The organism is Lachnoclostridium sp. An169 (genome assembly GCF_002160525.1).
GTDB lineage: Bacteria > Bacillota > Clostridia > Lachnospirales > Lachnospiraceae > Mediterraneibacter > Mediterraneibacter cottocaccae.
Map to the genome: position 1 here is coordinate 57279 of NZ_NFKT01000001.1, position 57671 is coordinate 114949.

Below are 57671 nucleotides of genomic sequence, written 5' to 3' on the forward strand. Positions count from 1 at the left end.
GGGAGGCCATGGCGGAGTATACGCTGAAATGCACGAAAAAGACCCTCTCGGCTTCCCGGCTGGCGGTTATGTTGAGCCAGGCATGTGAAGAGCTTTACGAGGAAAAGCCGGGGGATGATACAACGGTGGCGGTAGCCCGGGTGATTGACCGCAAGGTGCTCAATATTTTTACCGGCCCGCCGGCGTCCAAAGAGGATGATGAGCGCCTGATGCATGAGTTCATGCACATGGAAGGAAAGAAAGTGGTGGCAGGAGGCACGACGGCGAATATCGCCGCCCGGGTGCTGGGCAGGGAGATCCGCACGGAAATCGACACCTGCAATCCGGACGTACCGCCCATGGCAGTGATCGACGGCATCGACCTGGTGACCGAGGGTGTGCTGACGCTGGGAAAATGTCTGAAGCTGCTGAAAAAATATGAGAGGGACGAATTTGACGCAGAATTTTTCGATGAGCTGGACCAGAATAACGGTGCGTCCCGACTGGCAAAGATGATACTGGAAGAATGTACCGAACTGAATCTCTTTGTGGGAAAAGCAGTAAACGAGGCCCATGCCGACTCAGAACTGGATTTTGATCTGAGTATGCGGATGAACCTCGTTGACCAGCTGATTCACACGGCAGAAAAGATCGGAAAGACCGTGAAAGTAAAATATTATTGATTATCTGAGGAATCAGGCGGCTGTCACTGCAGATGATAATTGCAGGTACGGCCGCTTTTGTATGTGAGTTCCACGCTGTCCGAGTTCTCCCAGCGCTGTCCTGCGATACCGGGAGTGTCCCAGGAAATGCGTCCGGCCAGGAGTCTGATCTGTTCCCGGTCCGAGAGAAGCAGTCCGTTGGAAACCGCCTCTTCTGCCTCTGTCTGCGAAAGTGAAAGTTCCTGAAGCAGACTGTCGAAGATTCCCGCATTGTAAGACTCCTGCGTGAGGAAAAGGCGGGCTTCGGAAATGGTATCTTCCGGTATGGAGCTGCTCAGGACACAGCCGTATTCTTCCAGGAGCGCAAGCGTGTTTTCATATTCCGGATAAATATAGAAATACCGGATGATTTCCGTGTTCGGATAGTAGGTCGGATAAAGCGTTTCTGTCGGGAAAATCATTTCCGGGTCCGGCTTGTCTCCGGACATGATCCAGTATGGAAGCGTAAACAGCAGCTCGCCGACGGGCGCGCGGTTCTGAAGCGTATCCACGCTGACAGCAAGAACATCCTCCCTGTAGGCATTTATCAGTGCATCCCGCTGCTTTGCGGTAAGGTTGAGAGCGTTCTCTTCCCCTGAGATATCGCACGTACTGACGGCGAGAATATCTTTCGGATTAATATGAAAAATGGGAAACAGATCTCTGCGGTAATCTTCATTTTGACAGAGGGTTTCCAGTGTGGCCAGAATGTCCTCCTGACGGAGTACATACCGGCGCGCCACCGTTCGCCCGCTTTTCAGGCGGTACTGGAAAATGGCGCTGACATAGCCGGAAGCTTCCTCATAAGATTCCCCGTTAATATATTTCGGCGTGATGCCGGCCTCCAGATTATCGATCCCTTTCTGTGCAAGTTCAAGAAGCATCCCGGTGTCTTCCGGGGGCGCAAAGATCCGCAGTTCCGGCGCCTCGGCGGAATACTGGCCCGGATAGGTGAAATAGCTGTAAAAAGAATCCGGGGTAAATCCTACGCTCGCGGTCCGGGACTCATCCGGCAGATATGTGTCGTAGCCGGTCAGGTCAAATCGCATCACGACGAGAACCAGGAGCACTCCGCCTATGGCGATGAGGGAGGAGCGCCAGTTCTTCAGGAGCAGACGGAGATCCTGCTGATAGAGATACTCGATCAGTCCGCAGAGCAGCACGGCGAACAGGATGCTTAAGAGAAATACCCAGTCCGGTTCCACCACTCCGGCCAGTGTGCAGGCGAGGAACCCGGCACACATGGCAGTGGGGATACAGATAAATATCTTGAAAAACGGAGCAGTCACCGGAAAGGCCAGTGCATTTCCCGCTGCCTCCGAGGGGTAGAACAGGCAGAGGATATAAGCTGCCGCTGCGAGAATAGCAAGGACAATCAGACAGGCGGGAAGGGAGGCTGTCAGATCTGCTGTTGCCGAGTCGTGAAGGAGCCGGTCAAAAAGTTCGATGGGGCTGACCAGATCGGTAAGGCGCTCCGGGAGGCTTACAATCACTGAGCAGCTGGTCTCATAAAATGTCTCCTTCAGAGTTGTAAAGAGGGAGAGTACAATCTCCGGATATACGCAGAGGACTAAGAACGCCGCGGTCTGCGCGATGATGGTGCCGGTCAGGACCGCTGCCAGAATCCCCGCCTGGTAGACCAGAAGGAATGCAGCGATTCCGCCCAGGATGGAGGTGGCGCAGGAGAGGGCGTTTTCCTCTGTTATGATTCCGCCTGCAGATCCCGCCGCCAGGGAGAGAAAAGCGCAGATCAGGTAGGGAATGAGGAAGGAAAGAAACCCTCCCATATAGGAGATAAGGAACGACTGACCTCTCCGGAGGGGAAGGCTGTGGTAGAAATCCAGTTTCTCCCGTGAGTGAAGATAAGAGAATCCGGAAGCGGCAGCCAGCAGTGCCAGGATAAAAATGGCAACAGCAAGAGGAAAGAAGCTGTTCCCGTTGAGAAGACCGGAAAAGACAGAAAAGATCCAGTCGTCCTCAGCCAGAATTCCCGAATCCGGATAAGTGCTGTCAATATACATCAGAGAATAGACCGGCATAAGCAGAAAGAGACTGATAGAGCTTAAAACCGGAAGCCATGCTCTGTGCCGGATGTCGGAAAGGATGAATTTAATATATGAAATCTTTGATGTCATAGCCTGCCACCTCCGTTTCGCTGATAAAGATTTCTTCCAGGGTAAGGGGGAGAACCTCTGCAAAGAGCGGTTCGCTCGCCTCTGCTGTCCTTAAAACTTCCCCGCGGTCCCCGCGTACAGTCAGGGTGAGAAGGGAACCGGAACGCTCCAGCTTCAGAATATGGAGGGAGCGGATTAACTGCTGTTCACGGGAACGGTCCGGAATCACACACTGCAGTTTGCATATCGTACATTTGATCTGGTCCAGATCACGGGTCAGGAGAAATTTCCCTTTGTGCAGCAGCCCCACGCTGTCGCAGATATCCTCCAGTTCCCGGAGATTGTGGGATGAGATGACGGGAGTGAAATCCCGCTTCATCATCTCCGAGGCAAAGAGGCTTTTGACTGCCTGCCGGACAACCGGATCCAGTCCGTCGAAAGTCTCGTCGCAGAGCAGATACCGGGTCTGGCTGCACAGACCGAGAAGGAGGGAGAGCTGCTTCTTCATGCCCTTGGAAAATGTGCTGATCTTCCGGTTCGGTTCCAGCCGGAACTTCTTGATCAGGCTGTCAAAGAGCCTGCGGTCAAAATTGGGATAGCACATGGCATAGTATTCCCGCATGCGGATGGTGTCCGCTGTGGAAAAGAAATAAGGGGAGTCCGAGAGAAAACAGATCTCCGACTTGACCGGCCCGTTCTCGTAGACCGGCTGCTCATCCACAAGGACCTCCCCGCTGTCCGGTCTTAAGATTCCGCTGATCAGCCGCATCAGCGTGCTTTTCCCGGCGCCGTTCGATCCCACAAGACCGAACACCATCCCGCTCTGGATCTGGGCGGTGACGTGGTCGACTGCGTGGATGTGCCGGAATGTTTTGTCCAGATTCTTTAGTTCAATCATGAGAATCCCCCTTTTCGTAAATGCAGCGGATGACTTCCTCATACTCCTGCTCAATGATGCCGAGTTCCCTGCCGTAAGACACCAGGCGGCGGAACTGCTCCATCAGCGTCCGTTTTTTCTGTTCCGCCAGGCCGGTGCTCTCGGCGACAAAATTCCCTTTTCCTTTTACCGAATAAATATAACCCTCCTGCTCCAGGGTGGAGAAAGCCTTCTGGATCGTGTTGGGATTGATCGACAGCTCCATGGCGAGGGAGCGCACCGAGGGCATCTGGCTTCCCGGCGGCAGGGCGCCGCTTAAGATCAGTGTCTGAAAGCGTTGGACGATCTGTTCGTAAAGCGGCAGTTTGCTCTGATAGTCGATCGAGATCATGGCGGACTCCTTTCTGAAAGCAGTTGGGATAAAATGTCAGTTGCTCAAGAACAGTATGAAGTGTACTAGTTCAACTGGTACACTAAACGTAACATACGGGGGCGGGAATGTCAAGCATGGTAATCTTCCACAAAATGATTTCCCTTCAATAATAAAGAAAAATATGCTATAATTCTTGGTTAATATAGGAAAATATTTGGATAATTATATTATACAATATATCAGATTCGGTGGAGTTGGGCGTGAGATTATATAAAAATAATCGATTAAAGGCAGGAGCTGTCAGGCATTGTTTTATGCGGATCTAAATAAATTATGAGAAACCAGTACTCATAAAGGGAAGAAGTGGTTCCGGCTGTTTTGCCCAGAGGCTCGAGGAGGAAATACGATGAAGAAGAAAAAGAACTTGTTTCGACAGATAAAGCATAGCTTTCAAGTGAAAGTACTGATTTCTATTTTATTTCCAGTTATTATCATATGTATTGTGTCAAATCTGGTGATCAGCGGTGTTTTAGGATTTCAGCTTTTAAAGAAAAAGGAAGCTATAGAAAAAGAATATATTTCTGTGATTGAGGCCTACATGGAAGATGCACAAAAAAATTTAAATATTCTCGCTCTTTTAGCTGATAATAATTCAAGTGTACAGTGGGTGATGAAGCGAGCATATATGGATAGTGTGGAAACTAAAAAATATGCTCTGGATGCACAGGAAAGTCTTCAGGATTCACTGAATGCAAATCCGATGAGTGGATATGTAAAAAATCTATTTCTGGTCAATAGTTCGGGAATGCTGATTTCTGTGGTGTCTCAACAATCTGCGGTGCGGTCAGAACAAATTTTTCTCAGTCCGCTTTTCGAAGAACGAGAAGACAGTAGAACTGCAGTGTCCAGAGTGACGGATTCTGTGATCGGAGCAGACAGGATCCTCGCGTATGTGTACCCGTTAGATGCAGGTCAGGATGCTTTCATGTACATAGAGGTGGATACAAAGTATTTTAAGGAATTGCTGGAGCCGTACCAGGATTCGGCAAATGTGTTAATTCGGAGTCTTGGAAGCAATGGGGATATCTGGTATTCCTCACAGAAGTTTGAGGCAGAGTATCTACGTTATGGAGAAAAACGGTATATTGCGGATTCGGTTCCATTTGTTCCATTTGATATTGAAATCAGCACTATGCTTGAGCGTAATATTTATACGGCGGATAATCTGCTCGTACTTTATGTATTTTTAGCAGCAGCTGCTACGGTAATCTGTGTCGGTTTCACAGTTTCGAGAATGATTTCACGAAGAATAACAGGTCCGCTCAGACAGGTCAGTAACCATATCGGCGCAATGATAGATCAGGATCATCTTTTTACAGATGAAACGATTGAAATGGGGGAAGATGAAATTGCGGAAATCGGGAGAGCATTCAATCGTCTGGTGCGCCATATTAATGATCTGATTTTCAGGCAGAAAGTAATGTATGAGCAAAAACAGCGATTGGAGATGAACGCGCTTCAGGCGCAGATTAATCCGCATTTCCTTTACAATACACTGGATTCCATCCGTTGGATGGCCATCATTCAAAATGCACATAATATCGAAGGAACGGTAATGTCCCTGGAAAATCTGCTTCGAAATATGGCAAAAGGAACTGGTGATAAAATAACTCTGCGGGAGGAACTTTCTCTGGCACAGGACTATGTGAATCTTCAACAGGTACGATATATGGAAATTTTTGACTATATCTGCAAAATTCCGGATGAGTATATGGATTACACTATTGTAAAAATGACGATGCAGCCGGTGATTGAAAATGCGATCTTTCATGGAATTGAACCTACGGGGACTTACGGGGAGATTCGCGTTGCAGTTTGCTCTGAAGGGGAAGATCTTTTCATTTCGATTGAGGATAATGGAATAGGAATGGATGAAGCTGAGTTGAGGGATATTCTGAAGAAAAAACCAGGGAAGAATTCGATGAGTGGAATTGGTATTAGTAATGTGAATGAACGTCTTAAGATGACTTATGGTTCAAAATATGGTCTGATATATGAAGCAAAAAAAGGGTGTTTTACAAGGGTGATTATTCATATACCAAAAGAAAGAAAAGGAGAAGAGGGCGCTAATGTATAAAGTGATGATAGTGGATGATGAGACGATTATATTGTCGGGAATAAAATTCCTGACAAACTGGGAAAAGCACGACTGTGTGATAGCAGCGACTGCGAGAAACGGGGCTGATGCGTTGGAACAGATTCGAGATATTCAACCAGATTTGGTGCTTGCTGACCTGAACATGCCAGTTATGGATGGCATAACTTTGATGGAGAAAACAAAGGAGGAATTCCCATATATTGTGTTTATTGTGCTTACAAATTTGGAAGAGTTTGATTTAGTCAGAGAAGCATTGAGGCTGCAGGCTGTAGATTATCTTGTGAAAAGCAGACTGGAACCAGCTGTATTAGATGACGTTTTGGAACGCGCAAAAAAGAAACGGGACGAAAGGGGGCGTCTGATGACCGTAGGAGCGGCGGATTATTTTGAGAGACATAAGCAGATGGAAGTGTTAAATAAGGCACTTCAGGAGGTTGTGTTTGCAAATCGGAGTACGCTCGATGAGAAAATGGGACAATTTCTGGCAGAATCGGGAGTAATGAAGTGGTATGGCTTTTTTTATCTGCCGTTTGATTTTGCTGCTATTTCAACTGGAGAACTGCCAAGGAAAGAAGAGCGGGTAAAGCTTATGAACTGGATGAGAGAACTGGTGTTAAAAACAGCAGATAACGTTTTCCGGGAGAATTATATGTTGGTGGATATGGGGGAAACCAGTGCATTGACACTTTTTGTACATCACTTGTCTCAGGGATGGGGAGATCTTGCTGAAATGTTTTCAAGAAAGATAAAAAGCACAGTCAAGATGATTACGCAGGCGGAGTGTCAGGTATTTCATACACATATATATAACGGATATGAAGATGCGGGAAAGTGTGCAGAAGAGTATTGGAATCTTCAGGAACAGTACTATCTGGGGCAGCCGGAGGTAATGCTTGAGAGAGGGGAAAATACTGTGGCTGAATATGAACCTTTGGGACTCAGAGGAATAGGTAGTCTGCTATACTCAGAAATCACACGTAGAAATTTAAAGGGGATTCAATCTGTTATGGATAGTGCCCGGATGAGAATTTGTCAGACCGTTCATCAGAAGAGTCAGGCAATCTGGCTCTTGAATGAACTGAATCGGGAGTCATCTGCCGCATTGTCAGAAATAGGAATTATGGATAATGTATCAAAAGAAAAATTGAGCAGTGTGGAGACAATTGAAAATATTCATACGAGAAGTCAGGTTCTGGAGCAACTCGAACTTCTCAGAAATACACTTGCGGATGCGGTAGATAACTATGGCACATCCCAGAATGCAATTGCAGTGAAGGCTAGAAGATTTGTGCTAGACCATATGGAGTCCCATGTAAGTTTAGGCGAAGCCGCTGCGTTTGCTGGTGTTACAGCTGGATATTTGTCTATGGTATTTAAAAGGGAATACCATCAGAGTTTTACAGACTTTGCAAACAGCAGCCGAATTGAGTATGCCTGCCATCTTCTTAAAACTGAAAATCTGCTGATCTCTGAGATTGCATGCCGCTTGGGGTATGAGAACACGTACTATTTTTCGAAAGTATTTCGTAAATACATGGGGATGTCTCCTACGGATTATCAAAAGCACATAAAAAAAGAGGAGAGAGATGAAAAAAGTGCAGATAGTGTAAAAAAGTAACAATTCAGATGAGGATATAATAAAAAAATACAAACAGTCTGAGAAATTCTCGATTCCTTTTACTGCACAAAACTTTTATAATCTAATCATAGATCAGATACAGTACTGTAAATAGATAAAACTGAAACGTAAAAGGAGGAAAAAATGAGAAAGAAGACTGTGAAATCTATTGCGCTTGGGCTTACGGCAGTGACACTTGCCGCAACTGTACTTTCAGGATGTGGCTCATCAAAAGATAGTGCGGAAAGCGGAAAAAATGGTGGAGAGGAAGAAGTAACACTGACTTTCCCGGTATGGGATCTGGCTACAAATGGATATTTGAAAAATATTGTGGATGGATTCCAGAAAGAGCATCCGAACATTAAAATTAATATGGTTGATACTGCGGGATCCGAATATATGAATAAGCTTACAATTATGTTAAATGGCGGAACGGACTGTGACATTGTATATGTGAAAGATCCAGACACAACGGCATCCTATATGAAAAAAGGGCAGCTTGAAGATCTGACTTCCTATATTGAAAAGGATGGAATAGATACCTCCAAGTACATTTCGTATGATAGCTTTAATTTGGAGGGAAAGCAGGCGGCTTTACCATTTAAGACCGATTACTATGTACTGTTCTATAACAAAGATATTTTTGATGACGCAGGTGTTCAATATCCGTCAAACGACATGACATGGACAGAGTGGGAAGAGATGTGCAGCAAGCTTACAAGTGGCGAGGGCGCCAATAAGATTTATGGAGGATTCCTGCACACCTGGCAGGCTTGTGTGCAGAACTGGGCAATTCAAGACGGTAAAAATACAATTCTCGGTCCAGATTACACATTTATGAAGCCGTATTACGAGATGGCGCTCAGAATGCAGGATGCGGGAACAATTATGGATTATTCCACACTTAAAACCGGAAATATTGCCTATGCTTCTGTATTCCAACAGGGAACTGTTGCCACGGTTCCAATGGGAACATGGCTTGTTCAGCAGATGATTGCAAAAAAAGCCGCCGGCGAAACAGATGTGAACTGGGGAATTGCAACGATTCCGCATCCCGATGGAGTGGAAGCCGGAAGTACGGTTGGATCTACAACTCCGATGGCAATCAATGCGAACTCCAAGTATAAAGAAGAGGCCTGGGAGTTTATCAAATATGCATGCGGTGAAAAAGGTTCCTCTTACTTGATTTCTGCGGGAGGATTTCCATCTTATCAGGATGACACGACAATTGGAGAAATCTGCAAAGCAGACGGTATGCCGGAAGGTGCAGCAGAAGCGCTTCAGACGACATCGATTGTACTTGATAGACCAATCAACATCAATTCCGCTGAAGTAAACCAGATGCTTGGTGAAGAACACTCGTTAATTATGATTAAAGAGAAGTCTATAGATGATGGACTCAAGGAAATGGGCGAGAGAGCAAAAGAAATTGAAAATAGTTAGGATATATAGCGATGCAGTTTCGCAAATTATATTTGTCTGAAAAAATGGGCGGCAGTAAACTGCCGCCCGTTTTTAAGTGGACTGCTGAATAGAGAATGTATTCTAATGGCTTTGTCAAAGCAAGTAAGGAGGCACTATGAAAAGAAAGTCAAATAAAACAAGTAGAGGAATGACTCTGACGTTTAGGCAGAACCTGATAGGATATTCGTTTATTCTTCCGAATCTGATAGGGTTTCTGATTTTCATTTTTATTCCCGTAATCTTCTCGTTAATTTTAAGCTTTTCCCGATGGGATGGGTTTAACCCGATGGAATTTGCAGGGTTACAGAATTTTATCGATATTTTTCACGATGAGGTCTTTGTCGGAGCAATCTGGAAGACAGCGTATTTTTCGTTCTTTACAGTAATTTTATCCATGGCGGCTTCTTTAGGTCTTGCGTTGCTTCTCAACCAGAAGATTAAAGCCAGAGGATTTTTTCGCTGCGCGTTGTTCTTCCCGTATGTAGCCTCAATTGTAGCTGTGTCTGTTGTATTTAACGCTATGCTTCAGCCGGATTATGGTCCTGTAAATGAATTTCTGAAATTTATTGGTGTCTCTAATCCACCGGGATGGCTGGCTTCAACTACATGGGTTATTCCGGGACTGATTATTGTAAATGTATGGAGGAATATGGGATATTTTATGATTATTTATCTGGCTGGACTTCAAAACATTGACCAGAGCCTCTATGAGGCAGCAGAGATCGATGGAGCAAAGGGGTGGGCTTTGTTTAGCAGGATTACCTGGCCGCTTCTAAGCCCAAGTACTTTCTTTGTAGTTATGATGTTGGTGATCAACTCCTTTAAAGTGTTTGACCTGGTGTACCTGATGACTCAGGGAGGACCGGGAAATGCATCTACTATGCTTTCACAATACATTTATAACAAAGCGTTTATCTCGTGGGACTATGGAAAAGCTTCCGCAGCAGCTATGATTCTGTTTATTATCGTGGGGCTTTTGACCGCATTCCAGTTCCAGGCTGAAAAGAAGTTGGTTAATTACTAGAAAGGAGACAAAATGGTTAAAAAGAAAAATCCTTTAAAAAGAGTTTTAATTTATCTTTTACTATTAGGTCTGACTATACTTACATTGACCCCTCTTCTGTGGATGGTATCATCTTCCTTAAAGTTGGACAGCGAAGTGTTTTCTATACCGATTAAATGGATTCCGGAAAATCCGCAGTGGAGCAACTATGTGAAAATTTGGGAGAAGATACCGCTTCTTACATTTACTTTTAACACGATTAAACTGACTGTAATCATTACGATTATACAAGTGGTTACATCCAGTTTTGCGGCGTATGGGTTTGCTAAATGCAGATTCAAGGGGAGAAATGTCCTTTTCCTTCTTTATGTGGCTACAATGGCTATTCCGTGGCAGGTGTATATGCTGCCCCAGTATTCGATTATGAATATGTTTCACTTGGTTGACAGCCATATTGGCTATATTTTGATGCAGAGCTTTACGGCCTTTGGGGTGTTTCTGATGAGACAGGCATTTATCTCGATTCCGGACGAACTTCTTGAAGCGGCAAGGATCGACGGACTTTCCGAGTATGGAATCTATGCAAAAATCGCGCTGCCTCTGAGCAAAGCATCTATTACTACGTTGGTTATTTTTACCTTTGTAACGATTTGGAATGATTATATGGGACCGATGATATATCTCAATACGGAATCTAAGAAAACACTACAGCTTGGAGTTAAGATGTTTGTGGGGCAGTATGCAACAGAATATGGTCTCGTGATGGCAGTATCTGTATTGGCATTAATTCCGGTATTGATCATTTTTCTGGCTGGACAGAAACAGTTTGTACAAGGCGTTGCAAGTAGCGGGATCAAAGGTTAGAAAGAAGAAGGGAGGAATATTATGTTATACCCTGAGACAACACGAAGCAGAATGGTATTTGATCTAAGCGGCATATGGGATTTCCGTCTTCTTAATGAAGGGGAAAGAGAGAAAACAGATGCGGGAAAACGCCTTTTGAAAGGATACCCTATGCCGGTACCTTCGGCATATAATGAAATATATCCAGGCCGGGAGTTCGCAGATCATGTGGGGGACATGGTTTACCAGAGAAGCTTTATGGTAACAAAGGAAATGATGACACATAATAGACTGACTCTTCGGTTCGGAAGCGCAGCGCACCGTGCAGACGTATGGCTAAATGGCGTATTCCTTGGAAACCATAAAGGCGGTTTTCTGCCGTTTGAATTTGATATAAGTGAAGTTGTAAAGACGGGAGAAAACCTTCTGACAGTATTTGTGAACAATATTGTTGATTATTCCACTCTTCCGTGCGGAAGGATGGAGGTGCAGCATTTTCCCGGAAGTCCTGATAAAAGGGTAAATCTGCCGAATTTTGATTTCTATAATTATACCGGGCTTCTGCGTCCGGTATGGCTATGTATTATACCCTTGGTGTATATTGATGATATTGAGATAAGTGGGCATATGAATGGAGAGTTTATATGGAATGTAAAGATTGCAGGAAATGTCGAAGAAGTGGAAAGCATAGAAGTAGATGTAAGTCTGCTGGATGAGAATGGAAAATGTGTGTACAGCGGAAACGGGATATCTGGACGGGGAAAACTCTCTGAAGTGCATCTGTGGTCTCCGGAGGATCCCTGTCTGTATCAATTATACGTTAGAATGAGAATAATTGATGAGAATATGCTGGAAGATGAGTATAGAGAAACGTTCGGTTTCCGTGATGTAGAAATAAAAGATTGCCATATCCTGTTAAATGGAAAAGCTGTATACCTGAAAGGATTTGGAAAACATGAGGAAGGGAGTATTCGCGGACGTGGGACAGACCTTGCACTTATGACAAAGGATATCGGATTACTGAAATGGATTAATGCAAATTCTTTCCGTACGAGCCATTACCCAAATAGTGAAGAAATGATGCGGATTTGTGACCGGATGGGGATACTGGTAATTGATGAGGCACCTGCGGTTGGTCTTAACACTGGATTTACGGCAACAGGACTTTTGGGCGGAGATGCAAAGGGAACCTGGAAAACATTGACCACCTTGGAACATCACAAAAAAGTGATGGAAGAATTGGTGGCAAGGGACAAAAATCATCCCTGTGTGATTGCGTGGTCTGTCGCCAATGAACCAGCCAGTCAGGAAGAAGGAGCAAAGGAATATTTCGAACCCCTTATTGAGATTACAAAACGGCACGACCCTCAGAAACGTCCGGTTACAATAGTAACATACGAAGGTGCAGGAGCAGATACATGTCGTGTATCCGGTATGTGTGATTTTCTAATGCTGAATCGATATCGTGGCTGGTATGATACAGAGGGAAATTTGCAAGGGGCCGCTGCAAAATTAAGAGCTGAGCTGGAAGATTTTCACAGGCGATACCCGGAGAAACCGATTATGCTTGGAGAGTATGGGGCGGATACGATTGCAGGGCTACATGATCTAAACGCCAGACTCTTCACGGAAGAGTATCAGACTGAATTTATGAAAACTTATGGAAAAGTTTTTGATTCTTTGAATTTTATTACAGGAGAGCATGTCTGGGTGTTTGCAGATTTTGCGACTGCTGAAAATATTAAGAGAGTAGATGGAAATAAAAAAGGGATTTTCACAAGGGACAGACGTCCTAAACAGGCGGCATTTTTTCTGAAAGAGAGATGGAAGGAGAAGTAAAATGGGGGAAAAAAGAAAAAATGTATTGTTGATCTGTACGGATCACTGGCCAGGGTATCTGCTTGGATGTGCCGGTCATCCAGTGGTTATGACTCCGACATTGGATCAGTTGGCGGTAGACGGGATTCGTTTTGACAGATGCTACAGTACATGCCCGGTGTGTATACCAGCAAGGAGAAGTCTAATGACTGGAACATTTCCGGCTACTCATGGAGATCGGGTGTATTCTGAGAAAATGACAATGCCGGAGGTAAAAACTCTTGCCCAGGCATTTCGTGATGCGGGATATCAGGCGTACGCTGTAGGAAAACTGCATGTTTATCCTCAGCGAAACAGAATAGGCTTTGATGATGTGATTCTTGAGGAAGAAGGACGAACAGAATTCGGAGTAACAGATGATTATGAGATATGGCTTGGGGAAAACGGATGTGTAGGACAAGAGTTTGCTCATTCTATGGGGAATAACTGCTATTATACACGCCCATGGCATTTACCAGAAAGAATGCATCCTACAGCGTGGGCAACAAGGGAAATGATTCGGCAGATACGGAGAAAAGATCCTACTCGTCCGGCGTTTTATTATCTGTCATATTCGTTTCCTCATCCTCCGTTGGTACCCATTAAGGATTATTTGGAACTATATGATCTGGAGGAGATTGATGCTCCACAAATGGCAGATGACTGGGACGATAACCGTGTGATCTGGAAATTCCTGAAAGAAAAGTCAAAGTCATATTCAAAGAAAGAAATATACCTTGCACGTCGGGCTTTTTACGCACAATGTACGTATATTGATCATCAGATTCGCAGTGTAATTGGAACACTCAAGGAAGAAGGACTGTTAAAGAATACAGTAATTGTTTTTTTCAGCGATCATGGAGATACATTATTCGACCATGGATTGGCGGGAAAACGAACCTTTTATGAAGGGGCTGCGAATGTTCCAATGATCTTTTCTGGAGAAGCTGTTGGAAAATACAGAGGAACTGTAGATAGTAGAGTGACGTGTCTTGAAGATGTAATGCCCACATTGCTAACCCTGTGTGGAATTTCGGTACCGGATACGGTAGAAGGAATGTCGATGTTTTCAGAAAAGAAAAGAAAACTTCTCTATGGTGAAATTGGTGAGGATATCAGGGCTACACGTATGGTGACGGACGGTAAGAGGAAGCTGATATATTATCCGTGTGGAAATGTATTTCAGTTCTTCGACTTAGAAAAGGATCCAAAAGAACAGCATGATCTTCACGAAGTTTTTGAATGGAAGGATACGGAAAAAATGATGATAGAATATCTGATTGCGCATCTCCATGGAAAGGATTGCGAGTGGATGAAGGATGGGAAGCTTGTAGGATTCCCGGAGCCGGAATATTATGCTTCTCCGGATTACACACTTTTTAATCAGAGGGGGATCCATTGGCCACCGCCGGGACAAGGACAGTGAGAGGATGAAAAAAGTACTGTTTTTATTTAGGGTAGTAGGATTTAGTCTTATATTTTGCTTTATTATTACAGGCTGTGAAGTTGAGAAAGAAGATCCGGATATGAAACAGTCAGAAAATATACAAGCAGAGCTGTCCCAGAAGGATGAATATTACGAAAGGAAGTACTGAATATGTGACGTTTGTTAATAATATTGTTAATGTAAAAGACGGAGTAAGCAATTTGAAATTCTCTAAATCAAACAAGGGAATTGCAGCTTCCTCTATAATACAGAATAATCTGTTTACCAGTCAGGAGAATTTTGGACTTTATGAAAACGGGTGGAAGGATAACTATTACGGGAATGCGGATCTGGTAAATCCCGAATCTTATACAGAACACGGGGAGGGCTTCGCAAACGGGGAAAGAACCCTGGCATCTGTGGAAAAATTGAAACAAGATCCGCTGTCTGTGCTTAGAGAGCATGTTTCAAATTATATACCTCAAAATTCAGAATTGATAGTGGAAAAGGGGATTGATGTGAATCAGTTGGGGTTCACTATGGAATTGACAGAGGATATGATGGGAACTCCACTGAAAAACGCAGATGCGCCTACCTTAGGAGCTCTTGAAGTGATGGTGAAGGAAGAGGCGGAGAAGCCAGAAGAGCCTGAAAAATCGAGATGACACTAACAACAATCAAAATTCACTAAAGCTAAACATACAATCTGTTCCTGAAAAAGGTGACAGGAAAAGGCAATATCTTTGATTGGAGTATTGATTTTATCAGCCGTTGTGATGGGCTTCTGGATTCGCTAATAATTGAGTGAATAAAAACGTTTGAAAGTAATGAGCTAATAGATCAGCAAGCTGTCGTATCAAAAGATTAGAAAATCATCTGGATGCGACAGCATCTTTTTGATATTTACAATATAAAATCAAGTGCTTTGTTTGAATGAAAATTAACAACTGCCTTCTTTTTTGTCAGAAATTAGTAATGGAGTTTACTTATCTTATAGTTGGTTAACCGTAAGTGAGTACAGGAGAAAATTACGCAAGGATATCCTATAGAAACTTTCTCTTGTGAGATTCCACATTTGGTGCTATTATAATAGACGTTCTGTCCGCAGGAGAGAAGCCGCGCCGTGAATCGGCGGCTGGACGCCTCGTTGACGCGGGGCAGTACGGACAGGGAAAGGAAACAAAAGAAACGTGACCTATAAAGAAGCAAGGGTATATTTGGACGAAATGTCGAAATACGGAAGTGTACTTGGCTTGGATACGATTCGGGGTCTGTTGCGGGAACTTGGAGATCCACAGAAGGATCTGAAGTTCATTCATATCGCAGGAACAAACGGAAAGGGATCTGTGCTCGCATACATTTCCACAATATTAAGCAGGGCAGGATACCGGACCGGGCGGTATGTCTCCCCCACAGTCGTTTCCTATCTGGAGCGGATCCAGATTGACGGTGCCTGGATACCGGAAGAGAGATTCGCGGAACTGACAGAGAAAGTAAGAGATGCTATTGCCCGGATGGAAGCTGCGGGGGAGATGCTCCCCACGGTTTTCGAGACAGAGACGGCAATAGCTTTTTTATATTTTAAGGAGAGCGGCTGCGACTTTGTTGTACTGGAAGCAGGGCTCGGCGGGGCGATGGACGCCACGAATATCGTGGAGCAGACGGTCTGCGCCGTATTTGCCAGTATCAGCATGGACCATGTGGGCGTAATCGGAAATACGTTGGAAGAGATTGCAGAGAACAAGGCGGGGATCATCAAGCCGGGATGTGCAGTGGTGTCGGCCGGTCAGAAGCCGGAAGTAAGAGACATACTGAAAAGGCGTGCGGCAGAGCTTGGCTGTTCTTTTGCAGAGGCAGACCCGGAACAGATCCGTCTGTTGGAAGAAGATTATCACGGCAGCAGGTTCTCCTACCGGGATTTCGCAGACCTGTATACTCCCCTGGCCGGGCGGAATCAGACCGGCAACGCAGCGGCGGCGCTGGAGGCGGTGGCCGCGTTGAGAGAGAGGGGATACCGGATCGGTGACGGCGCGGTAAGGCAGGGATTTGCCGGCACATACTGGCCCGGGCGTTTTGAGTGCATTTCGGAACATCCGGTTTTCCTCCTTGACGGGGCGCACAACGAGGACGCGGCGCTGCGGCTGAGGGAAAATGTGGAGCAGTTTTTCCCGGAGCGGAAGCTCATTTTCATCATGGGCGTGTTCCAGGACAAGGATTACAGAAAAATCGCAGAGATCATGTGCCCCCTGGCCTCATCCGTCCATACGGTGGATCTGCCGGACAAAAAGCGGACGCTTCCGGCGGAAGTGCTTGCCCGGACTGCAGCAGATTTCTGTGAAAATGTGACGGCGGAGCCGGGGATTGACAAAGCGGTGGAATCGGCTCTCCGGGAAGCGGGAGAGGACGGAGTGATTCTGGCTTTCGGCTCGCTGTCTTATCTGGAACGGGTACGCCGTTTCGCATACAACCATATTAACCCGCCTGCCAGGCGCGAGGGAGGAGAAAAAGATGATCGATCATGAGAAGATAGAACAGGCGGTGCGTCTGCTTCTGGAAGGAATCGGGGAAGATGTTTCCCGGGAGGGGCTAAAAGACACTCCGGAGCGAATCGCCCGGATGTATGAGGAGATATACGGCGGGATGGAAGAGGATGCGGGAACTCATCTGGCAAAGACATTTTCTGTGGACAGCAGCGAGATGGTGATTGAGCGGGATATCACGTTCTATTCCACCTGTGAACACCACCTCCTTCCCTTCTACGGGAAAGCCCACATCGCCTATATTCCGGATGGAAAAGTCGTGGGACTGAGCAAACTGGCGCGGACCGTGGAGGTATTTGCCAGACGGCTGCAGCTTCAGGAGCAGCTTACCGGGCAGATTGCCGACGCGCTGATGGAGCATATGCAGCCAAAAGGCGCCCTGGTCATGATCGAGGCAGAGCATATGTGCATGACTATGCGGGGAATCAAAAAGCCCGGGAGCCAGACCGTGACGTTGGCGAGAAGAGGCGTGTTTGAGGAGGATCCGGCTTTGGAGGAGCGCTTTTTCCGGATGCTGGGACGATGACGGAGCGGATAGCGGAGGAGATGAAAGGACAGATGACAGAGCGGATAACGGGGCAGAAGCCAGGGCAGATGAAGCGGGTAAACGCGCTCCGGGCCCACCCTCTTTATCAGAAATATTACCGGGAACTGGAAGAACTGGAGAAAGACCGGATTTTCTGCAGACACCAGATGCCCCATCTGCTCGATGTGGCGCGGATCGCCTGGATACTGAATCTGGAGAGGGGGCTCGGCTTTGACCGGGAAGTAGTCTACGCCGCGGCGGTGCTCCACGATATCGGGAAAGCGCTCCAGTACACGGAGAAGATCCCCCATGAGAAAGCAGGAGAGGAGATCGCTGCACAGATTCTCGGAGACCTCCCGGAAGAACTGGCATTTTCAGAGGAGGAAAAGCAGATGATCCTCCGGGCGATCGCGGGACACCGCAGATGGCGGGAGGACATGGAGCTCCTGGAAAGCCTGCTCTATGAGAGTGACAAGCGCTCAAGGCAGTGCTTTGCCTGTCCGGCAGAGAGCGAATGTGACTGGAGCCCGGAGAAGAAGAATCTGGAGATAGATATTTAGAATCAGAACAGAATGTGAATCAGAACAGAATGTGAATCAGACAGGAGAATGGCATGATTATCGGAGGCAGAAATTTTGACACAGAACATAACACATACATTATGGGAATTCTCAATGTAACTCCCGACTCTTTTTCCGACGGGGGACATTACAACCGTCTGGACCGGGCGCTGGCCCATGCAGAGCAGATGGCCAGAGAGGGCGCGGACCTGATCGACGTGGGCGGCGAGTCTACAAGACCCGGACATGTCCGGATTTCCGATGAGGAGGAGATTGATCGCATCGTGCCGGTGGTGGAGGCGCTGAAACGGGAGTTTGACCTGCCGGTTTCCATCGACACGTACAAAAGCCGGGTGGCGGAGGCTGCCATCCGTGCAGGCGCGGATCTGGTCAACGACATCTGGGGGTTGAAGTACGACAAAGAGATGGGGGCGCTCATCGCACGGAGCGGCACGGCGTGCTGTCTGATGCACAACCGGAAGGATGACCGGTACGTGGATTTTCTTGCAGATTTCCTGGAAGATATGCGTGAGACGGTGAGGATTGCCCGGAAAGCAGGAATCCCGGATGACAGGATTATCCTGGATCCGGGAGTTGGATTTGCCAAGAGTTACGAGCAGAACCTGGAGATTATCAGCCGTCTGGAGATAATGGGAGAACTGGGATATCCGGTTCTTCTGGGAACGTCGCGGAAATCCGTAATCGGACTGACCCTGGACCTGCCGGCGGACCAGAGAGAAGAGGGGACGGTTGTCACCACCGTGTACGGCGTGCAGAAGGGCTGCGCCTTTGTGCGGGTTCACGACGTGGAGAAGAACAGGAGAGCCATACAGATGACCCGTGCCCTGATGAGAAGACATGCGGTATAAGGAAAGGCGGAAGAAGATGACATTTGAATCAATGAAACCGGATGAGATCCGGATTGAAGATCTGGAAGTATTTGCGAACCACGGGGTGTTCCCGGAGGAGAATACCCTGGGACAGAAGTTCCTTGTCTCTGCGGTGCTCTATACAGACACGAGAAATGCGGGAAAGACGGACGACCTGACCGCCTCCATCCACTACGGGGAGGCAAGCGTGTTTATGGAAAATTTCCTGCGCACCCATACATTCCGGCTGCTGGAACGGGCGGCGGAAGCGCTTGCAGAGGAGATGCTTCTGGGAATTCCCCTGCTTGAGAAGGTTTCTCTGGAGATCAAAAAGCCGTGGGCGCCCATCGGCCTGCCCCTGAAGACGGTGAGCGTGAAGATTGAGAGAGAATGGCACACCGCATATATTGCCCTGGGTTCCAACATGGGGGACCGGGAGAGGTATCTCTCGGACGCCGTGGACGCCCTGGGAGAGATCAGAGGGTGCAGGGTGGAGAAGGTTTCATCTTTTATTGAGACGCCTCCTTACGGGGTGACGGACCAGGCGGATTTTCTGAACGGCTGCCTGGAGCTTCGGACTCTTCTGTATCCCCGGGAGCTTCTCGATGAGCTCCACCGGATTGAAGCGCAGGCGGGAAGAGAGCGGATTGTCCACTGGGGTCCCCGGACTCTGGATCTGGATATTATCTTTTATGATGACCTGGTAATCCAGGAGGAAGACTTCTGCGTACCCCATGTGGAGATGCAGAAGCGGGAGTTCGTGCTCGCGCCTCTCTCTGAGATTGCGCCTTATAAGCGCCATCCGGTATACGGGAAGACAGTAAAAGAACTGCTGGCGGATCTTACGCGCAGCAGTTCCTGAGAAGCAGGGCGGTTAAAGCAGTTCTTCAAATGTGTCGTAGAAAGTGGGGTAAGACACATCCACACAGTGGCTGTCCAGAATCTTTGTGTTGCCCTCCGCAACCAGGGCGGCGATGCTGAATGCCATGGCGATCCGGTGGTCCAGCAGGGTGTGGATGGACGCCCCTTTTAATTTTCCTCCGGTGATGATCATGCCGTCGGAAGTGGGCTCTGCCTTGCAGCCCATGGCTTTCAGGTTATCGGTCACAGTCTCGATCCGGTCCGTCTCCTTGACCTTGAGCTCGGCAGCGTCGCGGATGACCGTCTGTCCCTCCGCCACTGCCGCCATGACGGCGATGACCGGAATCTCGTCGATGAGGGTGGGAATGATGTCGCCCTCGATGGTGGTGCCGTGGAGCCGGCTTGTCCGCACGAGAATGTCGGCGATCTTTTCCCCGCCTTCCGTTCTTTGATTCAGAAGGGTGATGTCTCCGCCCATATCTTCACAGACTCTTAAGATTCCCGCACGGGTCGGATTAATCCCCACATTTTCAATGAGAATCTCCGAATCCGGGACGATCAGCCCGGCTGCGATAAAGTAAGCCGCAGAGGAGATGTCACCGGGAACGGTGATCTTCTGGCCGTACAGCTCCTTTCCGGGACGGATGGAGGCTGTTGCCTTTGTACTGTTCAGATCGTGGGTGGTGCGGATGTCCGCCCCGAATTCCCGGAGCATCAGTTCGGTGTGGTTCCGGGAGAGGCTTGGTTCCGTCACGGAAGTCTCCCCTTCTGCATAGAGTCCCGCCAGCAGGATGCAGGATTTGACCTGGGCGCTGGCCACCGGGGAATCGTAGTGGATGCCGTGCAGTTTCCCCGGGGTAATGTACAGCGGGGCGCAGCCGTTTCTCAGAATGCTGGAAATGTTGGCGCCCATCTGGGTCAGGGGTGTCATGATCCGCTTCATGGGCCGGGAGTTGAGAGATTCATCCCCGGACAGTTTGGAGTCAAAAGGCTGCCCGGCAAGGATACCGGAGAGCAGGCGGGTAGTTGTGCCGCTGTTCCCCACGTCCAGAATGTCTGTGGGGGCATTCAGACCGTGAAGTCCTTTCCCGTGGATGGTGACGGTGTTCCCTTCCTCCTCGATGTCGATGCCCAGCGTCCGGAAGCACCGGATGGTGGCGAGGCAGTCAGCCCCGTTCAGAAAATTGTCCGCTACCGTGGTGCCGCTGGCGATGGAGCCGAACATGACACAGCGGTGGGAGATGGATTTATCTCCGGGGATGCGGACCTTTCCTTTTAATCCTGTTATACTGCATAATTCCATGGCAAGTGATCCTTTCTCGTGTAAAATATGATGACTACTCTTTTATTTCTGTTTCTTCCGGAGACGCCTGCGTCAGATTTCGTAGACGATATACCGGTATTTCCTCAGGAGAGCGGCAGCTTTCACAGAGGAAGATTCATCGTAGAATTCAATGCGCAGTACGCCTTCCTCGAATTCCCGGTTGTGGATGATTCCGATATTTTTAATGCTGATGCCGCTGCTCGCCAGGATAGTGGCGATAGTAGCGATCCCGCCCGCTTCGTCAATGATATCGCAGTAGAGGGCGAACTGTTTCTTGATCGGGCCGGCGGAGCTGTTGGGCATGGAATCCCGGTAGTCTTTGGATTCCTCAAACATGGTGTAGAGCCCTTCCTCGCTTCCGGAATCGATCAGCGATTTCGCCCGCCCGAGAGCATCGATGTAGTTCCCGAGAATCCGGGAAATATTGTCCCGGTTTTTCAGACAGATCTGCTGCCACATGACCGGAGAGGAGGAAGCGATTCTCGTGATGTCCTTGAATCCCCCGGCAGCCAGCGCCTTCATGAGTTCGTCTTCCGTGTCCGTATCGTGGACGAAGTTGACAAGCACGGAGGCGATGATATGGGGGAGATGGCTGATGGTACCGGTGATCCGGTCATGCTCCCGGTAGTCCAGGATGACGGGGAGCGCCTTTAAAGCCTCCACAAAATTTCTGTATTTTTCCACCTTTTCATCTGACACCTTTGCGGAAGGTGTGAGGATATAGTAGGCGTTTTCGATCAGATGGGCTTTGGAATTGACAAAGCCGCTTTTCTCCGAACCCGCCATGGGGTGGCCGCCGATAAAGTTCTCCTCCATGCCGAGAGCGATAACCTCCTCGTGGATGGAGGTCTTCACGCTGCCCACGTCGGTCAGAATACAGTCCTGGTCAATCATGTTTTTCAACTGTGAGAGATAGGCTGTATTATAGGAAACCGGGGCGCACAGGAAAATGTAGTCACATCCCCGGAAATTGTCGTCGATGGAAGAGCATGCGGTGTGGATCGTTCCCTCCTGAACGGCCAGTGCCAGCGTCTCCCTGTTTTTGTCGAATGCAAGTATCTCATAGTCGGGAAAATACCGGCGGACCGCCTTGGCGATGGAACCGCCGATGAGCCCCAGACCGATAAATCCGATTTTTCTGTTACCCATAATCTGTCTTTTGTTCCTTTCCTGCCCTGCCCTGTGGCAGGACTTTGTACCCAGAAGTATTTTAGCATTGCAGATTATAAAAGTAAACACCAACAAAATATATAAAATGGTTGTAATTCTGACGGAATTTTAGTACAATATACCCATGGTGCGCATGTTCTTTTTTATAGAATGTGTACAGATTAACTACATATCAAGGAGGCAGCAGCATGAAGGTTTACAGAACAGACGAAATCAGAAACGTGGTATTGCTCGGACATGGCGGAAGCGGAAAGACCAGCCTGGTCGAGGCAATGCTGTATGTATCAGGAGCAACCAGCCGCATGGGGAAGGTCTCAGAGTCCAACACAGTGAGCGATTTTGATAAAGAGGAGCAGAAACGCGGATTCTCAATCAGCACAAGCCTGGTGCCGATCGAGTGGGAGAAGGCAAAGATTAATGTTCTGGATACGCCGGGATATTTCGACTTTGTCGGAGAGGTGGAAGAGGCGGTCAGCGCCGCTGACGCTGCCGTTATCGTCGTTTCCGGAAAGGCGGGCGTCCAGGTGGGAACGGAGAAGGCATGGGAACTCTGCGACAAATATCATCTTCCGAGAATGGTCTATGTGACGGAGATGGATGTGGACGATGCCAGCTTCCGCCAGGTGGTGGAGGATCTGACAGCCAGATACGGCAAGAAGATCGCGCCTCATTTCCAGCCTATCCGTGAGAACGAGAAACTGGTAGGATATATCAACGTTATCAAGAATGCAGGCCGCAGGTATACGGGCATCGGTCAGAGAGAAGAGTGCGAGATCCCGGATTACTGTCTGCCGAACCTGCAGATCTTAAGGGACTCCCTGATGGAAGCCGTAGCTGAGACAAGCGAGGAGTTCATGGAGCGCTACTTCAACGGAGAAGAGTTCTCGGTGGAGGAGATCCGTGCAGCGATGCGTACCGAAGTGATGGACGGCGACATCGTTCCGGTGGCGATGGGCTCCAATATTCAGGCGCAGGGCGTTGCCAATCTTCTTTCAGATATCGTAAGATTTTTCCCAAGCCCGGACAAGAGACCGTGCGCAGGGCTGAACCGGACGACAAACGAGATCTTTGAGGCGAACTACGATTTCTCAAAGGCAAAGAGCGCATATGTATTTAAGACCATGGTGGACCCGTTTATCGGAAAATATTCCTTTATTAAGGTGTGCTCCGGTGTTCTCAAAGGGGATGATGTCCTCTACAATGCAGATACGGACGCAGAGGAGAAGCCGGGCAAGCTCTACACCATGTGCGGAAACAAGCCGTCCGAAGTATCCGAGCTCTTTGCGGGAGATATCGGGGCTGTGGCGAAGCTTGCCAACACCCGTACAGGAGATACGCTCTCCACAAAGGCAACGCAGATCTCCTATGCGAGAACGGATTATTCGGTTCCGTATACCTATATGAGATACCGTGTGAAGAACAAGGGGGACGAGGATAAGGTTTCCCAGGCACTGGCAAGGATGACGGCGGAGGATATGACGCTTAAGGCGGTCAATGACAGTGAGAACCGCCAGACGCTGCTCTACGGCATGGGCGACCAGCATCTGGAGATTACAGCCAGCAAGATTGCGGCAAGATATAAGGTGGAAATTACCCTGGAGACGCCGAAGGTGGCGTTCCGTGAGACGATCCGCAAGAATTCGGATGTGGACAGCAAGTATAAGAAACAGTCCGGCGGACACGGACAGTACGGCCATGTGAAGATGCGCTTCGAGCCATCCGGAGATCTTGAGACTCCGTTTGTATTCGAAGAGTGCGTTGTGGGCGGCGCGGTTCCGAAGAACTACTTCCCGGCAGTGGAGAAGGGGCTTCAGGAATCTGTGGTGAAAGGACCTCTGGCAGGATATCCGGTTGTGGGCGTGAAGGCAACACTGTACGACGGCTCCTACCATCCGGTAGATTCCTCGGAGATGGCGTTCAAGACCGCTACGATCCAGGCGTTCAAGAAGGGATTCATGGAGGCGTCACCGGTTCTCCTCGAGCCAATCGCTTCCCTGAAAGTCACTGTGCCGGACGATTATACCGGTGATGTCATGGGAGATCTGAACAAGAGACGGGGGCGTGTGCTCGGCATGACTCCGGTGGCAGGCGGCAGACAGGTGATCGAGGCGGATATCCCGATGACCGGACTGTTCGGATACTGTACGGTTCTCCGCTCCATGACCGGCGGCCGGGGCACCTACGAGTACAAGTTCGCAAGATACGAGCAGGCTCCGTCTGACGTACAGGAAAAAGAGATCGCGGCAAGGGCGGCAGAAGAGTAAATTAACATCAGAAGAGCAGGGGCGGCACAGCCGGATAAGCCCCTGCTTTCTTTGTGCTAAGATAGTGTAAAGACTGTTGAGGTTTGCATATAAAGGTGCTATAATTGCTCTGCCGTTCCATGGCGGCGAATATACTATCAAGACGACACAGAGGGAAAAAAGATGAAAATTGTTATTATTGGAGACGGAAAGGTGGGCTATAAACTTGCCCGGCAGCTTTCCGTCGAAAATTATGAGGTGGTAATGATCGATAACAATGAGAAGAAACTGAGATTTGCCGTAGACAGGCTGGATATCGCCTGCGTGCCCGGCGACGGCGTGGACGCCGAGGTACAGAAACAGGCGGATGTTCCCCACGCAGACCTGGTCATTGCCTGTACATCAGCGGATGAGTGCAATATGCTGAGCTGCCTGATTGCCAGAAGGCTTGGGGCGAGACATACCATAGCGCGTGTCCGCAATCCGATCTACTTTAGACAGATCGGTCTTCTTAAGGAAGATCTGCATCTGAGCATGGCGGTGAATCCGGAGCTGATTGTGGCAGATGAGATCAGCAGGATTCTCCTTTTCCCGGATGCAAGCAAGATCGAGACGTTTGTCAAAGGACGGGTGGAACTGCTTGAGTTCCCTATTCCGAAAGGAAGCCGCCTGGTGGGAACTTCCCTGGCGGAACTGTACCGCCGTTACCAGATACAGGTGCTTGTCTGCGCGGTAGAACATGGCGATGACGTCCTGATTCCGGACGGATATTATGTGCTCCGGGAGGGGGACCGTCTTCATATTGCAGCGTCCCACCGGGATGTGAAACCGTTCTTCAAGATGTTCGGAAACCACAGGGAGAAGATCCGCAACGTTATCATATGCGGCGGAGGAAGAGTGGGGTATTACCTGGCGGCACAGCTCTGCTCTCTGGGTATGGTTGTGAAAGTTGTGGAAAAAAACGAGGCCAGATGTGAAGAACTTTCCGAGCTCCTTCCGAAGGCGGACATTATCAACGGGGATGCCACGGACCATGACCTGCTGATCGAGGAAGGAATCGAGGAGGCGGACGCGTTTGTTGCCCTGACCGGTATGGACGAGGAGAATATCATTGTCTCCCTTTTCGCAAAGAAACAGGGAGTGGGAAAGATTATAACCAAGGTAAACGAGGACAGACGGGTTTCCATGGTGGAAGAATTCGGACTGGACAGTATTGTTTCTGCAAAGGCTGCTACGGCGGACGCAATTTTGAGCTATGTCAGGGCGCGGAACAATTCCCGGGGAAGTGCAAATGTGGAGACCATGTACCAGCTTGTGGATGACAAGGTGGAGGCTCTCGAGTTTATTGTGAAGTCGGAGACGGACTACACCGGTATCCCGCTGAAAGATCTTCCGCTGAGATCCAATAACCTGATCGCCTGCATTGCACGGAAGCACAAAATCATCATCCCCAATGGTGATGACAGTATCCAGGTGGGCGACAGTGTGATCGTGGTTACCATGGAAAAGCAGATCGAGGATATCGAAGATATTTTGATGCAGGGACGGGATAACAGATGAATAAGAGAATGATAGTCTACATTTTGGGAAAGATGCTTGGCGTGGAGGGGGCTCTGCTCCTGATTCCGGCGCTGGTGTCTTTCATTTACGGGGAGCGGAGCGGAATCTCCTTCCTCATTGTGGCGGCCGTTCTGGGTGTGATTTTTCTCCTGTTCGGAAGAAAAAGACCGGAGGGCAAACGGATCTACGGCAAGGAAGGATTTGTCATTGTAGGGCTTGCCTGGATCCTCTGGTCGCTGTTCGGCGCACTGCCGTTTTTTATCTCCGGGAGCATTCCGGACTATGTGGACGCGTTTTTTGAGACCGTGTCCGGATTTACGACCACCGGTTCCACGATCCTTCAGGATATCGAGGCCCTGCCCATGGGCATGAATTTCTGGCGGTGTCTGACCCACTGGATCGGCGGAATGGGGGTTCTCGTGTTCGTCCTGATGATCACCTCCCTGGACGATGAGTATTCCATGCCGCTGATGCGTGCGGAGGTGCCGGGACCGGAGGCGGATAAACTGGTGCCGAAGGCAAGGCATACGGCAAAGATTCTCTATGAGATGTATTTCGTGCTCACCGCAGTGGAGGTGGTGCTGCTGATGTTCGGCGGGATGAATCTTTATGACGCCCTCGTCCACTCCTTCAGTACAGCGGGAACGGGAGGATTTTCCAACCGGAACGCCAGCGTCAGCTTCTATGACAGCGCCTACATAGACGGAGTGATCACGGTATTCATGATTCTCTTCGGCGTGAATTTCAATCTCTATTTCCTGATCCTGATCAAGGACTGGAAGAGTGCGCTGAAGAACGAGGAACTGCGGGCCTATCTGGGGATTATCGCCGCCTCGATTGCGGTGATTACCGTCAATATCCTCAGTATATACGGAAACGTCCTCCATGCTTTCCGGTATGCCTCCTTCCAGGTGGCGTCGGTTATTACGACTACCGGTTTCTACACGGCGGACTATGAACTCTGGCCGGAGCTTTCGAAGACGGTCCTGCTTGTGATTATGTTTATCGGGACCTGTGCGGGATCGACCGGAGGCGGTATCAAAGTGTGCAGATTTGTGATCCTCTGCAAGACCATCCGCCAGGAGGTGAAGAAGATCCTTCACCCGAATCTGGTTACCGTTGTGAAAATGAACGGGAAAAAAGTCAGCAGGGAGACTCTGCAGGGAGTAAATGTCTATTTTGCGGCATATATTTTCATTCTTGCCGCATCCGTGCTCCTGGTTTCACTGGATAATTTTGATTTTGCCACATCTTTCAGCGGTGTCCTGACAACAATAAATAACGTGGGACCGGGAATTTCGAAAGTTGGACCGGTGGAGAACTTCCATATGTTCTCCAATCTGTCAAAGATCGTGTTCAGCTTTGATATGCTGGCGGGACGACTGGAGATCATCCCGTATCTGCTTCTGCTCTCACCGGATCTTTGGAGAAGGAGATTTTAATTGATGAGAAAACTGAAAATGAAGATTCTGGCTGCCCTGATTGTTCTTGCGGTACTGGGCATCTACTACTATGTGGCTCTGCCTGCGCTGAATATCCATTCCACGCAGTTCTGGGTATTCCTGATCGTGGTGATCGTTCTGGCGGCAGCCCTGTTTATCAAGAAAAAGGACTTAAGCCCCAGTGAGCTGAAACAGTCCACGGGACTTAAGGTCATTCTGGGAATTCTGGCAGTTGTTGTGGTTGTGTACCTGGGAGGAACGCTTCTGTCATCTCCTGTTGTGAACGCGGATAAATATCAGAAATTAATGACAGTGGAGAACGGGGAGTTTGCCGAGGATATCGAGGAGCTTTCCTTTGACCAGATTCCTCTTCTGGACCGGGATTCTGCTACGCTTCTGGGAAACAGGGAGATGGGGAGCATGGTGGATATGGTATCCCAGTTCGAAGTGGATGAGCTGTACTCCCAGATCAATTACCAGAACCGTCCGGTAAGGGTCTCTCCTCTGAAATACGCCAGCCTGATCAAGTGGTTTACCAATCAGGGAGAGGGAATCCCGGCATATATCAAGATCGATATGGCCACTCAGGATACAGAGCTGGTCAAACTGGATGAAGGAATGAAATATACGGCGAGCGACCATTTTAACCGCAATATTTACCGGCATCTCAGATTCCGCTATCCCACCTACATTTTTAATGATTTGAGTTTCGAGGTGGATGACGAGGGGACGCCATACTGGATCTGCCCGGTGAAGAAGTTCAATATCGGGCTGTTCGGCGGTGTGACCATCGGGCGGGTGGTGCTCTGCAACGCCATTACCGGCGAGACGACAGACTATGCCATTGAGGATGCGCCCCAGTGGATTGACCGGGCGTATTCGGCAGATCTACTTGTGGAACTCTATGATTATTACGGTGCTCTCAAACACGGGTTCCTGAACAGCGTGCTGGGGCAGAAGGACTGCCTGCAGACAACGGAAGGATACAATTACCTTGCCATTGATGATGATGTGTGGGTGTATACCGGCGTGACGTCCATCACGGCAGACCAGTCCAATGTGGGATTTGTCCTGATGAACCAGAGAACCATGGAGACGAAGTTCTACGAGGTGGAAGGTGCTACGGAGGCGTCCGCCATGTCCTCGGCAGAGGGGCAGGTGCAGCATCTGCACTATACGGCTACATTCCCCCTGCTTCTGAATATCTCCGGAGAGCCCACATACTTTATTGCCCTCAAGGATGACGCCGGCCTGGTGAAGATGTACGCCATGGTCAATGTACAGAAATACCAGATTGTTGCAGTCGGTGACACAGTGAGCGCATGCGAGGCTTCCTACACGAATCTGATGTACGAGAACGGCATCCAGGAAGTGGAGGAGGATACCAGAGAGGTGCAGACGGTAACGGGAGCTGTGACAAAGATTGCCCAGAGCGTCGTGGACGGCAATTCCCATTTCTATCTCATGGTGGAAGGTTCCGATGATATCTTTGATGTCCCGGTGACGGAGTTTATCGACATTATCCGCTATGATGTGGGCGATGTGCTGACGATTGAGTACAGAAAAGGCGAGCAGACCAACACAGTTGTCTCTGTGAAGCCGGGAACTGTGCAGACGGAATAAGAAAAGAAGGGTGCGCCGCGCGGAGGAAAAACCTGCGTGCGGCGCACCCTTCTTTTTTCGCTGTTCTGCAGCCTGTGTTATCCGGCTGTTCCTGTTCGGACAGATTCAGACAGAAAGCAGAGACTCTCAGCTGATAACGTTGTAAACACCGGAGTCTATATCGGGAATATCTTTCTTTTCAGCGCTGATGCTGAGGAAGAAATCAATATTGTTTTCGGTGGAAATTTTGTTCAGCTTCTGGAGGAAAACAGGAAGGCTCTCAAGAGTGATATTTGCCTGTTTTAATACGCTGTCGATAAATACGGCTTCGATATCGTGGTTGCCGGCTGCCATGCCGTAAAGAAATCCTATGAATTCCTCAAGAGTGAGGATGTCCGGGTAATCAGCCATACGGATGACGCGGATATTAAAATCTACCGTGTATGTATCCTTGTGGCTCTTTTTGATAAATACGACGTTTCCGTTGGAAGTTTTCACCTTCTCGTTAGCAAGATCGATCATCTGCTGTGTTTTTCTGCTGCCTCTCGGGCCTGTGATTAAATTTACCATGGCGAATCTCTCCTTTATGTAAGTATTGTTTGAGACTTTCACCTCTCAAATGTCTTTAATCCATTATACACTAAAGTCTGTTGGGGAACAACTAAAAAAAGGATAAAAAAGAGGTTGAAGAGGAGAAAAAATAAAAATGAGAAATGTTATCAAAAAGATTGTTGAAAAGGAAAGGCGGGTGTGGTAGTATTGAAGCAATTGAAAATCATTCTCAAAATAAAGGAGGGGAGAAGATGCCTGCAGAAGTGCTGACTTATTTTCTGAAAAATGACGACAGGAAACTCCGGCTCGGGTTCCAGATTGCCCTGCAGTGCGCTCCGTTTTTAAAAGGGCTGAAAGTATCCTGTGTGATTACGGTGGAGGAGGAACTTTTCTCCGCCCTGCCCGAGGTCCTAAGCGGCATGGATGTCTCGTGGCAGAGACTCTCCGGTTCGGAAGGAAAATGCCTTGTCCTGTTTTACCGTCCCGATGAACTGCGGGAGTATCTGAAAGACCCTCAGATTGGCCGCCTGATCGGTGAGTACGGTTACGGCGGCATGGATCTGCCCGGCATGCTCCGGCGTCTGGGCGAACGGGTCCGGAACTGTGCAGAAAGAGGCATGGGATTCCCTCATGAGATCGGCGCTTTTCTCGGCTATCCGGCCGGGGATGTGCGGGGCTTTATCGAGAACGGCGGCCGGGACTTTCTTCTGACCGGATACTGGAAAGTTTATCAGGATCCGGTGGGCGCCCGGATGATCTTCAAGGAATATGACCGTGCAAAGACTTGTGCGGTAAATGAATTTTTAAACGGCAGGAGCATCCGCGAGATTGCCCTGCAGATGTAAGGAGGAGAAAAGATGAGTATATCAGTTGTGTACTGGAGCGGAACCGGAAACACCCGGGCCATGGCGGAAGCAGTGGCGGAGGGAATCGTATCGGCGGGTGCTGAGGCAGACGTAAAAGAAGTGGGAAATGCAGACCCGGCGGCGCTGGCAGCGGAGAATGCCTTTGCACTGGGCTGCCCGTCCATGGGAGCGGAGCAGCTGGAAGAGTCGGAGATGGAGCCTTTCGTGGAGGCACTGGAGCCTCTCGTATCGGGGAAGACCATCCTTCTGTTCGGATCCTACGGCTGGGGTGACGGCGAGTGGATGCGCGACTGGGCGGAGCGCATGAAGAACGCCGGCGCTGTCCTGATCCGCGAAGAGGGAATCATTGCCAATGACGCGCCGGACGATGAGGCCCTCGGGGAATGCCGCGCCGCGGGGAAAAAACTGGCAGAAAAAGCATAGCCGGACCCGTTGACAAATTTTTTCCCGGTGCATATGATAAGATATCGGTAAAAATTTGTTGACAGTGTCCCTGCTGCGGCGGGGACACAGCGGGGAGAGAGGATTATGAACGAAAATGTACTGCTTGGAATACTGATACCATTTGCCGGGACCACACTTGGCGCAGCTATGGTATTTTTCATGAGAAAGGAGATGAACGAGCGCCTGCAGAAGCTGCTTCTGGGGTTTGCATCCGGCGTGATGATTGCCGCTTCGGTGTGGTCGCTTCTGATCCCTGCCATTGACATGGCGGAACAGGAGGGCGGAACGGCGTGGGTTCCCGCGGCGGCAGGCTTTCTGCTTGGAATGGGTTTTCTGCTTGTCCTGGACACGGTTACGCCCCATCTTCATTTTACGGAGGAGAATCCGGAAGGTATGCCGGCACATTTAAAAAAAACGACCATGCTTGTCCTGGCTGTGACCCTTCATAATATTCCGGAGGGAATGGCGGTTGGCGTGACCTTTGCCGGTGTTCTGGCGGAGAATTCCATGATGACGCTGGCCGGTGCCTTTGCCCTGTCTGTGGGAATTGCCATCCAGAATTTCCCGGAAGGCGCGATCATCTCCATGCCGCTTAAGGGCCAGGGGCTTTCCAAAAGCCGGGCGTTTGTCTACGGAGCTCTCTCGGGTATCGTGGAGCCGGTGGCGGCTTTCCTCACGATCCTTCTGACTTCGTTTGTTCTGCCGCTGCTTCCGTATCTTCTCGCTTTTGCGGCGGGAGCCATGATCTATGTGGTGGTGGAGGAGCTGATCCCGGAGGCGCAGAGCGGAAACCACTCCAACATCAGCACCATCGGTGTGGCGTTGGGATTTACCCTGATGATGATCCTGGATGTGGCGCTGGGATAAAAAAGGGTTGCTAATTCTTTTATACAGTGATATTCTATATTTTGCTGTGTTAATCTGAAAATGCAGCGGAACTCAGGAGAGTCTCTTTCTGTTTCGACTTCAGGATTCCTGAAACAGAAAGAGCGCCGAAGGTGTAAGCAGACGGCTGTCCATATCCTTATACAGCCGCTGCGAGTCTCTCAGGCAAAAGGATGGAGGTATAAAGGAATGTTTGCACAAATTAATCGTTTCATTGAGTGGGCTGACAATGCAGTCTGGGGTCTGCCGCTGATCTGTCTGATCATGGCGACCGGTATTTTTCTCACAGTCCGGCTCGGGCTTTTACAGGTCCGGCATCTCGGAAAAGCTTTCCGTTTCATGTTGAAAAATGAAGAAGACGGCCATGGGGAAGTGACCAGTTTCGGGGCATTGTGTACGGCGCTGTCCGCGACCATCGGAACCGGCAATATTACCGGCGTGGCAACGGCAATCGCTCTGGGAGGGCCGGGGGCTCTTTTCTGGATGGTTGTGGCTGCGTTTTTCGGAATGGCGACAAAGTATGCGGAAGGGCTTCTGGCCATCAAATACCGTACAATCGACAAAGAGGGCCACGTCCTTGGCGGACCTTTCTACTATATCGAGAACGGTATGGGAAAGAACTGGAGATGGCTGGCGAAGATCTTTGCCTTTTTCGGGGCATGCGTTGGCCTTCTGGGAATCGGTACGTTCACCCAGGTGAACAGTATTGCTTCCGCGGTAAAGAGCTTTTTTGACCCGGATACGGCGCTTGCGGTCAATCTGTTCGGGAATACCTATTCCTGGGCTACGGTGATCACCTGTCTGATCCTGACCGTATGTGTGGGACTGGTTGTGATCGGAGGAATCCAAAGGATCGCAAAAGTGTCCGAGTTCGTGGTTCCGTTTATGGCGGTGCTCTACGTGGGATTCGGGCTGATTATCATTCTTACGAATATTACGGCGGTTCCGGCAGCGATCGTATCGATTGTGAAGTCCGCGTTTACAGGAAGCGCGCTGGCAGGAGGTGCAGTGGGAACCATGTTTGTGGCGATGCAGAAAGGTGTGGCAAGGGGAATTTTCTCCAACGAGTCCGGCCTGGGAAGCGCGCCTATCGCAGCTGCTGCGGCGCAGACAAAGGAACCTGCGCGCCAGGGGCTTGTGTCCATGACAGGAACGTTTATCGACACTATTGTAATCTGTACCATGACGGGACTTTCCATTGTCATCGCGGGTTCCTGGCTTGATCCGGAACTGGAAGGCGTGGAGATTACAATGGCCGCATTTCAGGAGGGGCTTCCCTTCCCCGCGGAAGTGGGCGCTTTCGTGCTGATGATCTGTCTGGTATTCTTTGCTTTTACCACGATTCTGGGATGGAATTACTATGGCGAGCGCTGTGTGGAGTACCTTTTTGACCGCAACAGGACGGTGGTGAAGACATACCGCTGGCTGTACATACTGGCAGTGTTTATCGGCCCTTACATGACGGTCGCTGCGGTGTGGATGATCGCGGATATTTTCAACGCACTGATGGCGATCCCCAACCTGATCGCCCTTCTGGCACTCAACGGAGTGATTGTGCGGGAGTCGAAAGACTATTTCAGGAGGCTGAAAAACAGCGGAGAATAACCATATGATATCAGGGTCTGTATCTGTACTGAAGAAATAAAGTGCAGGTACAGGCCTTTTTTTGGTTCTATGGGTGGAGCAGGGTGGAAGTGACTGAAAATTTTGTGCAGTTGTTTCTGTTGTGTAAAAAAATAATAAAATATAATCATTTACATGAAAAAGTTTATGCAGGACGTATGTTGTTCTGAAAATACATGATCATGTGTTTTGGGGATTGCAATATACTATATTTTGTATTAGAATAGTTTTCAGACGGATTGAAGCAGGTTAGTGAAAAGACCGTTGAATATAGAAAAATCAGAGGAGAAGGAAACGATGAAGATTATCAAAAGAAACGGCTCGGAAGAAGTATTTGACAACAGAAAGATCGTCATCGCCGTAACAAAGGCAGATACATCTGACGGCGGCAGAAGTCTGACGGATTCACAGATTGAGGATATCGCGGAGTATGTGGAGTTCAAGTGCAACAAGCTGGGACGCGCGGTGTCGGTGGAAGAGATACAGGATATGGTGGAGAATCAGATCATGGCTACCGGAGCCTTTGATCTTGCCAGAAGGTATGTGAGATACCGCTACAAGAGATCACTGGTGAGAAAGGCAAATACCACGGACAACCGGATCCTCTCTCTGATCGAATGTAACAATGAGGATGTAAAACAGGAGAATTCCAATAAGAATCCGGCGGTTAACAGTGTCCAGAGAGATTATATGGCGGGAGAGGTCAGCAGGGATCTGACCCAGAGGATGCTGCTTCCGGAGGATATTGTGGAGGCCGATAAAGAAGGAATCATTCATTTCCATGATTCCGATTACTATGCGCAGCACATGCACAACTGTGATCTGGTGAACCTGGAGGATATGCTCCAGAACGGCACCGTGATCAGCGGCACCATGATAGAGAAGCCCCACAGCTTTTCCACGGCATGTAATATTGCCACCCAGATCATTGCACAGGTTGCCAGCAACCAGTACGGCGGACAGAGTATTTCTCTCGCTCATCTGGCTCCTTTTGTACAGGTGTCCAGGGACAAGATCCGCGCGGAAGTCACGGAAGAGATGAAACTGGTGGGGATTGAGTATCCGAAGGAAATTCTGGATGAGATTGTGGAGGGACGCCTGAAAAAAGAGATTACCAAAGGTGTCCAGACCATCGAGTACCAGGTGATTACACTGATGACAACCAACGGACAGGCACCGTTCCTGACCGTGTTCATGTACCTCAACGAGGCGAAAAGCGAGGCGGAGAAGAAAAACCTTGCCATGATTATCGAGGAGACCCTGAAACAGCGCTACCAGGGCGTGAAGAACGAGGCGGGCGTATGGGTGACGCCGGCGTTCCCGAAGCTGATCTACGTTCTGGAAGAGGACAACATCGAGGAAGGACAGCCCTACTACTACCTGACGGAGCTGGCTGCGAAATGTACGGCAAAACGTCTTGTGCCGGATTACATTTCCGAGAAGAAGATGAAAGAGCTCAAGGAGGGCAACTGTTTCCCTGTAATGGGATGCAGAAGCGCCTTAAGCCCGTGGAAGGACGAGAACGGAAATTACAAGTTCTACGGAAGATTCAACCAGGGTGTTGTGACCATCAATCTGGTGGATGTGGCTCTCTCCTCAGGCGGGGACAGGGAGAAATTTTGGAAGATCTTCGATGAGAGGCTGAATCTGTGCTACCGCGCCCTGATGTGCAGGCACAACCGCCTGAAGGGAACACTTTCCGACGCGGCCCCGATCCTCTGGCAGTACGGTGCCCTGGCGCGCCTGAAAAAGGGAGAGACCATTGACAAACTGCTCTATGGCGGCTACTCTACGATCTCCCTGGGATATGCGGGACTGTATGAATGTGTGAAATACATGACCGGTAAATCCCATACCGATCCGGAGGCAACACCTTTTGCCCTGGAAGTAATGCAGCATATGAACGACGCCTGCGACAAATGGAAGGAAGAGACGAACATCGGATTCAGCATCTACGGTTCTCCGATTGAGAGTACCACATACAAATTTGCGAAATGTCTGCAGAGACGTTTCGGTATCGTGCCGGGCGTGACGGACAAGAGCTATATTACAAACAGCTACCATGTGTTTGTGGGAGAGGAGATCGATGCGTTCTCCAAGCTGAAATTCGAATCCCAGTTCCAGGCGCTTTCCACAGGCGGAGCAATCAGCTACGTGGAAGTACCGGATATGAAGGACAATATTCCGGCGGTGCTTCAGGTGATCCGCTTTATCTATGACAATATCATGTATGCGGAGCTGAATACAAAGAGCGACTACTGCCAGAAATGCGGATATGACGGGGAGATCCAGATCGTCACAGGAGAGGACGGAAAGCTTGTGTGGGAGTGCCCGCACTGCGGCAACCGTGACGAGAATACCCTGAATGTGGCAAGACGGACATGCGGCTATATCGGCACCCAGTTCTGGAACCAGGGAAGGACCCAGGAGATCAAGGAGAGAGTGCTGCATCTGTAGGAGGACAGGTATGTTTTACGGTGAGATCAAAAAGTGTGATATTGCGAATGGAGAGGGCGTGAGAGTCTCGCTTTTTGTATCCGGATGTACGCATCACTGTCCGGGATGTTTCAATGAGGCCACCTGGGACTTCTGTTATGGAAAAGAATTTACCGAAGAGACGGAAGAGGAGATCTTAAAGGCTCTGGAACCGGGATATATCAACGGGCTTTCCCTGCTGGGCGGGGAGCCCTTCGAGCCCCGGAACCAGGAGGCGCTTGTGCCTTTTCTGAGAAGAGTCAGAGAGAGGTATCCGGAGAAAAATATCTGGTGCTACAGCGGATATCTCTATGACAGGGAGCTTTTGAGCGAGAGCCGGGCAAGATGTGAATATACGGACGAAATGCTGTCCATGCTGGATGTGCTTGTGGATGGAAGGTTCGTGGAGAGCCTGAAGGATATCACCCTGGTTTTCCGGGGATCGTCAAACCAGCGGATCATCGATGTGAAGAAGAGCCTGGACCGGGGAGAAATTGTCCTGTGGGAGCCGAAGGTGAAGCGGGGAATGTGACAAAACGGAAAATGTAAAATTGAGCGAGTTTTCCCTTGACTTATTTTAATGCAGTTCATATAATAAATGAGTATATTGCAAAGACAAGGAAGAGGAGTAGTAGGAGTTTGGCTGTCGTTTCTCCGGAACTGACAGTTATGCCGCTTGCAGAGAACTGCCGGGAGGTGCGAGGCAGCAGGGCAGGCTCTGAACTGACCTTGGAGTCCTTCTGCTGAATCCGGTCGTGATCTGGTCAGGCAGGAGCGGGAGTTCCCGTTATAGAATGAATGAGTGCATCTGCCCGGTTCGGAACAGAAGAAGATCAATGTTTACACAGGATTTTTCCGCAACGCAGGAGCAGATGAATAAGAGTGGTACCGCGGAAATGAAGCCTTTTCGTCTCTTGGATATTGGAGAAGAAAAGGCTTGTTTTATGTTTTGATGTGCAGAAAAACGGACTGCAGACTGGAAGAAGCGGTCAAAGAAAGAGAGGAATCGTACATGGGTACAAAGATTGTGTATAACCACAGAGCCATTGAGAAAAAGTGGCGCGAGAGATGGGAAGAGAAACCGGTCAATCCGAAGGTGGATGACAATGGAAAGAAGAAACCGAAATATTACTGCCTGGATATGTTTCCGTATCCGTCGGGAAACGGACTTCATGTAGGACACTGGAGAGGATATGTGATCTCTGATGTGTGGAGCCGCTACAAGCTGCAGCAGGGATACTATATCATCCATCCGATGGGATGGGATGCCTTCGGGCTTCCGGCGGAGAACTATGCCATTAAGATGGGTGTTCACCCGGCAAAGTCAACAGCCGAAAATGTGGCTAATATCAAAAGGCAGATCAACGATATCGCAGCGCTTTACGACTGGGATATGGAAGTGAACACGACAGACCCGAGTTTCTACAAATGGACTCAGTGGATCTTTGTGAAGATGTTCAAGGCAGGGCTTGCTTATGAGAAGGAGTTCCCCATTAACTGGTGCCCCTCCTGTAAGACGGGTCTTGCAAACGAGGAGGTCGTAAACGGCAAATGCGAGCGCTGCGGTTCTGAGGTGACGAAGAAGAACCTGCGTCAGTGGATGCTCCGCATTACCAAATATGCGGACCGCCTGTTAAACGACCTGGACAAGCTGGACTGGCCGGAGAAGGTAAAGAAAATGCAGACAGACTGGATCGGCAAGTCCTACGGAGCAGAGGTTGATTTCCCGGTGGAAGGAAGAGACGAGAAGATCACTGTCTATACGACCAGACCGGATACTCTGTACGGTGCGACGTTTATGGTGCTTGCGCCGGAGCATGAACTGGCGGCATCCCTGGCTACGCCGGAGACGAAAGAGGCGGTGGAGAAATATATCTACGAATCCTCCATGAAATCAAACGTAGACCGTATGCAGGATAAGGAAAAGACCGGTGTGTTTACGGGAAGTTATGCCATCAATCCGTTAAACGGGGCGAAGACGCCGATCTGGCTGTCCGACTATGTACTGGCAGATTACGGAACCGGAGCGATCATGTGCGTTCCGGCACATGACGACCGTGACTTTGAGTTTGCAAAGAAGTTCAATATCCCGATTATTCAGGTTATTGCAAAAGACGGAAAAGAGATCGAGAATATGACGGAAGCCTATACGGAGGCAGCAGGAACAATGATCAACTCCGGAGAGTGGAACGGCATGGAGTCTGCAGTACTCAAGAAGGAAGCTCCGCATATCATCGAGGAAAAGGGAATCGGACGTGCGACAGTGAATTACAAACTGCGTGACTGGGTGTTCTCCCGTCAGCGTTACTGGGGCGAGCCGATCCCGATCGTACACTGCCCGGACTGCGGCTGTGTGCCGGTGCCTGAAGAGGAACTGCCGCTGCGCCTGCCGGATGTAGAGTCCTACGAGCCTACCGGAACCGGCGAGTCGCCTCTTGCCGCTATTGACGAGTGGGTGAACTGCAAGTGCCCGGTGTGCGGAAAACCGGCAAAGAGAGAGACAAACACAATGCCTCAGTGGGCAGGGTCTTCCTGGTATTTCCTGCGCTATGTGGACAATCACAATGATAAGGAACTGGTTTCCCGCGAGAAAGCAGATGAGCTTCTTCCGGTAGATATGTACATCGGTGGTGTGGAGCACGCGGTTCTTCATCTTCTGTACTCCAGATTCTACACGAAGTTCCTGTGTGATATCGGCGTGATCGACTTTGACGAGCCTTTCCAGAAGCTGTTCAACCAGGGAATGATCACCGGAAAGAACGGGATCAAGATGAGCAAGTCCAAGGGAAATGTCGTCTCACCGGACGATCTGGTTCGCGACTACGGATGCGATTCCCTGAGAATGTATGAGCTCTTTGTGGGACCGCCGGAGTTGGACGCAGAGTGGGATGACAGAGGAATTGACGGCGTCAACCGTTTCCTGAAACGTCTCTGGAATCTGCTTATGGACAGCAAGGATCAGGATATCCAGGCAACGAAAGAGATGATCCGTCTCCGCCACAAGATGGTGTACGACATTACCACACGTCTGGAGAGCTTCAGCCTGAATACAGTTATCTCCGGTTTCATGGAGTATAACAACAAGTTTATCGATCTGGCGAAGAAGACCGGAGGAATCGATAAGGAGACTCTGGAGACCATCGCAGTGCTGATCTCACCGTTTGCGCCTCATTTCGCAGAGGAAATGTGGGAGCAGCTCGGACATACGGAGACTGTCTTCGAGGCGGGATGGCCGTCCTATGACGAGAATGAGATGAAGGATGACGAGATCGAGATCCCGGTACAGATCAACGGCAAGACAAGAGCTGTGATCAGCATCTCTGCAGAGATTTCCAAAGAGGATGCGATTGCGGCAGGAAAGGAAGCCCTCGGGGATAAACTTTCCGGAAATGTGATCAAGGAGATCTATGTGCCGAAGAAGATTATTAATATTGTGATGAAATAATAGAAAAATGCTCTGAGCGGCTTTTCTCCATCGCTTTGTGCCGGTGGTCAGTTGGCCGCTCGGAGCATTTTGATTGTGCCGGTTTTTTGATCGTATCCCAAAATTCTGTGAAATGTGATATACTTGGAGAAAAATATTATTGGAAGAAAAGAAATCTGAAGACAGAATAAGGAGGTTTTGAGTATGTTGGAAGAACAGTTAAAGGCGCTGCTTGCAGAGTTTGGGCTGCCAGATGAGCACGCAGTCACATTCGGTCATCCGAAGATGAAGATGAAATGGGTGTTGCCACTGCCGGGGGTGAGCGTTTACTCATTTGAGCAGTTCCAGCCGTTTTTTATCTATTTCGACAGTGAGGGAATATCCTTCTTCCCGCTGAATGAGAAAAACTATGCCATGGGCAGATCTTTTATCGCCTGGGGAGATATCAAAGAGTTCCGGTTTAAAAAGGGGCTTGTGATGGAGGACGAAATCCGGGTGCAGGGGGATGGTTTCAGGATTGAGATGAAGATCCCGAAGGCAAAGGCCATGAATCCATGGGTAAAGGAAAATAATGCATATCTGAGTGAAAAAAATTATTTTTACAGACAGGAATAGAAAAAGGGTTATTAAGCAAAATCAAACCGTATGCTTTTACGGAATTTGCCAGAAGGTATGGAGAGGAATATCTTCTGGACTGCCTTGAGAGGAATGAAAAGGAGGGGATTGTTTATCACCGGGAAGGTATAAACGGAGACTATGATGATTTTGATGATCTGGAAGATCTGATTGAATTCATAAAGACAGGACCTGCAAAGAGGTCCTGATGCGGTAAAAGCAATGGAAATTCTGACCTGGGGAGAAGAGGATATGTTTGAAAATATAAAGGGCAGCGGTGACTGGAAAACAGTATTCCGTATTGTATCGGTCAGATAGACGCTTATTTTAATGATCAGATTCCGGAGGATTTCTGGATCACACTTGCGGTTTATGTGGCGCATGCGTCTCTGTATTCTATCAAGTGGGCGGAACGGTTCGGTCGGAAAGAGATCGATGGCATGACGGAACGGTGCCGGAGGGCATTTGAGGACTACGATTATTTCCGGACATATTTGCCAAAGTGGTATACAGATAAGTATAGATAAAGTGTTTTGGAAAAAAGAGTGCGGTATGCTCCATATCCCGCTCAGGAGATTCCGGAGCGGGATATGGATGTATAATGGGCAGCGGGAGAGCTCTCAAGGATCTCTTCGATATAGCGGTTCAGGGACATCTGATGGGCTGTGGCGTAAATAACCAGACGCTTATGGAGCTCAGGAGAAATTCGAACATTAAAACTGCCTTTGTAAGCAACTTCGGGCTTTTTCCCTTCTGTCTGACACATTTCCAGATAATCGTCAACAGCGTTGTGAAAATCGCTCAGAAGATCATGGGCATTTTCTCCTTCATATGAAATTAAACTGCGGATTCCCATAACTTTTCCGTAAAAAATGCCATCCTCTTCCGAAAATTCGACACTTCCAACATAACCTTTATACTCGATTGTATTGTTCATATAAGTCCCTCCTGTTCGAGAAATTCTTTCAACTGGTATACGTCCGTGCGCCGGTGTTTCAGCACCGGAATCTGCTCCCTTACCCGGTCTGTCTCTTCCAGGTCGATTTCGGTAATCTGCATAGCTTCCTTTTCGTCCATCCGGCTGATCACATTTCCCCATGGATCTGCGATCAGGCTGTGTCCCCACGAGACATAATCTGCCTCCGGGTTTCGGGCAGGCGCAGTCCCGGCGATAAATACCTGATTGCCCACAGCCTGGGAACGGAAGAGAAGTTCCCAGTGCATGGGGCCTGTGGTCATATTAAACGCGGCGGGAACCAGGATGAACCGGGCGTCTTTTAAAGCCATCAGGCGGAACAGCTCAAAAAAGCGGATGTCATAACATATGGCAAGCCCGAAAGTGCCGAATTCCGTATCAAATGTAGTAATAGAATTGCCGGCGGAGAGAATGTCCGACTCGCGGAAATGCTGTCCGCCCTCCACGTCGATATCAAAAAGATGCATCTTCCGGTGCTTTGCCGCCTGATTTCCATTCCGGTCAAAGATGTAGGCGGTGTTGAAAATATTTCCCTTTTCGTCGATCTCCGGCATGGTCCCCGGAGAAAACCAGATCTGATATTTTTCCGCAATGGCGGAACAGGCGCTCCAGAGAGAACCTCCCTGGGGCTGGGCATACTGCGGGAAGGCTGCGGTGCTGTACGGGCAGGAGAACATTTCCGGCAGAGCAAGAAGATCCGCCCCTGCAGCCCGGCAGCGGGAGGCTGCGCTTTCCAGATAATCAAGGCAGGCTTTTCTGTCTGTGATCACAGGCATCTGCACCTGCGCAATCTTAAATTTCTTCAATGTCATTTCCTCCTTTTACCGGTGCGGTGGAATTTCGGACCATAAGTTTGGCATGAAGCAGAACGGTGCCGATAGATACTCCGTTTCTCAAACTGTCCAGTGCATAGTAGCCGCATTTCCCGATTTCCGTCCGGTCCTGCCGGATCGTGGTAAGCGGCGGCGAAGTGTACGGACAGACCGGAAGATCATCAAAGCCGATTATGCTGACGTCCTCCGGCACGCGGTATCCGAGCTGCTGACACTGAAACATGGCGGCCTGTGCGATGGTGTCCTGGCAGCAGATGATGGCAGTCATCCCGAGATCGATCAGACGGGGGAGATGTTTTTCCATGCACTCGGTAAGGTAATAGGAGTGTGCTGCCTGCGCCGGAGAAGCTTCCAGACCGTGGCGGTGCATTGCCTGGAAGAATGCCCGGTGCCTTACCTGCATGATGTGAGAGCCGAGAGCGCTGCTTAAGTAACCGATCTTTTTGTGTCCCATTTTTTTTAAGTGGGCAACTGCCAGATCCATTCCTTCGTCGTTGTCAATACCCACATAAGCGGTGGCAGGATTGCCGATGATATGGTTGTCGTAAAGGACCGCCGGAGTATGGCTTGTCTTAAAATCCTGCATCCACGGGTCGTTCAGGGCGAAGCCGATGGCAAAAGAAGCCAGATAGCCGTTCTGGAGCATGAAAACATCATATCCCGTGCTGCGCTGTGTCTGTACGTTTACCGGGACGATATCCACTTCGAACCCGGCGGGCTCTGCCATCTGCCGGAATCCCATGACGATATCATGGCCGAAGTGATGGGGCTCCTCATATTGGATGTTGTCGCTCTGCGCCAGGATACAGATTTTCTGTGATGCTTTTTTATAACGGCGCAGTCTTGTATAACCGAGTTCCACAGCGGTCTCGAGAATTTGTTTTTGTAATGTTTCGCTGATATCGGGTGCATCGTTGAGCGCCTTCGACACCGTACCTTTTGAGATCCCGAGTTTGTCAGCTATATCTTGAATGGTGGTCATTCGGGCACCTTCTTTCCTGTATGAAAATCACTTGAAAACATTATAATGAAAATAGAACAAGAAATCAATGAAAAAACTATGTGGTTTAGAAAAGTTTCGTAAAGCACGAAAATAAATATGCACAAAAACGTGGGCAATAAAATATGCAGATTATACAAAGTGTATGCAAAAACGGCGAAACAGGATTGACGTTTCCGAAAAACAGGTATATAGTAAAACATAACGAAACAAAACGAAACTTTTAGAAGATGGAGGAAGTGCATTATGAAGAAAAGAGCAGTGTCGCTGACATTCGGTCTTGCTGCGGGCGGACTGACCGGCTGCGGCAGCGGTTCCGAAGACGGGGCGGTTGAAAAGGTTCGTCTTATGGTGTGGTCGCCTACAGCAGATCAGTCAAAGGACAACGGAGAATGGCTGCAGACCTGCTGCGAAGCGTTTGCAGATGAACATCCCGAGTGGGATATTACGTTCGTATACGGGATCATGGATGAGGCGAGCGCTTCAAGCCAGGTGGGACAGGATCCGGATGCCAGCGCGGATGTGTTTCTGTACTCCAACGACGGTATTGCATGGCTGACGGATTCCAAGGCAGCAGCAAAGTTCGGCGGAAAGTACAGAGAGGAGATCGAGGCTACGAACTCTCCGGAGATTCTGCAGTCGCTTATGCTCGGGGATGACCTGTACGGCGTTCCCTATACGACAAATACCTGGTACATGTTCTATGACAAATCTGTATTTTCGGAGGAGGATGTAAAGAATCTGGACACCATGCTGGAAAAAGGAGTGGTATCTTTCCCGTTTACGAACTCCTGGTATCTGCCGGCGTTCTATGTAGGCAACGGCTGTACGCTCTTCGGGGACGGTACAGACGAGGAGGCAGGCGTTGACTTTACCGGGCAGAAGGCAGTCGATGTGACCAACTACCTGATCGATCTGGAGAGCAACCCGAACTTCCGGATCGATGCGGACGGTTCCGGTATCGCGGGGCTCCGTGACGGAAGCATCAACGCCATGTTCACCGGTTCCTGGGACGCCAATGCAATCAAGGAGATTCTGGGGGACAACATGGGCGTAACGTCCCTTCCGACCTTTACGCTCAACGGCGAGGAAGTTCAGATGAAAGCCTATGCGGGCTCCAAGGCGGTGGGTGTCAATTCCCACAGCAAATATATGGAGCAGGCGGTTGCGCTTGCGGTTTATCTGGGATCTGCCGAAGTGCAGCGCCTCCACTATGAACTGTTAAATGTAATTCCCTGCAATACGGAACTTCTGGAGGATCCGGAGATCGCTTCCGACCAGCTTGTCATTGCACAGAATGATACCTTCAACTATACGTCAATCCTGCAGCCTTTTGTCTCCCAGATGAATAACTGCTGGACTCCGGTCGAGAACCTGGGCAAGGGAATCCGCAACGGAAGTGTGACTCATGACAATGCGGAAGAGCAGACAGAAGCAATGAATGACGCGATGAACAGCGACGGTATATCATAAGGAGGCAAATGAGGATGGGTATTTTAAAAAAGAGAGTAAATGAATTTCCTACGCCGTATACCTGCATGAATGCGATCAGGAAAGGCGGGATTGAGACGAAGTTATCCATGGTTCTCATGGGATTTGGAAATGTTGTCCACGGGCAGCTGATCAAGGGGCTGCTTTATCTGGCTCTGGAAGTCGCGTACATTGTATTTATGGTGATGTCCGGTGTACACTGTCTGGCAATGCTTCCATCTCTGGGCTCTGTGGAACAGCAGGAGTACTGGGACGAGGCAAAACAGGTCTATATGTACACGAAAGGCGACCAGTCGGTGCTGATCCTTCTCTACGGTGTCGCCACGGTACTGATCACAGTCCTGATGGTGCTTATGTGGAGAGGGACACTCAGAAGCGCCTACAAGGCTGAGTGCCTTGCAAAAGCAGGAAAACATGTAAACAATTTTGTTGAAGACCTGAAAACGCTTCTTCACGAAAACCTGCAGAAGCTCCTGATGACGCCGCCGATGGTGTTCATTTCCCTGTTTACGATCCTGCCGCTGATCTTCATGATCTGTATGGCGTTTACAAACTACAGCAAGATCGGCGACCACCTGATGCTCTTTGACTGGGTGGGGCTGGAAAACTTCGCGGCGCTGTTTGACTCAAGCAGTATTCTCGGAAGTACCTTCTGGTCCGTGCTCGGATGGACGCTGATCTGGGCGTTCTTCGCAACCTTCTCCAACTACATTTTCGGTATGATCGTCTCCCTTCTGATCAATCGGAAGGGGACGCGGGCAAAGGGATTCTGGAGATTCTGTTTCGTGCTCTCCTGCGCAATGCCGATGTTCGTATCCCTGCTGATCATGAGGACCATGCTTCAGCCGGAGGGCGCGGTGAACGTGCTTTTGAGAAATCTGGGACTGATCGCGTCAGACGCAAGTCTTCCGTTTTTTACAGATCCGATGTGGGCGAGAGTGACGGTTATCGTAATCAACATCTGGGTCGGCGTACCCTACACGCTGCTTCAGCTCACCGGAGTGCTTCAGAATATTCCGGAAGATCTCTACGAGGCGGCAAAGGTGGACGGCGCCAATGCAGTGCAGATCTTCTTCAAGATTACACTCCCGTACATGCTGTACGTGACGACACCGTATCTGATTACGACCTTTACGGGAAATGTCAACAACTTCAACGTCATCTACCTGCTTTCGGGAGGAGATCCGGTTACGGATCTTGGCGCTACGGCGGGTAAGACGGATCTGCTTGTAACCTGGCTGTATAAGCTGACGATCGATAAGCAGTACTACAATATCGGTGCGGTTATCGGTATCCTGACATTTATCATTCTTGCCATCGGCGCGCTGATTACATACCATAACAGCAGATCATACAAAGAAGAAGGAGGGTTCTAAACATGGCTGGACAGAAAATGCATTCCGCAAAGAGAAAAAGGTTCATTACAAACAGCGTTGTCCACGTAGTTCTCGGGATTCTGGCGGTAATCTGGGTGTTCCCGATTATCTGGGTCATCCTCACAAGTTTCCGCGTCGAGCAGGGCTCCTATGTATCTACATTCCTGCCCCAGTCCTACACACTGGACAATTATATCCGGCTGTTTACGGATACTTCCATCCTGAACTTCCCGCAGATGTTCATGAACACCCTGTTCATCGCGATCTGCTCCTGCATCCTGTCAACGTTCTACGTACTGTCCGCATCTTACTGTCTGTCAAGGCTGCGTTTTAAGATGAGAAAACCGTATATGAACATGGCGATGATACTGGGGCTGTTCCCGGGATTTATGTCCATGGTTGCCGTGTATTTTATTCTGAAGGCTCTGGGACTGTCCGAGGGAAATATGATTAAACTGGCGCTGATTCTTGTGTACTCCGGCGGAGCTGCCTTAAGTTTCCAGATCGCCAAGGGGTTCTTCGATACGATCCCGTTTGCAGTGGATGAGGCGGCGATTCTGGACGGATGTACGAGATGGCAGATCTTTACGAAGATCACACTTCCGCTGAGTAAACCGATCGTTGTCTATACGACACTGACTTCCTTCATGGGACCGTGGGTAGATTTCATCTTTGCAAAGGTTATCTGCCGTGCCAATGCGGATCAGTATACGATCGCAATCGGTCTTTGGAGGATGCTTGAAAAGGAATACATCGACAGCTGGTATACCTGCTTTGCGGCGGGGGCGGTGCTCATCTCGATACCGATCGCGGCACTGTTCCTGTATATGCAGAGGTATTACGTGGATGGACTGTCCGGAGCGGTCAAAGGGTAAATGCTGCGACTGGTCCACGAAGCTGTAACGAATCTAAGATGGGTACAGAGAGCAGTGCCCATCTTAGATTCGAACATCTTCGGGACGGATTCTCCGCCCCGTCCGCTTAACTTCCGCTCCTGACACGGATGTCTCAGCTCTTGTCTCATCCGGTCGGAGGAGAGAGAAGCGGAAGGGGCATCTGGTTGTGAGGAGAGAGCAGAGAAAACAGGAGTATGATGAGAAAAACTGGCAATAGAAGAGAGGCATGATATATGAAGACAGCACTGGAATGGAAGAAGTATTATTCGAGCCCGGGGTTTCGGGACAATTTTATTTACAGAGAAAATGATCTTGGGGTGAGCTGCACGGAGAAGGGAACCTCTTTCAAATTATGGAGTCCTTCAGCTGACAGTGTCACCCTGAATCTGTATAGAGAAGGAACCGGGGACTGCCTTCTGGGAAGGGTTTCCATGCAGAGGGAAGACCGGGGCGTATGGTCCTGGAAGACGGAGGAAAATCTGCACGGGGTCTACTATGATTTTGAACTGGAGATAGAAGGAGAACGGATTTTCTCTGCGGATCCCCGGGCAAAGGCATGCGGGCTGAACGGACAGAGGAGTATGGCAGTGGATCTCGGAAAGACGGACCCGGAAGGGTGGGAGAAGGATCAGGCGCCTGCTCCGGGAACGGAGCGGATTATCTACGAACTTCATGTGAAAGAATTTTCCTGGGATCCGTCCGGCGGCTTTCCGGAAGAGTACAGGGGAAAATACAAGGCGTTTACCTGTGCAGATACAACTCTCTTTGGAGACGGCGTTCACGCCACGGGGATAAAGTATCTGCAGGAACTGGGCGTTACCCATGTACAGATCATGCCGTCCTACGACTACGGCTCGGTTAACGAGGCGGGGGAGGAAACAGAATTTAACTGGGGCTATGACCCGGTCAATTATAATGTTCCCGAGGGGTCCTATTCTACGGATCCGGCTCACGGGGAAGTACGTATCCGGGAAATGAAGGAGATGATCCAGGCACTTCACCGGGCAGGGTTCCGTGTGATTATGGATGTGGTTTACAATCATACCTATTCTCTGGATTCCTGGTTCCAGAGAACGGCGCCCTGGTATTTCTACCGGGTATTTGATGACGGCAGGATTTCCAACGGTTCCGCCTGCGGCAATGATGTGGCGAGCGAGCGGGAGATGTGCGCGGATTATATTCTCAATTCCGTGCTGTACTGGACTGAGGAATATCACATCGACGGCTTCCGTTTTGACCTGATGGGGCTTCTCGATGTGGAACTGATGAACCGGATCCGCCGGGAACTGGATCTCCGTTATGGCAAGGGGGAAAAGATCCTTTTCGGGGAACCCTGGTCTGCCGATGTGACTGCCATGGAGGGCGGAGCCCTTCCTGCTTCCAAGAAAAATATTGCGCTTCTGGATGAGAATATCGGAATTTTCTGCGACGACACCAGGGACGCCATCAAAGGATCGGCACTGAAAACCCATCTGCCCGGATTCGTAAACGGGGCGGAAGGAAAAGAAGAGGCAATCCTGGAGAGCGCCGGAGCATGGTGCCGGGATCCGGGCGAAGGAAGAGAGATCTTTGCCGGGGAGGAGGCAAGCGAGATTGCGGGAAAGGTGAAAGCACCGTCCCAGATCATTTCCTATGTCTCCGCCCACGACAATCAGACGCTCTGGGACAAACTGGACGAGACGGCACCGGACCAGGACCGGATGCGGCTGAACCGGATGGCGGCAGCCATGTACATGACCTGCCAGGGAAGCCTGTTTTTCCTGTCCGGGGAAGAGTTTGCCCGGACAAAGGACGGTCATGACAATACCTTCGATGCCCCCATTTCCCTGAACCGGCTGGACTGGAAAAAGGCGTGGGAGGAGAGCGCGCTTGTGGAGTATTATAAAGGGCTCATCGGTCTGCGCAAAAAGCTGCCGGGGCTCTGCGACAAATCATCAGAAGCCCGGAAGAGAATCTTCCATATGAGAGAAGAGGCAGGGCTTGTGAGCTTCATGGTGGATAACCGGAAGAAGAGGGACAGCCTGCGAAAGGCCGGGGAGAACGGCGCCGGTCAAACGGAAGACGGAAACGGGGCGGGCGTGCCGGGATGGCAGACTCTGATGGTGATTTACAACCGAAGGGAGAGTCCGGCTGTGTTTGAACTTCCGGGAGAAGGCTGGGAAATCCTCTGCGACGGGGAGAACAGCTGTCTCTGGCAGGAGAAGCGGCCTGTGGAGAAAACCGTCACGGCAATGCCACAGAGCGTAACCGTACTGGGCTGCCTGGATGCGGGAAAGAATGTGGGAATCGCCATGGAGGATATGGACGATGGCGGCAGGAACGGACGGGGAAACAGAAGAAAGGTCCGGAAGGCGGCAGAATACGGAGAAAGACAGGAGAGGAGACGCGCAGTATGAAATGGGTGTACGGAAAACAGGACTGGAAGACGCTGGAGAGAGGACAGGAGAACTGTTATCTGATGACGAACGGGCTGGGAGGATTCTCCTCCCTTACCATGACCGGATCGGCGGCGAGAAATGACCATGCTTTTCTGATGGCGTGTACACATGCCCCGAACCACCGCTATAATATGGTGCACCGGCTGTCGGAACAGATAACAGAGCTGTCTTCGGACAGGGAGGTTTCCTGGATGCTCTCCAGCCAGGAGTTCGCAGATGGAAGCTGTGAGGAAGGATACCGCGCTCTCTCGGAATTTTCTTATGAAGATACCCCTGTCTGGCTGTTTCAGAACCGGGGAGTACAGGTGGAAAAGGAAGCGGTTCTGGTACAGGGGGAGAATACGGCGGCAGTGTGCTACCGGATTGAGAACCGTTCAGGCCGGGCGGTACGCCTGTCCGTAACGCCCTTTTTCCAGTTTGTACCCAAGGGGATGGAGGCAGAGGAAGATCAGGTGTTTGAGCGGAGCGGAAACCGGATTACGAGCAGAGGGCTTTCCCTGGATCTCTTCACTAACGGCAGTCTGGAAGATACTGGGGAAATGATGGAGAACTGTTTCTATGCCTGGGATGTCTGCGATGGAAGAAGAGCCACGGGAAGGGCAAAAGCACTGGTACGCATCTGTGCGGATGTGAATCCGGGAGAGAAAAAGAGCATGGCTGTGATCTTTCGGATGCCGGATGAAAGTCCTGCTAAGGAGGCACCCGAAAAATCGGGGGATTGGGAAATGTCTTCCGCTGAGGCAGCATCCGCAGCTGCGTCGGCGTATGAAACAGACAGGGATATTGTGAGATGGGCGGAGGATATGATTGCAGAGCGGAAGGCATACCGGAAAAAGCTGGAGCGGGAGGCGGATTTTCACTCGGAAATGGCGTCCTTTCTGGCAAAGAGCGCGGAGCAGTTTATTTCGCTCCGGGAGTCCACAGGAGGAGAGACGATCCTTGCCGGATTTCCGTTTTTTGAAGACTGGGGAAGGGATACGATGATTGCCCTGCCGGGGGTGTGTATTTCCACACGCCGGTTTGAAAATGCGGCATCTATTCTGCGGACGTTTGCCCGGTATGAGAAGGACGGGCTGATGCCGAACCTTTTCCCGGAGGGGGAAAATGAACCCCGTTATAATACGGCGGACGCGGCGCTCCTTTTTATCAACTGTGTCTGGCTGTACTGCGGGGCGGCGGAGGATGAATCGTTTGCTGTGGAGATGTATCCGGTGATGGAAAGGATCATAGACGGATACCGCAATGGCACAGGGTTTGGGATACATATGGATGATGACGGTCTGATGATGGCAGGGGAAGATCTGGATCAGGTCACATGGATGGATGTGCGCGTGGGAGAGATCCTTCCGACGCCCCGACATGGGAAACCGGTGGAGATCAATGCATACTGGTATAATGCGCTCTGCATTATGGAGCGGTTTGCGGGAATCGCCGGAAAACAGGGGAAAGCAGAGGAGTACCATGCTATGGCAGAGCAGGTGAAAACCTCCTTCTGCGAGAAGTTCTGGAATCCGGAAAAACACTGTCTGAAAGATGTGCTCTCCGGTACGAAGGCGGATGATCAGATCCGCTGCAACCAGATCTGGGCGGTGTCCATGCCGTTTACCATGCTGGAGCGGGAACAGGAAAAGCAGATTGTTGATACGGTGTTTGAAAAACTTTATACGCCTTACGGGCTGCGGACCCTGGATCCGGAAGATCCGGAATTTTGCGGATTCTACGGCGGGGAGATGCTGGAACGGGATCTTGCCTATCATCAGGGAACAACATGGACGTATCCTCTGGGAGGATATTATCTTGCGTATCTGAAGGTGAACGATTACAATGAAGAGGCAGTCAGATGTGTGAGACGCCAGGTGGAAGTTTTGGAGAGCGCCATGCGTGAGGGATGTATCGGACAGCTTCCGGAGATCTATGACGGGGAGAATCCGGTCTCGTCGAAAGGATGTTTCGCCCAGGCCTGGAGCGTGGGGGAGATGCTCCGGGTGTATGAGGCGCTGGAACGCGGGAAAAAAGACAGATAAAGGAGATGGCAATATGGCAGTGAATAATCAGAAATGGTGGAAGGATGCGGTAATCTATCAGATTTACCCGAAAAGTTTTCAGGACAGCAACGGAGACGGAATCGGAGACATCCCGGGAATCATAAGCAGACTGGATTATCTGAAGGATCTGGGAATCGACGCGGTATGGCTCTCTCCGGTATATTGTTCTCCCCAGGATGACAACGGATATGACATTTCCGATTACCAGGATATTGACCCTATGTTCGGAACGCTGGAGGACATGGAGCGTCTGATCCGCGAGGCGAAGGAGAGGGGGATCCGGATCATCATGGACCTGGTGCTCAACCATACTTCCGATGAGCACCGGTGGTTCCGGGAGGCGAAGAAGGGAAAGGATAATCCCTATCACGATTACTATGTCTGGCGGGACGGGGAAGAGGGGGTACTGCCCAACGATATGAAAGCTTCTTTCGGCGGTCCGGCGTGGGAGTGGGTTCCGGAACTGAAACAGTACTATTTTCATCAGTTTTCCGTAAAGCAGCCCGATCTCAACTGGGAGAATCCGAAGGTGCGCCGGGAGCTCTACGATATGATTCTCTGGTGGATGGACAAGGGCGTGGGAGGTTTCCGGCTGGATGTGATCGACCAGGTCGCCAAGGAACCGGACCGGAAGATTACCAGTAACGGTCCCAGGCTCCATGAGTTCATTCGGGAGATGAGCCGGGAGACGTTCCAGAAGGGAGACCTGATTACAGTCGGAGAGGCGTGGGGCGCCAACACGGAAAATGCGAAGCTCTACAGCAACCCGGACGGCAGCGAATTTTCCATGGTGTTCCAGTTCGAACACAGCATGATGGACCAGCAGGAAGGAAAGGAAAAATGGGATCTGGCGCCTCTTCCTTTTGTGAAGTTGAAGAAATGTCTGGCAAAATGGCAGAACAGCCTTTATCAGACGGGATGGAACAGCCTGTTCTGGGATAATCATGACCTGCCGAGAATCGTGTCCCGCTGGGGAGACGACGGAAAGTACCGGAAGGAATCGGCAAAAATGCTGGCAGCAGTACTCCATGGAATGCAGGGGACTCCCTATATTTACCAGGGGGAAGAACTGGGAATGACCAATATCAGGTTCACAGACATCAGTGAGTACCGGGATATTGAGACGCTCAACGTCTACCGTGAACGTCTGGAAGAAGGATATCCGAAAGACGAAGTGATGCGGTCTGTCTACGCAAAGAGCCGGGATAACGCCCGTACGCCCATGCAGTGGAACGGGGAGAAGAATGCAGGATTTACCGATGGCACGCCCTGGATTGCCGTCAATCCGAACTATGTGGAGATTAACGCGGCCAAGGAACAGAAGGATCCGGATTCCGTTTACTGTTTCTACCGCGCCCTGACGCACCTGAGAAAAGAGCATCCCGTTTTTGTGGACGGAAAATTCCAGCTTCTTCTGCCCGAGGATGAACATATCTTTGCCTATACCCGGACGGATGATGATTCGGAAATGCTTGTCTGCGCCAACTTTACCGGAGAGGCGGCAGCGTGTCCGCTGGACGGAAAATGGAAGGACGCGCAGATGCTTCTTCATAATTATAAGGAAGAGCTGGGGGAAGTGCTTAAGCCTTACGAGGCGGCGATACTGATCCGGAGAAGGGAGCTCTGACAGAGCAGAGGACAGTTGCGGAGGCTGTTTATGGATAAAGAAATGATTGCAGATAAAGGGATAAAGTCTGAAGAAAAAAGAACATATATCGTAAGAGAGGCAGTTGTCATGGGGAATGTCTCTCTGGGGGAGGACGTCACGGTTCTCTTTCATGCGGTCCTGCGGGGAGATGAGGAGAAGATTACAGTCGGAAAGGCGAGCAATATCCAGGACAACTGCACCGTCCACGCGGATAAAGGGTTCCCGGTGGTAATCGGAGAACATGTCACTGTGGGACATAATGCGGTGATCCATGGCTGCACCATCGGGGACGGCAGCCTGATCGGCATGGGCTCGATTATCTTAAACGGCGCCCGGATCGGGAAAGAGTGTCTCATCGGGGCGGGCAGCCTGGTTCTGGAGGGGCAGGAGATCCCGGACGGGAGCCTGGCAGTGGGAAGCCCGGCAAAGGTGAAGCGGATGCTTACCCGGGAGGAGAGACAGAAGCTTTACGAGAGCAGCCGGGCGTACGTGGAAACAGGGAGAAAACTCGGGCAGCAGGGATACCTGAAAGACTTTCCCGCTTCTTCTGCCGGGGAATGACGGCAAAAGTGAAAAGTTATAGTTAAGATTTGGAAAAGCAGGCTGACAGGGGCATATCTTTTGTGTATACTTCAAGTAAACACCTGAAAATCCGGACGACGGACAGAAAAAGAAAGAGGAGGGCACAAACTATGTATTACATCAGAAATTTTATGGACAATGACGACATTAAGGTGACAGATTCCCTGGGGGCTTTTTCCGTGCTTGAGTACCAGAGAGACTTAAGCGTGATGCCGGAAACTGCAATGGCAGCTTACTATGCAAGCCAGATGAACGTGAGGAAAAGGCAGGTTGTCTGTGATTTGTCCAAGTCGAAAGTCACCATCCAGGCGGGAGCGATGCAGTGGATGGCAGGAGATGTCAAGGCAACGACAGGCATCAAGGGAGTGGGAGACTTCTTCGGAAAGGCAGTGCGCGGTTCCGTGACCGGCGAGTCCGCGATCAAGCCGGAGTATACGGGAAGCGGAACTCTGGTCCTGGAGCCCACATACAAGTATATCCTGCTTGTAGACCTGAAAGACTGGAATGGCTCTATTGTGCTTGACGACGGATTGTTCCTTGCCTGCGAGTCTTCGCTGAAACACAAAGCAGTGGCGCGCTCCAACTTTTCTTCCGCAGTAGCGGGAAATGAAGGGCTGTTCAACTTGGGCATCCAGGGAAACGGCGTCGTGTGTCTGGAGTCTCTGTGTCCGAAAGAGGAACTGGTGGAGATTACCCTGGAAAATGACGTGCTGAAAGTGGACGGAAACTTTGCCATCGCATGGAGCGGAAGCCTCGACTTCACAGTGGAGCGCTCCGGAAAGAGCCTGATCGGATCCGCAGCTTCCGGAGAGGGGCTGGTGAATGTTTACAGAGGAACCGGAAAAGTTCTGTTGGCGCCGGTTCGTTAAGTCATCTGAACCGGATACAAATCAGACAGAAAACAGAAAAATAAAAGAAGGAGGGAGTACTTCGGCGTGCCTCAGGGCTGTCAGGTAAACGCCCTCCTTCTTTCTACCAGCTGCATCTTCCGCAATTGGTGCAGTGGATACAGCTCTTTTTACCAGTCTGCGGCTTCCATGGAAGAATTCGGACTTTTTCTCCGGACTTCCACCATGTCTCGCGGTTGATATCCTGAATCCGTGCTCGCTTTCTGTCCGCAGACAGCGTTACCACAAGCGGGATGAGCGTCTTTTCTTCCGGTTTCATGCAGTTCTGGTAGAAAACCGGGGCATAGATCTCACTGCCGATCTCGATCTGCTGTTCTGCCGTGACAATACGTACACTTCCGTCTTCCTCCTCAAAGATTCCCGTCTTTGTCCTGCACGGCCAACTCAGAAACCCGTCCCCGTGCAAAGTAAAACATCCGATTTCCGTATCAAATTTCTTAAGATCCGTTTCTGCTGTCATTTTACATATCCGCTCCTTTTATCAAAAAATCAGAGTATTACTCTGTCTATTGTATAACGATTCTGAGTTGGAAACAAGGCGTTGACGCCCCGGATTGTCACGAAGACCCGTAGTGGATTACTTTTTATACCTCCTCCAGATTACAGCCGAATGGACCGGCACAACCGGAATTTCCTGTAAATTTGCCGGGCCTGCCTTGACAATACGGGTGGCTCTGCGGTAGAATAGGCGTTGAAAAGACAAAGCGTTGATGGGGAGAGTAAGCTTCCGGCACATCCCAGAGAGGGATCGTTTGGTGTGAGTATCCTGTTGTGCGGCTGACTGAAGACCACCCCGGAGCGGCCCTAATACGGCACGGTGATTCCGTTATCATCATTTGAATTAAGAGGTTTTCTGTATGGCAGCCTGCCGGATACGGGCAGGAGGGCAGATGATATACATGGAAAACAAGCAGGGTGGAACCGCGGATATCTGATCCGTCCCTGTGAGGAGTGTTTCCGCGCTGCTTTTGTCGGGAAAAGCCTTTTTTTGAAAGCGTTGAGGATAAGAGGAGACATTTCTGCGGGAATGTCTCTTTTTTTACAGAAACGTGCTTTTTACAGAAATGTGCTTTTTGCAGAAATGCGCGGGAAGCAGTCCGGATGGAAACATCCGGAAGCTTCGTAAAAACAGAAGCGTATGGAAACAGTCTGCCGGAAAAGGAAAAAGAAGAAAAAACCAGAAAGGAAGAAAAAAGTATGAAGATTACATTGAAAGACGGCTCTTCAAAAGAGTATCAGCAGCCGATGAGTGTGTATGATATCGCCCTTGACATCAGCGAGGGTCTGGCGCGTGTGGCAACATCCGGGGAGATTGACGGGGAAGTTGTCGATCTGCGGACCATTGTGGACAAGGACTGTGAACTCAGTATTCTGACATTTAATGACGAGAAGGGAAAGGGGGCATTCCGCCATACTGCATCCCATATTATGGCGCAGGCGATCAAACGGCTTTATCCGGATACAAAGCTTGCTATCGGTCCTTCCATTGCGGACGGGTTTTACTATGATGTGGACAGAGACACTCCGCTGACCGCCGAGGATCTGGAGAAGATCGAGGCGGAGATGAAGAAGATTGTCAAAGAGAATCTGGAGATTAAACAGTACACAATGCCGAGAAACGAGGCCATTGCCTATTTCAAGGAGAAAAATGAACCGTACAAGGTGGAGCTTATCGAGGATCTTCCGGAAGATGAGACAATCAGTTTCTACTCTCAGGGAGAGTTCACAGATCTTTGCGCAGGTCCCCACCTTATGACAACAAAGCCGGTGAAGGCTTTCAAACTGACAAGCCTTGCAGGCGCTTACTGGAGAGGCAGCGAGAAGAACAAGATGCTCCAGAGAATCTACGGAACCGCATTCCCGAAGAAAGCGGAACTGGATGAATACCTGACTATGATGGAAGAGGCGAAGAAAAGGGACCACAGAAAACTCGGAAAAGAGCTGGGACTCTTTATGATGCGCGAGGAGGGACCGGGATTCCCGTTCTTCCTGCCGAATGGAATGGTGCTCAAAAACACGCTTCTTGACTACTGGAGAGAGATCCACAGAAAGGCGGGCTATGTGGAGATTTCTACCCCGATTATGCTGAGCCGCCATCTCTGGGAGACTTCCGGACACTGGGATCACTATAAAGAAAACATGTATACAACAGTGATCGACGATGAGGATTTTGCCATCAAACCGATGAACTGCCCGGGCGGAATTCTTGTCTACGAATCTGAGCCGAGATCCTACCGTGATCTTCCCATCCGCATGGGAGAGCTGGGACTGGTTCACCGCCATGAGAAATCCGGTCAGCTTCACGGTCTCATGAGAGTGCGCTGCTTTACTCAGGATGATGCCCATATCTTTATGACTCCGGAACAGATCCGCGAGGAGATCAAGGGCGTTGTCAGACTGATCGATGAGGTGTACAGCCTGTTCGGCTTTAAATATCATGTAGAGCTTTCCACACGTCCGGAGGACAGCATGGGAAGCGATGAGGACTGGGAGATGGCGACAGATGCCCTGAGAAATGCGCTGGATGATATCGGACTGCCGTATGTGGTAAATGAAGGGGACGGCGCGTTCTACGGTCCGAAGATCGACTTCCACCTGGAGGATTCTATCGGAAGAACCTGGCAGTGCGGAACGATTCAGCTTGACTTCCAGCTCCCGCTGCGGTTCGATCTGGAGTATACAGGCGCAGATGGAGAGAAGCACAGACCGATCATGATCCACCGCGTTGTGTTTGGATCCATCGAGCGTTTTATCGGTATCCTGATCGAGCACTTTGCAGGGGCATTCCCGACATGGCTTGCTCCGGTTCAGGTAAAGGTCCTGCCGATCTCTGACAAACATGCGGATTATGCTGCGAAAGTTCTGGATGAGCTGAACGCTGCGGGAATCCGTGCCGAGATTGACCAGCGCGCGGAGAAGATCGGTTATAAGATCCGCGAGGCGCAGCTCAAAAAGATTCCGTATATGCTCGTCGTAGGAGCAAAAGAAGAGGAAGAGGGCAAAGTCTCCGTCAGAAGCAGATTTGAGGGCGATGAGGGCTCAAAAGAGCTTTCTGCATTTATCGCGGAAATCAAAGAGGAGATCGCGTTAAAGAGCCTGAGAGAGACAAAGGTCCGGGAAGATAAGAAGAATGATAAATAAATGGTAAGATACCAGAAAGACAAAAATAATAAGAAATAAGGAAAAACAAATGAGAAAAAAGAGACGCTTTTTCAGAAACTGGCGGCTGTGTATTCCGGTTATCTTCATTTATATGGAGACGGTGTTCCATCTTTATATGGGACTGGATATGAAGTATACCGCGCTATTTGTACTGTTTGATCTTGCTGTCGGACTGCTCCTTGCGGGCATTCTGTATTTTCTGAAGGAGCGTCCTGCGAGAATCGCGGGGGCAGTCCTTACAGCAGGACTGTCCCTGCTGTTTGTGGCGGAATGTATCTGCAGAGATATCCTTCAGCAGTACTATCAGTTTTTCAGTGCTGTG

46 protein-coding genes, 2 pseudogenes, 1 riboswitch and 2 other annotated features (2 of these 51 cut by a window edge) are annotated in these 57671 nt (G+C 49.8%); of the genes and pseudogenes, 38 read left to right on the forward strand and 10 right to left on the reverse strand.

Annotated features, from left to right (window positions below; translation table 11 throughout):
* Positions 1–662 carry the 3' portion of a SpoIIE family protein phosphatase gene (locus B5F07_RS00310; RefSeq protein WP_087159289.1) on the forward strand. It extends 514 nt beyond the left edge of the window, so 662 of the gene's 1176 nt are visible here — the last part of the coding sequence; its start codon lies off the left edge, out of view; it ends in the stop codon at positions 660–662.
* Between the two features lie 23 nt (positions 663–685).
* Here the strand turns inward: B5F07_RS00310 and B5F07_RS00315 are convergent, their stop codons facing one another.
* Genes B5F07_RS00315 through B5F07_RS00325 form a run of 3 tightly spaced genes read right to left on the reverse strand, consistent with a single transcriptional unit; the run spans position 686 to position 4062 of the window.
* Positions 686–2815: a DUF6449 domain-containing protein gene (locus B5F07_RS00315; protein ID WP_087159290.1), complete on the reverse strand. Its 2130-nt coding sequence runs from the start codon at positions 2813–2815 to the stop codon at positions 686–688.
* A complete protein-coding gene (locus tag B5F07_RS00320; RefSeq protein WP_087159291.1) occupies positions 2790–3692 on the reverse strand; it encodes an ABC transporter ATP-binding protein in 903 nt (300 codons plus the stop codon). Before B5F07_RS00320 ends, B5F07_RS00315 begins: the two co-directional genes overlap by 26 nt.
* Complete coding sequence (locus B5F07_RS00325; RefSeq protein ID WP_087159292.1) at positions 3685–4062, reverse strand: GntR family transcriptional regulator; 378 nt, start codon at positions 4060–4062, stop codon at positions 3685–3687. The genes B5F07_RS00320 and B5F07_RS00325 overlap by 8 nt, the downstream gene beginning before the upstream one ends.
* 388 nt (positions 4063–4450) lie before the next feature.
* On the opposite strand from B5F07_RS00325, the gene B5F07_RS00330 reads away from it, so the two are divergent.
* From B5F07_RS00330 to folK, 14 genes are all read left to right on the forward strand, one after another.
* Positions 4451–6181 (forward strand): sensor histidine kinase, encoded by a 1731-nt coding sequence (locus tag B5F07_RS00330; protein ID WP_087159293.1) that lies wholly within the window; start codon positions 4451–4453, stop codon positions 6179–6181.
* On the forward strand, positions 6174–7820 hold the full coding sequence (locus tag B5F07_RS00335) for a response regulator transcription factor (protein WP_087159294.1): 1647 nt from the start codon (positions 6174–6176) through the stop codon (positions 7818–7820). The genes B5F07_RS00330 and B5F07_RS00335 overlap by 8 nt, the downstream gene beginning before the upstream one ends.
* Positions 7821–7964: 144 nt before the next feature.
* A complete protein-coding gene (locus B5F07_RS00340; protein WP_087159295.1) occupies positions 7965–9263 on the forward strand; it encodes an ABC transporter substrate-binding protein in 1299 nt (432 codons plus the stop codon).
* A gap of 136 nt (positions 9264–9399) precedes the next feature.
* Complete coding sequence (locus tag B5F07_RS00345; protein ID WP_087159296.1) at positions 9400–10308, forward strand: carbohydrate ABC transporter permease; 909 nt, start codon at positions 9400–9402, stop codon at positions 10306–10308.
* 12 nt (positions 10309–10320) lie between these two features.
* The gene (locus B5F07_RS00350) at positions 10321–11151 is read left to right on the forward strand and encodes a carbohydrate ABC transporter permease (protein ID WP_087159297.1); all 831 of its coding nucleotides are present in this window, start codon (positions 10321–10323) and stop codon (positions 11149–11151) included.
* Positions 11152–11172: 21 nt separating this feature from the next.
* Positions 11173–12969 (forward strand): beta-glucuronidase, encoded by a 1797-nt coding sequence (gene uidA, locus B5F07_RS00355; protein ID WP_087159298.1) that lies wholly within the window; start codon positions 11173–11175, stop codon positions 12967–12969.
* 1 nt (position 12970) lies between these two features.
* A complete protein-coding gene (locus tag B5F07_RS00360) occupies positions 12971–14413 on the forward strand; it encodes a sulfatase-like hydrolase/transferase (protein WP_087159299.1) in 1443 nt (480 codons plus the stop codon).
* A gap of 4 nt (positions 14414–14417) precedes the next feature.
* Entirely contained in the window at positions 14418–14582 is a 165-nt protein-coding gene (locus B5F07_RS22530) for a hypothetical protein (protein ID WP_162613023.1), read from the forward strand.
* Positions 14583–14586: 4 nt separating this feature from the next.
* Complete coding sequence (locus B5F07_RS00365) at positions 14587–15078, forward strand: hypothetical protein (protein ID WP_140397961.1); 492 nt, start codon at positions 14587–14589, stop codon at positions 15076–15078.
* Positions 15079–15603: 525 nt separating this feature from the next.
* Entirely contained in the window at positions 15604–16935 is a 1332-nt protein-coding gene (locus B5F07_RS00370) for a bifunctional folylpolyglutamate synthase/dihydrofolate synthase (RefSeq protein ID WP_242972378.1), read from the forward strand.
* A complete protein-coding gene (folE, locus tag B5F07_RS00375; RefSeq protein WP_087159301.1) occupies positions 16922–17479 on the forward strand; it encodes a GTP cyclohydrolase I FolE in 558 nt (185 codons plus the stop codon). Before B5F07_RS00370 ends, folE begins: the two co-directional genes overlap by 14 nt.
* 68 nt (positions 17480–17547) lie before the next feature.
* The gene (locus B5F07_RS00380; protein WP_087159524.1) at positions 17548–18039 is read left to right on the forward strand and encodes an HD domain-containing protein; all 492 of its coding nucleotides are present in this window, start codon (positions 17548–17550) and stop codon (positions 18037–18039) included.
* Between the two features lie 53 nt (positions 18040–18092).
* The gene (gene folP, locus B5F07_RS00385) at positions 18093–18908 is read left to right on the forward strand and encodes a dihydropteroate synthase (protein WP_087159302.1); all 816 of its coding nucleotides are present in this window, start codon (positions 18093–18095) and stop codon (positions 18906–18908) included.
* 31 nt (positions 18909–18939) lie between these two features.
* Positions 18940–19770, forward strand: a complete 831-nt coding sequence (gene folK, locus B5F07_RS00390; protein ID WP_087159525.1) for a 2-amino-4-hydroxy-6-hydroxymethyldihydropteridine diphosphokinase — start codon at positions 18940–18942, stop codon at positions 19768–19770.
* Positions 19771–19782: 12 nt separating this feature from the next.
* On the opposite strand, the gene aroA is transcribed toward folK, so the two are convergent.
* Both aroA and B5F07_RS00400 read right to left on the reverse strand, forming a co-directional pair.
* Positions 19783–21072, reverse strand: coding sequence for a 3-phosphoshikimate 1-carboxyvinyltransferase (gene aroA, locus B5F07_RS00395; RefSeq protein WP_087159303.1), 1290 nt, complete (start codon positions 21070–21072; stop codon positions 19783–19785).
* A gap of 72 nt (positions 21073–21144) precedes the next feature.
* Positions 21145–22242: a prephenate dehydrogenase gene (locus tag B5F07_RS00400; RefSeq protein WP_087159304.1), complete on the reverse strand. Its 1098-nt coding sequence runs from the start codon at positions 22240–22242 to the stop codon at positions 21145–21147.
* A 209-nt stretch (positions 22243–22451) separates the two neighbouring features.
* Between B5F07_RS00400 and B5F07_RS00405 the strand changes: the two genes are divergently transcribed.
* The 4 genes from B5F07_RS00405 (at position 22452) to B5F07_RS00420 (ending at position 29131) form a co-directional block, all read left to right on the forward strand.
* Positions 22452–24527: an elongation factor G gene (locus B5F07_RS00405; RefSeq protein WP_087159305.1), complete on the forward strand. Its 2076-nt coding sequence runs from the start codon at positions 22452–22454 to the stop codon at positions 24525–24527.
* 162 nt (positions 24528–24689) lie between these two features.
* A complete protein-coding gene (gene trkA / locus B5F07_RS00410; RefSeq protein ID WP_087159306.1) occupies positions 24690–26066 on the forward strand; it encodes a Trk system potassium transporter TrkA in 1377 nt (458 codons plus the stop codon).
* On the forward strand, positions 26063–27508 hold the full coding sequence (locus B5F07_RS00415) for a TrkH family potassium uptake protein (protein WP_087159307.1): 1446 nt from the start codon (positions 26063–26065) through the stop codon (positions 27506–27508). The genes trkA and B5F07_RS00415 overlap by 4 nt, the downstream gene beginning before the upstream one ends.
* A 3-nt stretch (positions 27509–27511) precedes the next feature.
* Entirely contained in the window at positions 27512–29131 is a 1620-nt protein-coding gene (locus tag B5F07_RS00420; protein ID WP_087159308.1) for a hypothetical protein, read from the forward strand.
* Positions 29132–29257: 126 nt separating this feature from the next.
* Here the strand turns inward: B5F07_RS00420 and B5F07_RS00425 are convergent, their stop codons facing one another.
* Positions 29258–29680, reverse strand: a complete 423-nt coding sequence (locus B5F07_RS00425) for a hypothetical protein (protein ID WP_087159309.1) — start codon at positions 29678–29680, stop codon at positions 29258–29260.
* 233 nt (positions 29681–29913) lie between these two features.
* Here B5F07_RS00425 and B5F07_RS00430 point away from each other — a divergent pair, with 233 nt between their 5' ends.
* From B5F07_RS00430 to B5F07_RS23485, 9 genes and pseudogenes are all read left to right on the forward strand, one after another.
* Entirely contained in the window at positions 29914–30507 is a 594-nt protein-coding gene (locus tag B5F07_RS00430; RefSeq protein ID WP_087159310.1) for a DUF3793 family protein, read from the forward strand.
* A 12-nt stretch (positions 30508–30519) separates the two neighbouring features.
* The gene (locus tag B5F07_RS00435) at positions 30520–30951 is read left to right on the forward strand and encodes a flavodoxin (RefSeq protein WP_087159311.1); all 432 of its coding nucleotides are present in this window, start codon (positions 30520–30522) and stop codon (positions 30949–30951) included.
* Between the two features lie 105 nt (positions 30952–31056).
* Positions 31057–31839 (forward strand): ZIP family metal transporter, encoded by a 783-nt coding sequence (locus B5F07_RS00440; protein ID WP_087159312.1) that lies wholly within the window; start codon positions 31057–31059, stop codon positions 31837–31839.
* 63 nt (positions 31840–31902) lie between these two features.
* Positions 31903–32044, forward strand: a riboswitch (glycine riboswitch).
* Between the two features lie 2 nt (positions 32045–32046).
* On the forward strand, positions 32047–33462 hold the full coding sequence (locus B5F07_RS00445) for an alanine/glycine:cation symporter family protein (protein ID WP_087159313.1): 1416 nt from the start codon (positions 32047–32049) through the stop codon (positions 33460–33462).
* Positions 33463–33777: 315 nt separating this feature from the next.
* Complete coding sequence (nrdD, locus tag B5F07_RS00450; RefSeq protein ID WP_087159314.1) at positions 33778–35937, forward strand: anaerobic ribonucleoside-triphosphate reductase; 2160 nt, start codon at positions 33778–33780, stop codon at positions 35935–35937.
* Between the two features lie 10 nt (positions 35938–35947).
* Positions 35948–36487, forward strand: a complete 540-nt coding sequence (nrdG, locus tag B5F07_RS00455) for an anaerobic ribonucleoside-triphosphate reductase activating protein (RefSeq protein ID WP_087159315.1) — start codon at positions 35948–35950, stop codon at positions 36485–36487.
* A 77-nt stretch (positions 36488–36564) separates the two neighbouring features.
* Positions 36565–36873 (forward strand) — a binding site (T-box leader).
* 94 nt (positions 36874–36967) lie between these two features.
* Positions 36968–39400 (forward strand): leucine--tRNA ligase, encoded by a 2433-nt coding sequence (gene leuS / locus B5F07_RS00460; RefSeq protein WP_087159526.1) that lies wholly within the window; start codon positions 36968–36970, stop codon positions 39398–39400.
* Between the two features lie 183 nt (positions 39401–39583).
* Positions 39584–39994: a hypothetical protein gene (locus tag B5F07_RS00465; RefSeq protein ID WP_087159316.1), complete on the forward strand. Its 411-nt coding sequence runs from the start codon at positions 39584–39586 to the stop codon at positions 39992–39994.
* A 2-nt stretch (positions 39995–39996) separates the two neighbouring features.
* Positions 39997–40203 (forward strand): annotated as a pseudogene (locus tag B5F07_RS23485) (DUF3795 domain-containing protein); the annotation flags it as partial.
* Between the two features lie 359 nt (positions 40204–40562).
* Here B5F07_RS23485 and B5F07_RS00475 read toward each other — a convergent pair.
* From B5F07_RS00475 to B5F07_RS00485, 3 genes and pseudogenes are all read right to left on the reverse strand, one after another.
* A complete protein-coding gene (locus B5F07_RS00475; protein WP_087159317.1) occupies positions 40563–40931 on the reverse strand; it encodes a type II toxin-antitoxin system HicB family antitoxin in 369 nt (122 codons plus the stop codon).
* Positions 40928–41776: a carbon-nitrogen hydrolase family protein gene (locus B5F07_RS00480; RefSeq protein ID WP_087159318.1), complete on the reverse strand. Its 849-nt coding sequence runs from the start codon at positions 41774–41776 to the stop codon at positions 40928–40930. The genes B5F07_RS00475 and B5F07_RS00480 overlap by 4 nt, the downstream gene beginning before the upstream one ends.
* Positions 41763–42788 (reverse strand): annotated as a pseudogene (locus B5F07_RS00485) (LacI family DNA-binding transcriptional regulator); the annotation flags it as partial. The gene B5F07_RS00480 and the pseudogene B5F07_RS00485, both read right to left, overlap by 14 nt.
* A 261-nt stretch (positions 42789–43049) precedes the next feature.
* Here B5F07_RS00485 and B5F07_RS00490 point away from each other — a divergent pair.
* The 8 genes from B5F07_RS00490 (at position 43050) to B5F07_RS00525 (ending at position 54148) form a co-directional block, all read left to right on the forward strand.
* Positions 43050–44276 (forward strand): extracellular solute-binding protein, encoded by a 1227-nt coding sequence (locus tag B5F07_RS00490; RefSeq protein WP_087159320.1) that lies wholly within the window; start codon positions 43050–43052, stop codon positions 44274–44276.
* A gap of 14 nt (positions 44277–44290) precedes the next feature.
* The gene (locus B5F07_RS00495; RefSeq protein WP_087159321.1) at positions 44291–45670 is read left to right on the forward strand and encodes a carbohydrate ABC transporter permease; all 1380 of its coding nucleotides are present in this window, start codon (positions 44291–44293) and stop codon (positions 45668–45670) included.
* A 2-nt stretch (positions 45671–45672) separates the two neighbouring features.
* Positions 45673–46545, forward strand: a complete 873-nt coding sequence (locus tag B5F07_RS00500) for a sugar ABC transporter permease (protein WP_087159322.1) — start codon at positions 45673–45675, stop codon at positions 46543–46545.
* Between the two features lie 254 nt (positions 46546–46799).
* A complete protein-coding gene (gene pulA / locus B5F07_RS00505; protein WP_087159323.1) occupies positions 46800–48962 on the forward strand; it encodes a type I pullulanase in 2163 nt (720 codons plus the stop codon).
* Positions 48959–51028, forward strand: coding sequence for an amylo-alpha-1,6-glucosidase (locus B5F07_RS00510; protein WP_087159324.1), 2070 nt, complete (start codon positions 48959–48961; stop codon positions 51026–51028). The genes pulA and B5F07_RS00510 overlap by 4 nt, the downstream gene beginning before the upstream one ends.
* A gap of 13 nt (positions 51029–51041) precedes the next feature.
* Positions 51042–52676 carry a glycoside hydrolase family 13 protein gene (locus B5F07_RS00515; RefSeq protein ID WP_087159527.1) on the forward strand — a complete coding sequence of 545 codons (1635 nt, stop codon included), beginning with the start codon at positions 51042–51044 and terminating at the stop codon, positions 52674–52676.
* 30 nt (positions 52677–52706) lie between these two features.
* Positions 52707–53258 carry a gamma carbonic anhydrase family protein gene (locus B5F07_RS00520; protein ID WP_242972379.1) on the forward strand — a complete coding sequence of 184 codons (552 nt, stop codon included), beginning with the start codon at positions 52707–52709 and terminating at the stop codon, positions 53256–53258.
* A gap of 131 nt (positions 53259–53389) precedes the next feature.
* Positions 53390–54148, forward strand: a complete 759-nt coding sequence (locus B5F07_RS00525) for an AIM24 family protein (RefSeq protein ID WP_087159325.1) — start codon at positions 53390–53392, stop codon at positions 54146–54148.
* Between the two features lie 103 nt (positions 54149–54251).
* Here B5F07_RS00525 and B5F07_RS00530 read toward each other — a convergent pair whose 3' ends face one another.
* A complete protein-coding gene (locus B5F07_RS00530; RefSeq protein WP_087159326.1) occupies positions 54252–54647 on the reverse strand; it encodes a hypothetical protein in 396 nt (131 codons plus the stop codon).
* 238 nt (positions 54648–54885) lie between these two features.
* Positions 54886–55134: a binding site (T-box leader), on the forward strand.
* 250 nt (positions 55135–55384) lie between these two features.
* Here B5F07_RS00530 and thrS point away from each other — a divergent pair.
* The gene (thrS, locus tag B5F07_RS00540) at positions 55385–57328 is read left to right on the forward strand and encodes a threonine--tRNA ligase (protein WP_087159529.1); all 1944 of its coding nucleotides are present in this window, start codon (positions 55385–55387) and stop codon (positions 57326–57328) included.
* Between the two features lie 49 nt (positions 57329–57377).
* Positions 57378–57671, forward strand: the beginning of a protein-coding gene (locus B5F07_RS00545) for an LTA synthase family protein (RefSeq protein WP_087159328.1). The gene runs 1965 nt beyond the window's last position; 294 of the gene's 2259 nt are visible here — the first part of the coding sequence; the start codon lies at positions 57378–57380; its stop codon lies beyond the right edge, outside the window.

Excerpts from the sequence above, each read along its gene's own strand:
- B5F07_RS00315 (WP_087159290.1), bottom strand. The coding sequence starts at position 2,815 with ATGACATCAAAGATTTCATATATTAAATTCATCCTTTCCGACATCCGG.
- B5F07_RS00320 (WP_087159291.1), bottom strand. The coding sequence starts at position 3,692 with ATGATTGAACTAAAGAATCTGGACAAAACATTCCGGCACATCCACGCA.
- B5F07_RS00325 (WP_087159292.1), bottom strand. The coding sequence starts at position 4,062 with ATGATCTCGATCGACTATCAGAGCAAACTGCCGCTTTACGAACAGATC.
- B5F07_RS00330 (WP_087159293.1), top strand. The coding sequence starts at position 4,451 with ATGAAGAAGAAAAAGAACTTGTTTCGACAGATAAAGCATAGCTTTCAA.
- B5F07_RS00335 (WP_087159294.1), top strand. The coding sequence starts at position 6,174 with ATGTATAAAGTGATGATAGTGGATGATGAGACGATTATATTGTCGGGA.
- B5F07_RS00340 (WP_087159295.1), top strand. The coding sequence starts at position 7,965 with ATGAGAAAGAAGACTGTGAAATCTATTGCGCTTGGGCTTACGGCAGTG.
- B5F07_RS00345 (WP_087159296.1), top strand. The coding sequence starts at position 9,400 with ATGAAAAGAAAGTCAAATAAAACAAGTAGAGGAATGACTCTGACGTTT.
- B5F07_RS00350 (WP_087159297.1), top strand. The coding sequence starts at position 10,321 with ATGGTTAAAAAGAAAAATCCTTTAAAAAGAGTTTTAATTTATCTTTTA.
- uidA (WP_087159298.1), top strand. The coding sequence starts at position 11,173 with ATGTTATACCCTGAGACAACACGAAGCAGAATGGTATTTGATCTAAGC.
- B5F07_RS00360 (WP_087159299.1), top strand. The coding sequence starts at position 12,971 with ATGGGGGAAAAAAGAAAAAATGTATTGTTGATCTGTACGGATCACTGG.
- B5F07_RS22530 (WP_162613023.1), top strand. The coding sequence starts at position 14,418 with ATGAAAAAAGTACTGTTTTTATTTAGGGTAGTAGGATTTAGTCTTATA.
- folE (WP_087159301.1), top strand. The coding sequence starts at position 16,922 with ATGATCGATCATGAGAAGATAGAACAGGCGGTGCGTCTGCTTCTGGAA.
- B5F07_RS00380 (WP_087159524.1), top strand. The coding sequence starts at position 17,548 with ATGAAGCGGGTAAACGCGCTCCGGGCCCACCCTCTTTATCAGAAATAT.
- folP (WP_087159302.1), top strand. The coding sequence starts at position 18,093 with ATGATTATCGGAGGCAGAAATTTTGACACAGAACATAACACATACATT.
- folK (WP_087159525.1), top strand. The coding sequence starts at position 18,940 with ATGAAACCGGATGAGATCCGGATTGAAGATCTGGAAGTATTTGCGAAC.
- aroA (WP_087159303.1), bottom strand. The coding sequence starts at position 21,072 with ATGGAATTATGCAGTATAACAGGATTAAAAGGAAAGGTCCGCATCCCC.
- B5F07_RS00400 (WP_087159304.1), bottom strand. The coding sequence starts at position 22,242 with ATGGGTAACAGAAAAATCGGATTTATCGGTCTGGGGCTCATCGGCGGT.
- B5F07_RS00405 (WP_087159305.1), top strand. The coding sequence starts at position 22,452 with ATGAAGGTTTACAGAACAGACGAAATCAGAAACGTGGTATTGCTCGGA.
- trkA (WP_087159306.1), top strand. The coding sequence starts at position 24,690 with ATGAAAATTGTTATTATTGGAGACGGAAAGGTGGGCTATAAACTTGCC.
- B5F07_RS00415 (WP_087159307.1), top strand. The coding sequence starts at position 26,063 with ATGAATAAGAGAATGATAGTCTACATTTTGGGAAAGATGCTTGGCGTG.
- B5F07_RS00420 (WP_087159308.1), top strand. The coding sequence starts at position 27,512 with ATGAGAAAACTGAAAATGAAGATTCTGGCTGCCCTGATTGTTCTTGCG.
- B5F07_RS00425 (WP_087159309.1), bottom strand. The coding sequence starts at position 29,680 with ATGGTAAATTTAATCACAGGCCCGAGAGGCAGCAGAAAAACACAGCAG.
- B5F07_RS00430 (WP_087159310.1), top strand. The coding sequence starts at position 29,914 with ATGCCTGCAGAAGTGCTGACTTATTTTCTGAAAAATGACGACAGGAAA.
- B5F07_RS00435 (WP_087159311.1), top strand. The coding sequence starts at position 30,520 with ATGAGTATATCAGTTGTGTACTGGAGCGGAACCGGAAACACCCGGGCC.
- B5F07_RS00440 (WP_087159312.1), top strand. The coding sequence starts at position 31,057 with ATGAACGAAAATGTACTGCTTGGAATACTGATACCATTTGCCGGGACC.
- B5F07_RS00445 (WP_087159313.1), top strand. The coding sequence starts at position 32,047 with ATGTTTGCACAAATTAATCGTTTCATTGAGTGGGCTGACAATGCAGTC.
- nrdD (WP_087159314.1), top strand. The coding sequence starts at position 33,778 with ATGAAGATTATCAAAAGAAACGGCTCGGAAGAAGTATTTGACAACAGA.
- nrdG (WP_087159315.1), top strand. The coding sequence starts at position 35,948 with ATGTTTTACGGTGAGATCAAAAAGTGTGATATTGCGAATGGAGAGGGC.
- leuS (WP_087159526.1), top strand. The coding sequence starts at position 36,968 with ATGGGTACAAAGATTGTGTATAACCACAGAGCCATTGAGAAAAAGTGG.
- B5F07_RS00465 (WP_087159316.1), top strand. The coding sequence starts at position 39,584 with ATGTTGGAAGAACAGTTAAAGGCGCTGCTTGCAGAGTTTGGGCTGCCA.
- B5F07_RS00475 (WP_087159317.1), bottom strand. The coding sequence starts at position 40,931 with ATGAACAATACAATCGAGTATAAAGGTTATGTTGGAAGTGTCGAATTT.
- B5F07_RS00490 (WP_087159320.1), top strand. The coding sequence starts at position 43,050 with ATGAAGAAAAGAGCAGTGTCGCTGACATTCGGTCTTGCTGCGGGCGGA.
- B5F07_RS00495 (WP_087159321.1), top strand. The coding sequence starts at position 44,291 with ATGGGTATTTTAAAAAAGAGAGTAAATGAATTTCCTACGCCGTATACC.
- B5F07_RS00500 (WP_087159322.1), top strand. The coding sequence starts at position 45,673 with ATGGCTGGACAGAAAATGCATTCCGCAAAGAGAAAAAGGTTCATTACA.
- pulA (WP_087159323.1), top strand. The coding sequence starts at position 46,800 with ATGAAGACAGCACTGGAATGGAAGAAGTATTATTCGAGCCCGGGGTTT.
- B5F07_RS00510 (WP_087159324.1), top strand. The coding sequence starts at position 48,959 with ATGAAATGGGTGTACGGAAAACAGGACTGGAAGACGCTGGAGAGAGGA.
- B5F07_RS00515 (WP_087159527.1), top strand. The coding sequence starts at position 51,042 with ATGGCAGTGAATAATCAGAAATGGTGGAAGGATGCGGTAATCTATCAG.
- B5F07_RS00520 (WP_242972379.1), top strand. The coding sequence starts at position 52,707 with ATGGATAAAGAAATGATTGCAGATAAAGGGATAAAGTCTGAAGAAAAA.
- B5F07_RS00525 (WP_087159325.1), top strand. The coding sequence starts at position 53,390 with ATGTATTACATCAGAAATTTTATGGACAATGACGACATTAAGGTGACA.
- B5F07_RS00530 (WP_087159326.1), bottom strand. The coding sequence starts at position 54,647 with ATGACAGCAGAAACGGATCTTAAGAAATTTGATACGGAAATCGGATGT.
- thrS (WP_087159529.1), top strand. The coding sequence starts at position 55,385 with ATGAAGATTACATTGAAAGACGGCTCTTCAAAAGAGTATCAGCAGCCG.